A 52,213-nucleotide genomic window follows, 5' to 3' on the forward strand; every position below is an offset into this window, starting at 1 on the left:
CGACCTCGACGATCTCGCCGACCTCCTCGTACCGAAACCCACCCCGGGTACGCGGACCCGGCCTTGGGGGGGCACGAACATGCGGGGCGCCGGCGTCCCAGTCCTTGCGCAGTCGCGGGGTTGCTGCCCCGGTAGAGCGTCAGCTCGGTGCCGGCGGAGATGCCCGAGTAGTGGGTGCGGACGCGGACCTGGCCCGGACCGAGCCGGTCCGCGGGGCAGGGCTCCAGGCGTACGTGCCGGGGCCCGGCCAGAGAGACAACCCAGTTGCTCATGGCGTCGCTCCGAAGAAAGTGCCGGCCTCGATTCTAACCCAAAAAATGGGCATATGTGATTACATTGACGAATCGATGGGTATTAGCGGCAGGCCGTACTCTTTCGAGAGGAGTGCCACCGATGTCATCACCCTCCACACGGCGGCTCGCAATCAGCCTGATCCTGGCACTGGCCGGGACCGGCGTGGCCGCATGCAGCGACGACGGGCAGAAATCCGACAGTTCCCGGATCACCGTCTGGAGCCTGGAAGACGTGGCGGACCGGGTCGCCGCCACCAAGGCGATCATCGCCGACTACACCGCCAGGACCGGCGTCAAGGTCAACCTCGTCACCGTCAACGAGGACCAGTTCCCGTCCCTGATCGCCTCCAGCGCCGCCGCCGGTGACCTGCCCGACGTGGTCGGCTCGGTCTCGCTCGCCGGGGTGCGCACGCTGTCCGCGAACGAGCTGGTGGACGCCGACGCCAACGGCGCCGTCGTCGAACGGCTCGGCCGGGACACGTTCACCCCGCGCGCGCTGGAACTCACCAGCGACGGCGGCACGCAGCTCGCCGTACCGAGCGACGGGTGGGGCCAGCTGCTCGTCTACCGCAAGGACCTGTTCGACGCCGCCGGCCTGCCGGCGCCCGACACGTACGAGAGGATCGCCGCCGCCGCGGCGAAGCTGAACACCGGCGGCGTCGCCGGCATCACCGCGGCGACCGCCCCCGGTGACGTGTTCACCCAGCAGACGTTCGAGCACCTGGCGCTGGCGAACAACTGCCGGCTCACCGACGACTCCGGCAAGGTCGTTCTCGACTCCCCCGAGTGCGTCGAGGCGTTCCGCTTCTACGGCGACCTGATGCGCAACAACTCGGTCAAGGGCGCCCAGGACGTCGACACCACCCGGGCCACCTACTTCGCCGGCAAGGCGGCCATGCTGATCTGGTCGCCGTTCATCCTCGACGAGCTGGCCGGGCTGCGCGCCGACGCCCGTCCCACCTGCCCGCAGTGCCAGTCCGACCCGGCGTGGCTGGCCAAGAACAGCGGGTTCGTCACCGCGATCAAGGGCCCGAACGGCACCGAGCCCGCCCAGTACGGCGAGGTCAGCTCCTGGTCGGTGCTCGACGGCGCGGCCGACCCGGCGAAGTCGTTCGTGGAGTACATGCTCTCCGACGGCTACCCGCGCTGGTTCGGCATGTCCCCCGAGGGGCGCTTCCCGGTGCGCACCGGCACGCCGGAGGACAAGCAGAAGTTCCGCACCGCCTGGAACACCAGCCCGGCCGGCGTGGACACCAAGAAGCCACTGTCCGAGGTTTACGGCGAGGACGTGCTCGCCACCCTGCGGCGCAGCCCTGACACGTTCCAGCGCTGGGGCCTGACCGAGAACCAGGGCAAGCTGGTCGGCGCCATCCTGGGTGAACTACCAGTGCCCAAGGCGCTCGCCGACGTCGTCGGCGGCAAGTCCGACGCCCGCGCCGCCGCCGAACGCGCCCGCAAGGACGTCGAGGCGATAGCCAAGGGCGTCAATTGACCACCACCGCGCCGGAGGCCGGCCGCTCCCCCACCCCGGAGCGGTCCCGCCGACCCGGCCGGCGCCCGCTGACGCTGCGCCGCCGCGAGTCCCGCGCCGGGCTCGCGCTGGTCGCCCCGACCCTGCTCGTCGTGCTCGCGGTGATCGGCATACCCATCGTCTGGACGGTGGTGCTGGCCTTCCAGCGGGTACGCCTGGCGACGCTGCGCAAGACCGGCCTGTTCGGCGAGCTGACACTGGACAACATCGACCGGGTGCTGCACACCCCCGGGTTCGCCGACACGCTCTGGACCACAGTGCTCTACAGCGTCGGCGGCACCGCCGGCTCGATAGTGGTGGGCCTGGTGGCGGCGCTGGCCGTACGCGGGCCGTTCCGGGGCCGCACGCTGGTCCGCGCGTCGATGCTGCTGCCGTACGTGGCGCCGGTGGTCGCCATGACGTTCGTCTGGCAGGTGATGCTGGACCCGCAGCTCGGCATCGTCAACGACTGGGGCAAGCGCTTCCTCGGCTGGGATCAGCCGGTGCCGTTCCTGTCGCAGGAGTCCACCGCGCTGTGGACGGTGATCGCGTTCGAGGCGTGGCGCTACTTCCCGTTCGCGTTCCTGTTCCTGCTCGCGCGGCTCCAGGCGGTGCCCGGTGAGCTGGAGGAGGCCGCCCGGGTCGACGGCGCCACACCCACGCAGCGGTTCCGGCACATCGTGCTGCCGCAGCTCATGCCGGTGATCGCGCTGATCGGCGTGCTGCGGTTCATCATGACGTTCAACAAGTTCGACGACGTCTACCTGCTCACCGGCGGCTCGGCCGGCACCGAGGTGGTGAGCGTCCGCGTCTACCAGTTCCTCACCGCCCGCACCGACATCGGCGCGGCCGCCGCCCAGGCCGTCGTGCTCGCCGTGGTGCTGCTCGTGTTCGTGGCGATCTACCTGCGCTTCTTCGGCGCGCGACGGGAGGCGTGATGGACCGGGACCGGATCGAGACGGTCAGCCTGCGCTGGCTGCGCCGGCTGGTGATCGCCGGGTTCCTGGTGGTCACGCTGCTGCCGTTCTGGTACATGCTGGTGCTGTCGGTACGCCCGATCGAACGCCTGCTGCTCGACCCCGGCTCGCTGTGGGTGCCGTTCGGCGAGCTGACCGTCGCCACGTACGCGGAGGTGCTGAAGTCCGTCTCCGACGGCGGCCAGGGCTTCCTCACGTTCATCCGCAACAGCGGCCTGGTGGCGCTCGCCGCCACCGCGCTCACCCTGGTGATCGCCATTCCCGGCGCGTACGCGGTGTCCCGCCTGCGGTTCTTCGGCCGACGCCAGGTCAGCGCGCTGTTCCTGGCGGTCTACCTGTTCCCGTCGATAGTCATCGCGATCCCGCTGTTCGTGGTCTTCACCCGGGCCGGGCTGCGCGGGTCGCTGACCGGCCTGGTGCTCGTCTACATCTCGCAAACCCTGCCGGTGTCGGTCTACATGCTGAAGAACTACTTCGAGACCATCCCGGTCAGCCTCGAGGAGTCGGCGGCGATCGACGGCGCCGGCCGGCTCGGCATCATCCGCCGGGTCAGCCTGCCGCTCGCCGCGCCGTCGGTGATGGCCGTCGCGCTGTACGACTTCATGATCGCCTGGAACGAGTACCTGTTCGCGCTGCTGTTCCTGGTCGACCGGCCCGACCGGTGGACCGTGTCGCTGGGGCTGTCGCTGCTCGCCGACGGCGTCGAGGTGCCCAAGACCGTGCTGATGGCCGGCTCGGTCATCCTCACGCTGCCGATCGTGGTGCTGTTCTTCGCCGGGGAGCGAATGCTCACCGAGGGACTCACCAGCGGGGCCGAGAAGGGCTGAGCGTCCGTGCCAGGATGATCGGGTGCGAGCATCACGGGAGGACCGACCGGCCGGCACCCGACTGGCCCGGCTGCTCACCGAGGCGCTCGCCCCGACCGTCCTGGTCACGGCGCTGCCGCTGATCGCCGCCGCCCGGGTCAGCCGCTCGGCGGGCCAGTTCCTGCTCTGGGGGGCATCGCGCTCACGTTCTGCGCCGTCATCCCGATCGGCGTGCTCGTCCACGGCGTACGCCGGGGGCGGCTCACCGACCGGCACGTCGGCGACCGCACCCAGCGGGCCCGGCCGCTGTCGATCGGGCTGGCCTCGGTCGCGGCCGGGTTGCTGCTGCTGGCGGCGGTCCGCGCGCCCGCCGAACTGTTCGCCGTGATCGTGGTGGTCTTCGTGGTCGGCGCGGCGTGCGCGCTGGTGAACCACTGGTGGAAGCTGAGCATCCACGCGGCGGTCGCCGCCGCCACCGTCGCCGTGCTGGTGCCGCTGGCCGGGCCGGCGGCGAACCTCGGCTGGGCGCTCGTCGCGGCGGTCGGCTGGTCCCGGGTACGGCTGGTCGACCACACCTGGCCGCAGGTGCTGGCCGGCGTCGCGCTCGGCGGACCGCTGGCCGCCGGCACGTTCCTGGCGCTCGCCTGACCCGCCGCCACAAGATCAGCTACGGTGGCCTCATGGGCAAGCCGACCCGCTGGGTGACCGACACGAAGCCCGGCCACTCGCAGTGGTACGTGGACCGCTTCCGCCAGCTCGCCGCCGAGGGCGCCGACCTGTCCGGTGAGGCGCGGCTGCTGGACGCGCTCGTACCGCCGGGCGCGCGCGTGCTGGACGCCGGCTGCGGCACCGGCCGGGTCGCCGCCGCGCTCGCCGCACGCGGGCACGACGCCGTGGGCGTGGACGCCGACCCGACACTCGTCGAGGCGGCCCGCGCCGACCACCCCGGCCCCCGCTTCCTGGTCGCCGACCTGGCCGAGCTGGACCTGGCCGCGCAGGGTGAGGCCGAGCCGTTCGACGCCGCCGTGCTCGCCGGCAACGTGATGGTCTTCGTCGCCCCCGGCACCGAACGCGACGTGCTGGCCCGCGTCGCCGCCCACGTGCGCCCGGACGGCCTGGTGGTGGTCGGTTTCGCCACGGACCGGGGTTACCCGGTCGGCGACCTGGACGCCGACGCGGTGGCCGCCGGGCTGCGCCCCGAGCACCGTTTCGCCACCTGGGACCTGCGCCCCTGGCGCGACGACGCCGACTTCGCGGTGAGCGTGCTGCGCCGCCCCGCCGACTGACCCTTCTCCTGCCGACCAGGGCTCAGGCGGGTGCGGCGACGGTGCGGGCGGCCTCCGGGTCGAGCGGGCTGCCCGCCGGCAAGGTCCACCAGGCCCGCCGGCAGCCGCACCGGACGCACCCCGGCGTAGCCGAGCATGCCCGGCACGTCCGCGACAGTCAGCGCGTACCGCCGCCCCAGGTCGGTGACCACGCAGACCGTGCCGCCGCTCGCGCCCGGCGCGGACACCGCCTCCACCAGCGCGCCGCGCCCCGGCTCCACCAGCACCTCGTCGGCGAGCCCGGCCCGGCCGCCGGGCGTCCGCGTGGCGGCGGCGAGGTCCGGCGCGGTGACGCCCACGCGGATCTCGCGTACGCCGGCGTCGTCCCCGGCCAGCGCGCAGATCGCACCGTTCTCGGCGGCGGCCAGCCGGGGCGGTACGGCGGGCGGCGCGGTCGGCCCGCCGGGCACCAGACCGGGCAGCTTCGGCAGCGCGGCGAACCGGCCGAGCGTGATCGGTTCGGGCTCCCCCTGGCCGGTGCGGGCCAGCAGCAGCGCCGCCTGCAACTCGGTGATGCCGGCCAGCCCGCCGCGCTGCGCCACCGCGTACTGACGCCCGCCACCGGAGTTGCGCACCAGGTACACATCACCCACGCTCGCGCCGGTGACCCGCTCGGACGGCTCACCGAGGGCACCGACCGGCGGCGGAACCAGGTCGGCACCGGCCGGCAGCGTGTTGAGCAGCGCCGCCGCGACCGGCACCGCCCGTTCCCGCGTGGCGGCCAGCGCGGCGAGCACCCGGTCGGTGTCGCGCAGCAGGTAGCGCCGGTCGTGCCAGAGCAGGTGCAGGCCGCCGTCCGGGTGCCGTGCCAGCAGCCCCTGGTCGCCGAGCGCCCGGCCGCCGGTGGCCTGCCGCCCGATCAGCAGCACCGACCGGGCCGCGCCGCGCCCGGTCTCGCCCTCACCCGTGGAGCAGAGCGTCCACGCGTCGCGGACGAGCCGGTTCGGCGCGGGCAGCGAGTCCGGCGCGTCGGCGATGCCCAGCGGCAGACCGCGCGGCACCCCCTCGATGGCACGGCGGCCGACCAGCACCGTCTTCGGCTGCTCCGCCCCGATGATCAGCAGCGCGGAGGCGTAGTTCAACACCGGGTGCAGCTTCTCGTCGCGATAGACGAACCGTGCGCCCGACTCCTTCTCCACGATCACCGCGCCGGTCTCGCGCCACGAGTCACCGCCGCCGGTGAACAGGCCGTAGAGGGCGACGCCGCCGAGCGCGATCGCGGCGACCAGGACGCTGGCCAGACCGGCGCCGGCCAGCCGGCGGAACGGGGACTGCGGCGGGTCCGTCTCCCGCATGACGAGCGCGGCGACCGCCCGCTGGACGGTGAACTGGTACGAGTGCAGCTGGTCCTGCCGCGACGCCATCGTGTCCCTTCCCGCCGGGATGGTCGGCGCACAGGATAAGCGCTCCGTCGATGCCCCGGCGACCCTGCGTGTCCCTCACCGGCCCGGACCCCACCACCTCCCCGAGCTGGAGTCGATCAAGGCGGCCAGGACCACCCCACCCGGAATGGATACCCCCGGGGGTGTGTTACACATGCAGAACCCGAATCAACGGAGGTACTGATGGCCAGCGTGGCGTTGACCACCACCGACTTCGCGGAGACCGTCCACCGGGACGGCATCGTCCTGGTCGACTTCTGGGCCGCCTGGTGCGGTCCCTGCCGGGCGTTCGCGCCGGTCTACGAGAAGGCCAGCGAGCAGCACCCGGATATCGTCTTCGGCAAGGTCGACACCGAGGCGGAGCCCACCCTCGCGGCGGCCGCCCAGATCCGGTCGATCCCGACGCTCATGGCGTTCCGGGACGGCGTGCTGGTGTTCGCCCAGCCGGGCGCTCTGCCGACGGCGGGGCTGGAGGAGTTGATCCGGGCCGTGCGTGACCTCGACATGAACGAGGTCCGGGCCCAGGCCGGCGTCTGATCGGGGTGGCGACAGTGGTACCCCCTGGGGTATGTTCGAGCGCAGGAGGTGGGACGTGAATCTTCGACCCGAGATGACCGGCGAGGCGCTGACCCGGCTGAAGCGTGCCCGGGGGCAGCTCAACGCCGTCATCGAGATGATGGAGAACGGCGAGGACTGCCGCGCCGCGTTGACCCAGCTCGCCGCGGTCTCCAAGGCCATCGACCGGGCCGGCTTCAAGATCATCGCTTCCGGCATGCGCTACTGCGACGCCGCCCGCCAGGCCGGCGAGGAGCCGGAGATGACCGAGGAGGAGCTGGAGAAGCTCTTCCTGTCCCTGGCCTGACGGCGCCCGACCGACCGACCGAGTCCCGCCCGCCCGACCGGCTGAGCCCCGCCCGCGCCGTGTGACCACGGCGCGGGTGGGTAAACCACTGCCCGGAGAACCCGGGCCGCAGACTGTCCCACACATACCCCCCGGGGTATATAGGCAATGAGAGGAAACGGCATGACTCTCGACGTGTCCGTCATCGCGACCTCCTCGCTCGGCGACCGCAGCTACCTGGCCTCCGACGGCCGGGTGGCGATCGTGGTCGACCCGCAGCGCGACATCGACCGCATCCTCTACCTGGCCGGCGCCAAGGGCGTACGGATCACCCACGTGGTGGAGACGCACATCCACAACGACTACGTCTCCGGCGGCCTGGAGCTGGCCCGGATCACCGGCGCGCAGTACCTCGTGGCCGCCGCCGACACCGTCGAGTTCGACCGCACGCCGGTCTCCGACGGCGACACCGTGCCGGTCTCGGACACCATGCGGCTGCGGGTGCTCGGCACCCCGGGCCACACGTTCCACCACCTGTCGTACGTGCTCGACGAGCGCGACGGCGACTGGACGCCGGCCGGCGTGTTCACCGGCGGCTCGCTGCTGTTCGGCACCACCGGCCGCACCGACCTGCTGGGCCAGCAGTACGCGCACGAGCTGGCGCACCACCAGCACGCCTCCGCGCGCAAGCTGGCCGACCTGCTGCCCGACGGCGCGCAGGTGTGGCCCACGCACGGCTTCGGCAGCTTCTGCTCGGCCAGCCAGGCCGACGCCCCCGAGTCGACGATCGGCCGGGAGAAGCAGGCCAACCCGGTGCTGCGGCTGGCCGCCGACCAGTTCGTCACCGAGACGCTGGCCGGGCTGGACGCCTACCCGGCGTACTACGCCCACATGGGCGTCGCGAACGCCGCCGGTCCCGCCCCGGTGGACCTCACGCCGGTGGCCCGCGCCGACGCCGACGAGCTGCGCCGCCGCATCGCCGCCGGCGAGTGGGTGGTCGACCTTCGCCACCGCAAGGCGTACGCGGCCTCGCACCTGGCCGGCACGGTCAGCCTCGGCCTGGACGGGCCGATGTCGACATGGCTCGGCTGGCTGATCGACTGGGGCGTGCCGATCACGTTCCTGGCGCAGACCCCGGAGCAGGTCGCCGACGCCCAGCGGGAGCTGGTCCGCATCGGCATCGACCGCCCGGCCGCCCAGGCCACCGGCGAGCCCGAGCAGTGGACCGGCGACCCGTCGCAGCTGCGCGAGATGGCCGTGGCCGACTTCGACGCGCTGGCCGCCGCGCAGGCCGGGAAGACGCCGGCCGGGCTGCCCGAGCCGCAGGTCGTCCTCGACGTGCGGATGACAGGCGAGTGGAAGGCCGGGCACATCGACGGCGCGGTGCACGTGCCGCTGCCGGACGTGCCGAAGCGGCTCGCCGACATCCCCGCCGGGACCGTCTGGGTGCACTGCGGCTCCGGCTACCGGGCCACCGCCGCCGCGTCCCTGCTCGCCAACGCCGGCCGCGACGTGGTGCTGATCGACGACTCGTACGGCCGGGCCGAGGCGGCCGGCGTACGCATGGCGCCCAGCGCCTGACCTCTCCCCGAGCGCCCGGCCGGCGTGCCCCTGCGCCGGCCGGCGTTCGACCCTGCCCGAAAACACCCGCTGAAGGAGACAGAGCATGACCACGACCACCCCCACCACCATCGACGCGGCGACGCTGCGCGAACTGATCGCCGCCGGCCGTACGCCCCGGATGCTCGACGTGCGCACGCCCGGTGAGTTCGAGGCGGCGCACATCCCCGGCGCGTACAACGTGCCGCTGGACCTGCTCCGGGAGCACCGCGCGGAGCTGCGCAGCCACCTGGACGAGGACGTGGTGCTGATCTGCCGCTCCGGCGTCCGGGCCGGCCAGGCCGGTCAGGCGCTCGGCACCGTCGGCCTGCCCAACGTCAAGGTGCTCGACGGCGGCATGCTGGCCTGGCAGGCCACGAACGCGCCGGTCAACCAGGGCCGGGCCCGCTGGGACCTGGAGCGCCAGGTACGTCTCGTCGCCGGCTCGATCGTGCTCGCCGCGATCGTCGCGTCGGTGTTCGTGCCGGGCCTGAAGTGGGTCGCCGCGTTCATCGGCGCGGGCCTCACGTTCGCCGCGCTCACAAACACCTGCGCCATGGGCATGCTGCTGAGCAAGCTGCCGTACAACCGGGGCGCGAGCTGCGACCTGGACACGATCGTGGGGCAGCTGCGCGACGGGAGCCGCAGGTGACCACCCTCGCGCTGACGCTGGCCGGCGCGGTGCTGATCGGCGTGACGCTGGGTCTGCTCGGCGGCGGCGGTTCGATCCTCGCCGTGCCGCTGCTGGTCTACGTCGCCGACCTGCCCGCGAAGGAGGCCATCGCCACCTCGCTGCTCGTCGTCGGCGTGACCAGCGCGGTGGGCGTGCTGCCGCACGCCCGCGCGAACCGGGTCCGCTGGCGCACCGGGCTCATCTTCGGCGTGGCCGGCATGACCGGCGCGTACGCGGGCGGCCGGCTGGCCGAGTTCGTGCCGGCGAGCGTCCTGCTCACCGGGTTCGCGCTGATGATGCTGGCCACCGCGGTCGCGATGCTCCGGGGCCGCCGGTCCACCGAGGGCCGGTCGAAGCCGCACGAGCTGCCGATGCTGCGGGTGGTCGGGGACGGCGTGGTCGTCGGTCTGGTCACCGGCCTGGTCGGCGCGGGCGGCGGCTTCCTGGTCGTACCGGCTCTGGCCCTGCTGGGCGGGTTGCCGATGCCGGTAGCGGTCGGCACCTCGCTGGTCGTCATCGCGCTGAAGTCGTTCGCCGGCCTGGCCGGCTACCTGTCCAGCGTGCAGATCCACTGGGGGCTGGCCGGCGCGGTCACCGCCGCCGCGGTCGTCGGCAGCCTGCTCGGTGGCCGGCTCGCCGGGCGGATCCCGGCCGACGTGCTGCGCCGCGGCTTCGGCTGGTTCGTCGTGGTGATGGGCGTGTTCGTGCTCGCCCAGCAGCTGCCGCTGATCTGGGGACTCACCGTGGGAGCGCTTGCCGCGGCCGGTACGGTCACCATGGCGGTGTGGGCCCGCCGAGGAAGGGGACACAGTGGACAGCAGCACCTGGGACAGCCGGTACGCCGACACGCCCGGGCTGGTGTGGAGCGCTGAGCCCAACCGTTTCGTGGTCGAGTCGGTCGCCGGGCTGACTCCCGGGTCGGCGCTGGACATCGCGGCCGGCGAGGGACGCAACGCGGTCTGGCTGGCCGGTCAGGGCTGGCGGGTGAACGCGGTGGACTTCTCCACCGTGGCCGTCGAGCGGGGGCGGCAGATGGCCGCCGCGCGGGGCGTGACAGTCGACTGGCGGGTAGCGGACGTGACCGCGTACCGGCCGGTGCCGAACAGTTACGACCTGGTGCTGATCAGCTACCTGCACCTGCCCGCCGCCGAGTTCGCCGGCGTGCTCGCGGCGGCGAAGTCCGCGCTGCGACCCGGCGGCACGCTCGTGGTGGTCGGGCACGACCTGGCCAACCTCACCGGTGGCACCGGCGGCCCGCAGGACCCCGCCGTGCTGCTCACGCCCGAGGCGGTGGTCGACGGGCTGGCCGGGCTGCGGGTCCAGCGCGCCGAGACCACCCGCCGGCCGGTCCCGACGAGCGACGGCGGCGCCGTGGACGCGCTGGACACGGTCGTGGTGGCCACCCGCCCCGCCGACTGAGCGCCACGCGCCGTGGTTTCGCCGGGCCGGGCCGACACCGGCCGGTAGCATCCGGGGACGGATCGGCGGAGAGGACACCGGGTGGGCGCGCGCTTCGAGGAACTGGCCTGGCGGGAGACGCCGATCGGCGAGATCAGCCTGCGGCGGCGGCGCGACCCGGCGCTGGGCGCCGAGGTGTACGAGGTGAAGCTCGATGACGAGTACCTCATGTCCAGCGCCTTCCCGGTGGCGGAGATCGAGCTGGCCCGGCTCGGACTGGCCGCGCTGACCGGCACGGAGCTGGACGTGGTGGTCGGCGGGCTCGGCCTCGGCTACACGGCACGGACCGCGCTGGAGGATCCCCGGGTGCGTTCGCTGCTCGTGGTCGAGGCGATCGAGGACGTGATCGACTGGCACCGCCGGGACCTGCTGCCGTTCACCGCCGGGCTGGCCACCGATCCGCGTACCCGGTTCGTCCGGGCGGATTTCTTCGCCGCGGTCGCCGACGGCGGTTTCGACCCGGACGAGCCGGGCCGCCGCTTCCACGCGGTGCTGCTGGACGTGGACCACTCCCCCCGTCAGGTGCTGCACCCGAGCCACGCCGCGTTCTACACGGTCGACGGGCTGCGCCGGCTGGCCGCGCTGCTGCACCCGGACGGGGTCTTCGCGCTCTGGTCGAACGACCCGCCGGACCCGGAGTTCCAGCGCACTCTCACCGCTGTGTTCCCGACCTCGGTGGCGCACGTCGTCCGGTTCCCGAACCCGTTGCAGGGCCGGGAGGCGGCGAACACCGTGTACGTGGCCCGGCACTGATCCACCGGGCCACGCATGGCCGTAGGGCCAGCGGGAAAGCGGGCGGCCGACCGTACGACGGGAGGCTGGGACATGCGTGCGTTGCTCTGGGTGGTCGGCGTGGTCGCCGGTGTGATCATCCTGCTCGGGCTGCTGCTGGAGGCGGTCCGCTGGCTCGTCATCATCGGCGTGATCGCGCTCGCCGCGGTGATCATCGTCGGCATCGTGAAGGGCCGGCGGGTGGTGCACCAGCATTCGACACGCCGGCACTGACCTGCGCAGGTGTGACCTACCCGGCAACCTACGTTAGCGTAGGTTACCGCCCGGTCACGTTAGGCTGGGGTCGTCATCCGCGCGACGAGGAGTAACGGCGATGGACGCGACCGCCCAGCGACCCTGGACCCGTAGCTATGCGCCGGGGGTACCGGCCGAGATCGCCGAGCCGGACGGCTCGCTCGTCGACCTGCTCACCGAGGCGGCCGGGCGGTTCGGGCCCCGGGTCGCGCTCGACTTCTACGGCGCCACCACCACGTTCACCGAACTGGCCGACCAGGTGTCCCGCGCCGCCGAGGCGCTGCGCCGCCTCGGCGTCGGCCCGGGCGACCGGGTGGCGCTGGTGCTGCCGAACTGCCCGCAGCACGTGGTCGCCTTCTACGCCGTGCTGCGGCTCGGCGCGGTCGTGGTCGAGCACAACCCGCTCTACACCGCCGACGAGCTGGACCGGCAGCTCACCGACCACGGCGCAGGCGTCGCGATCGTGTGGGACAAGGTCGCGCCGCTGGTGGCGGGACGCGGCGCCGTGCGTACCGTGGTGGCGGTCGACCTGACCGCGGCGCTGCCGCGGCTCAAGCGGTGGGCGCTGCGGGCGCCGCTGCCGAAGGTCCGCGCCGCCCGCGCCGCGATGACCGCCCCCGCGCCCGGCGCCCTGGCCTGGTCGGACCTGGTCGCCGCGGCCGGGCCGCTGCCCGCCGGGCATCCCGCGCCGGAGGCCGGCGACGTGGCGCTGCTCCAGTACACCGGCGGCACCACCGGCGAGCCCAAGGGCGCGGTGCTGACCCACCGCAACCTGCGCGCCAACGCCGCGCAGGGCCGGGCCTGGGTGCCCGGTCTGCGTGACGGCGAGGAGACCGTGTACGCGGTGCTGCCGCTGTTCCACGCCTACGGGCTGACGCTCTGCCTCACCTTCGCCGTCAGCATCGGGGCCACCCTGGTGCTGTTCCCCCGCTTCGACGCCGACCAGGTGCTCGACGCGGTCCGCCGCCGCCCGCCGACGTTCCTGCCCGCGGTGCCGCCGGTCTACGCGAAGCTCGCCACCGCCGCCCGCGAACGCGCCGTCGACCTCACCTCCATCCGGTACGCGATCTCCGGCGCGATGTCGCTGCCACCGGCCACCGTGGAGCTGTGGGAGCAGGTGACCGGCGGCCTGCTGGTCGAGGGGTACGGAATGACCGAGACGTCCCCGATCACCGTCGGCAACCCGGTCGCGCCGACCCGCCGGCCCGGCACCGTCGGCGTGCCGTTCCCCTCCACCGACGTGCGCATCGTCGACCCGGAGGACCCGAGCCGCGACCGCGCCCCGGGCGAGGCCGGTGAGCTGCTGGTCCGCGGCCCGCAGGTGTTCTCCGGCTACTGGCACCGGCCGGAGGAGACGGCGAAGGTGCTGCTGCCCGGCGGCTGGATGCGCACCGGCGACATCGTCACCATGGACGCCGACGGCTTCATCACGGTGGTCGACCGGATCAAGGAGCTGATCATCACCGGCGGCTTCAACGTCTACCCGTCCGAGGTGGAGGAGGCGCTGCGCCGCGTCCCCGGCGTACGCGAGGCCGCCGCCGTGGGAATGCCCACCGACGACGGCGAGGAGGTCGTCGCCGCGGTGGTGGTCGACCCGGCGGTGGCCGCCACGCCGGAGGCGATCCGGACCTCGTGCCGCACCCACCTGGCCGGCTACAAGGTGCCGCGCCGGGTCGTGATCGTCGACGAGCTGCCGTACTCCCAGATCGGCAAGATCCTGCGCCGCGAGGTCCGCGAACGGCTGCTCGCCGCCCGCTGACCCGTCGGACCGCGGGAAGTGTCGGTGCCGGCGCCTACGCTGTGGCGATGGTCGACAGACGTCAGGTGCTGGCCTTCCGCGTGCGCGCCCAGCAGCTCGACCGGGCGCAGGGCTCGCTCGCCGACACCGCCGTGCTCGACATCGGCGTGCAGGACACCGGCCCCGACGGCGGCCGCTGGGCGCTGGCGACGCGCGGGTCGACGTGACCTCGCTGACCGGTGACGACGTGGTCATGCTCTGGACCGTACGCGGCGCCCCACACCTCTACCGCCGCGCCGACGTGGGCGCGGTGGCCGTCGCGGTCGAGCCGTTCTCCGACGCCGACGCGGGCAAGCGCATCTACGACGCGACAAAACCGTTGAAGGCCGCCGGCATCGGCATCGTCGCCGCGCTCGACGAGGTGGCCGCCCGGATGCGGGAGATCGTCCGCACGCCGACGGTCAAGGGCGAGGTCTCCGGGCGGCTCGCCGAGGTGATGCCCGAGCCCTACCTGCGGCACTGCCGGCCGTGCGACGCGATCCACCTCTACGAGATGCCGTTCCGGCTCGCCGCCGTACGCGCCGGGCTGGAGCTGCGGCTCGACACGTCACCGCCGGTCCTGGAACGCATCCGCGGGTTCCGTCCGGCTGCCGCGCCCGGCGACCGGTTCGAGCTCATCCCCGCCTACCTGCGGCTGCTCGGCCCGGCCACCCCGAAGCATGTCGCCGACTACCTCGACGCCCCGGTCAAGGAAATCAAGGCCCGCTGGCCGGGCGACGCGGTCGAGGTGAGCGTCGACGGTGAGACGCGCTGGCTGCTCGCCGCCGACGAGGCGGCGCTGACGTCGGCCGAGGTGAGCACGACCCGCCTGCTCGGCCCGTTCGACCTGTTCCTCCAGGCGAAGGACCGGGCGACGCTCGTGCCGGACGCGGCCCGCGCCAAGGAGTTGTGGCCGGTGCTGGGCCGCCCCGGCGCCGTGCTGGCCGACGGGGAGCTGGCCGGCACGTGGCGGCCCCGCAAGTCCGGCCGGTCGTTCACCGTCGCGGTCCAGCCGTGGCGAAAGCTCCCCGGCAGCACCCGCGACGCAGTCGTCGCCGAGGCCGAGCGCCTCGCCGCGTACCGGGGCGTGCCGCTCGCGGGTGTCGACTTCGCCGCGTGATGGCATCATGATCGCGTGATCGTCTGGATCAACGGCGCGTTCGGTGCCGGCAAGACGACCACCGCGCGGCTGCTCACGGAGTCGCTTCCGGACGCGCGGCTGTTCGACCCGGAGTTCCTCGGCTCGATGCTCACCGCGTTCGTCACCCCGCCGACCGGCGACTTCCAGGACCTGCCCCTGTGGCGTCACCTCGTCGTGCAGACGGTCACCGGCCTGGACCGGCACCACCCGGGCATCTGGATCGTGCCGATGAGCCTGCTCGTCCCGGCGTACCGCGCGGAGATCCTCGGCGGCATCCGCGCCGCGGGCGTCGACGTCCGCGAGGTCGTGCTCACGCTCCCCGAGGACCGGTTGCGGGCCCGGATCGACGCCGACCAGGTCGAGTCCGGCGCGCGCGGCTGGCGGCACGACCACGTCGCCCGGGCGCTGGACACGTTCGCGTCGGTGACCGACGCCCACCTGATCGACGCCACCGTCCCGCCCGAGCAGGTGGCCGACGCCGTCGCCGCGCACGTCACGGGCGCAGCCTGATCGTGGGAGGATGCTCGGCATGCCGGATCGCGCGTTGAGCTTCGGAGCGGCGGCGCAGGCGTACGAGCGGTTCCGGCCCGGCTACCCCGAGGAGCTTGCCGACCTGGTGCTGGCGTACGCGGACCGGCCGGTCCGGACCGCCCTGGAGATCGGCGCCGGGACCGGCAAGGCCACCCGGCTGTTCGCGCGGCGCGGCATCGCGGTCACCGCCACCGACCCGGATTCCGCGATGCTCGCCGAACTGCGCCGGCGCGTGCCCGCGGACGTGCGGGTCCGGCAGGCCGCGTTCGAGCAGTTGCGCACCGGCGAGCACCACGACCTGGTGTACGCGGCGGCGGCGCTGCACTGGACCGACCCGGACCGACGGTGGGAGCGGATCGCCGGGCTGCTCGCGTCCGACGGTGTGTTCGCCTCGTTCGGCGGGCCGCTGCGGCTGGCCGACCCGGCCCTGCGCGACGCGGTGGCCGCGGCCCGAGCCGAGTTCATCGCCGACGACGAGATCCCGTCGCCGGACGGGACGCCACCGGAAGCCGGCATGCAGTGGCCCGGCACGGAGCTGCGCGCCTCCGAGTGGTTCACCGACGTACGCCAGTCGGAGATCGCGCGGCGGATCACGATGAGTGCCGACGACTTCGTCGGTCTGCTGTCGACCGTCTCGGCCTACCTCGAACTGCCGCCACATGTCCGTGAGCAGGTGTTCCGCCGCGTCCGGGATGTACTGCCCGGCACGGTCGAGGTCACCGCCGACATCACGGTCCACCTGGCGCGGCGGACGTCGCAGCCCTGATCAACCGGCACCGGATGATCCCTTGACGGCACCCCTGGCGCGAGTCGGCCCGCCACGGCGCCCCTTCGCCGCCGTCGGCACGCGGAGGCGTCCTGGCACCGCGCCGGACGACAACCCGAAGATCTACGCGGACGAGGGAACTTCCTGACACACCTGACCGACTACTCGATCGGGACACGGCAGCCGGGCAGCCCACGGCTCGACGGGCACGAGCCACCCCGAAACCAAAAGCCGATATTTTCGATCGGAGTAGTCGATGTCCGTCACCGAACTGTCCGGCGACCCCGCGCCGGACACCTCCACCGCCGCGCCGGCCGCTCGGCCGGGCCGCCAGCCCACGCCGTTCGCCGCGCTGCTGACCCGGCTTCATTTCTACGCCGGCATCCTGGTTGCCCCGTTCCTGCTGGTCGCCGCCCTGACCGGCCTGGCGTACACCATCACCCCCCAGCTGGACCAGGCCCTCTACGGCGACCGGCTGACCGTGGCCACCGTCGGTGACCAGCCGAAGACCCTCGCCCAACAGGTCACCGCCGCGCGGGCGGCGCACCCCGACGGCACCATCGCCGCCGTGGCGCCCGGCACCGGCGACCGGACCACCCAGGTGGTGTTCTCGCTCGAGGAACTCGGCGACAAGCAGCACACCGTCTACGTCGACCCGTACACCGGCGAGGTGACCGGGCAGCTCACCACCTGGTTCGGCTCCACCCCGGCCACCACCTGGCTCGACGACCTGCACCGCAACCTGCATCTCGGCGAGGTCGGCCGGCACTACTCCGAGATCGCCGCCAGCTGGTTGTGGGTCCTCGTGCTCGGCGGCGTCATCCTGTGGTGGCGCCGCCGCAGCGCCACCCGCGCCCGGACGACACACCTGCTCATACCGGACCTGACCGCCCGCAAGGGAGTTCGCCGTACCCGGGGCTGGCACGCCACCACCGGTGTCTGGCTCGCGGTCGGCCTGCTGTTCCTCTCCGCCACCGGCTTGACCTGGTCCCGGTACGCCGGCGCGAACTTCAGCACCGGCCTGGACACCCTGCGCGCCGGCACTCCGGAACTCTCCACCACCGTCGACGGCGTGGCCCCGCCCGCGGGCGGCGGTGAGCATCAGCACGGTGGCGCGGCGACCGGCACGGCGGACAATCCGGCGTCCTACGACAACGTGCTGGCCTCCGCGCGCAGCGCCGGACTCTCGGGACCGGTGGAGATCAGCCCCGCCGCGGAGCCCGGCCAGGCATGGACCGTCGCCCAGGTCGACAACACCTGGCCGGTCGCGAAGGATCGAATCGCCGTCGAGCCCACCACCGGCGCGGTCACCGCCCGCAGCGACTTCGCCGACTGGCCGCTGCTCGCGCAGCTCAGCAGCCTCGGCATCCAAGCCCACATGGGAATCCTGTTCGGGCCGATCAACCAGATCCTGCTCGCGGCGCTCGCTCTCGGTCTGCTCTGCGTCATCGTCTGGGGCTACCGCATGTGGTGGCAGCGCCGCCCCACCCGCGCCGGCCGTCGCGCCCCGCTCGGCTCACCGCCCGCCCGAGGTGGCCTCCGCGGGCTCCCGTGGTGGGCGCTGCTGCTCGGCGTACCGGTCACCCTGGCACTCGGCTGGGCACTGCCCTGGTTCGGCGTCACCCTGCTCGGCTTCCTCGTCGTCGATCTCGTCCTCGGCCTGCTCGCGCGTCGGCGCCGCCGGCCCCTACCCGTCTCACCCGCGCCGGCCGGCAGCTGACCCCGGCGGCTATCCGGCCGTCACCGCCTCGGAGAGACCGGACAGCCGCCGTGAACCCTCAGTCGCGGATCCGCACGGCGCCTCGCCCCTCCTGATCAGCATGTCGTCGGGAGGGGCCGGACGGATCACGGCGAGGCGGGATCAGGACACCAGGTAGGCAGTCAGCCGGTCGGCGAGCGGGCCCGGGCGGCTGAGCGCTACCGCGTGGCCGCCGTCGATCTCGTCCGGCACCACGCCGAGCCGGTCGGCGGCCACCCGGCGCTGGAAGTCGGCGGGAAAGAACCGGTCGTCGCGGCCGATGAGCACCCTCGTCGGCACGGCCGGCCAGGCGGCGAGCGGCCACGGCTCGTCCCACTCCGCGCTGACCTGCTCCCGGCCGTGCGACGGCGCCTCGGCGACGATCCCGGCCGGCACGCCGTTGTAGAACTGCTGTTCCTCGCTGAGCCCGTCCGGCTCGCGGTAGCCGGTGTTGCCCCACCAGTCCCCCGGCTTCTCGCCGGGCCGCGGAATCATCGGGGTGAGCAGGACCAAGAGGCGCACCGGCAACCGGTCGGCGACCAGCGGTGCGGTGAACGCGCCGTACGAGTGCCCGACCACCACGAGGTCGTCCCGGTTGCCGACGGCCTCGATCACCGCCTGGCGGAAATCGGTGAACCCCGCCGACCGGTCACCGATCGGCAGCTCCGGCACCACCGCGTCGTGACCCCGGGCGGCCAGCTCGGGAACCAGCAGGTGCCAGTCCCACGCGCTGCCCCCGCCGCCGTGGATGAGCACGAACGTCGTCATGCCCGGACCCTCCCACACCGGTACGACAAGCCGTGACTGTCAGTGCGGATACGCCCGGGGCACGCGGGCGGCCCGCAGCTCGTCGCGGAACGCCTCGATGCGGGTGATGACCTGGCGCCGCCCGATCGTGTTCTCGATCCGGTCGAGGTAGAGACAGCGGGCGGCGAGCCGGGGCAGGTCGACCGAGAAGTAGATCGCCATCAGGGGGTTGACGAACAGGTCGCCGTCGCCGGTGCGCCGACTGAACCGTACGTCTCCGAACGCGCCGCCGGTGGCGGCGGCGATCTGCCCCTGGACGATGCTCGGCCGGTGCGGGGTGGCGGCCTGGGCCTGCGCGACCGCCTCTCGGTAGAGCACCGCCTCACGGCTGGAGCCGGGAATGGACAGCGCGCCGAGGTAGCCGCCCTCCCGGTCGAGGGCGGCCAGGTTCTCCAGCACCTCGACGTGGTTGACGCCGTCGTGCGCATCGATGCCGAAACCGAGGCTGCTCACCAACCGGATCGGCACGTCCAGCCCGGCCACGGCGGCCAGGCTGGTGATGTCCTCCACCGGGGTGCCCAGGCCGCTCTCGTCGCCGCGCAACAGGATGTCGGTGCCGCCGTCGACGAGCACGATCGCGTCGACGTCGAGCCGGTCGACCAGGTGCCGGTACGCCTCGCGCAGCGTCTGCACGCCCAGCGGCGGGAAGGCGTACACGGTCGACGGCAGGTCCCGGCCCGCCAGCCAGCGGGCCAGGTGCCCCTCCGGGAAGTACCAGTCGGGGCTGAGGGTGTCCGGCCGGATCGCCGCGACGTGCTCGTTCACCCACACCTGCCGGTCGAGCAGTTCCAGCTCCGAGAAGGAGAGGCTGGCCAGGTGCACCCGCTTGCCGGCCTGCCACAGGGCCAGGGCCAGCGGCAGGCCGGCGTAGACGTCGAAGCCGCCACCGGCGCCGGCGATCAGGACGTCGCGCGCCGGAGCCAGTGCGGCGAACAACGGCGGAACGGCCAACGTGTACGCGGCGGTGTCGGTCACCAGATGATGATCTCCGCTCGCGCGCGGGCTCGCTGCCCCGTGGCCGGCCGGTCGAGGGCCGCGATCCGCTCGTTCAGGCCGGGCGGCCGAACGTGACCGCCTCCCGGACCAGCTCCGGCGCGTTCTCCACCAGTTGCGCGTCCGGCCGCGCGCCGAGCGCGTCGTTCACTGTGGAGAAGGCGAGCCGGAACGCGATCAGCGTGGTGGCCTCGAAGATCTCCCGGTCGTTCAGGCCGGCGTCGCGCAGGCGTTGGGTGTCGGCCTCGGTGGTGGCGTTCGGGTCCGTCACGACCCGGCGGGACCAGTCGGCCAGCGCCGTCTCCCGCTCGGACAGGGCCGCCTCGTCGCCGCGCAGCACCGCGGCGGCGGTCTCCTCGTCGCTCATCCCGGCCAGCCGGACGCCCCAGGCCAGCGAGCAGTACGAGTCGCCCCGCGCGGCGGCGGTGGCGGCGACCAGCACCGCCACCTCACGCGCCGACAGCGTGGACGCGGACAGCAGTTCGGCGCGCGTGTTCTGGAACGACATCAGCACGTCGGGTCGCCAGCACCAGACGCGGGTGAGGTTGTTGACGTAGCCGTCGGAGGAGAGGTCCTCCTCGTACGCGGCTTTCGCCGCCGGGCTCTGCGGCGGTTCGGGGAGGAAGGCGGCGCTCATGCGGGCAGTCTGCGCCACCCGGGCGCCCCCCACTGGCTGATCAACGACAGTACGATCCGCTGATGATCCGGGCGGTCTTCTTCGACGTGGGCGGGACGATCCTCGACGAGACGCGCGAGTTCGCGACGTGGGCGGACTGGCTGGGCGTACCCCGGCACACGTTCTCCGCGGTCTTCGGCGCGGTGATCGCCCGAGGGCTGGACTACCAGGAGGTGTTCCGGGCGTTCCGGCCGGACTTCGACCTCACCGCCGAACTCGCCCGCCGGGTCGCGGCCGGTGACCCGGAGTCGTTCGGCGAGGAGGATCTGTACCCGGACGCGCGGGCGTGCCTGACCGCCCTGAAGGACCAGGGTCTGCGCGTCGGCCTGGCCGGCAACCAGCCGGAGCACGCCGAGGCGACGCTGCGGACGCTGGACCTGCCGGTGGACGTGATCGGCACGTCGGCGGCCTGGGGCGTGGCGAAGCCCGCGCCGGAGTTCTTCGACCGGGTGGTCCGCGAGAGCGGCGGCGACGCGGCGGCGATCCTGTACGTCGGTGACCGGCCGGACAACGACGCCGCGCCCGCGATGGCCGCCGGTATGTCGGCGTGCCTGATCCGGCGCGGACCGTGGGGGCACATCCTCGACATGCCGGACGTGGCCGACCGGTGCCTGTTCCGCATCGACTCGCTGCACGAGCTGCCGGACCTGGTGGCGCGGCACAATGCGGCGGGCGGCTAGGCCGGGGCGTCACCGGTCACGGAGACCCGCGTCCGATGGTGGCGCGGCGACTCGATCTCGTCGACCACCGCCACCGCCAGATCGGCGTACGACAGGGGCGCCGACGCCGGGGCGCGCTCGCCGCCGAGGCGGTACCGGCCGGTGCGGGTACCGGCCACGTCCAGCGCGGCGGGTGGGGTGAGCACCAGCCAGTCGACTGTGGTGTCCGCCGCGCGGAGCCGGTCCAGGCCGGCGGCGTGGCTGAGCGCGAACGGCCGCAGCTCGGCGGGCAGCACGGCCGGGTCGTCGTAGAGGGGCCGACCGTGCGCGTCGATCAGGGTGGCGAACAGGCCGATCGCCACGAGCCGGGGCACGTCCGCGCGGGCCAGGCCGTGCAGCAGCGCGTCGGCTGCCCGGACGAAGAAGTCCGGATCGAGGCCGGCGGCGGCGAGCGCGTCCGGCCCGGAGGCCGGGCTGACCGCGTGGACGACGGCGTCGTGCCCGTACCCGATGGAGGTGACCGTCTCCGGGTCGGTGACGTCACCGCGTACCGCGGAGGTGAGGTCGGGATGGCGGGCGGGGTCACGGACGACGGCGGTGACGCGGTGGCCGCGGCGGTGGGCCTCGGCGGTGACGGCGCGGCCGGCCCGGCCGCCCGCGCCGAAGACGGCGATGCTGGTCATGGCGCGACGGTAGGACGCGGGGTGCCGGTTACCGCAACGGTACCGGGTTACGCTCGGGCGGTGACGCCGCTCGATCCGGACATGTTCCACCCCGCCTGTCCGTCGCGGATGATGCCGTTGCAGATCGGCGACAAGTGGACCGCGATGGTGGTGCTGTGCCTGGAGCACGGGCCGCGCCGGTTCACCGAGTTGCGGGCGCCGCTGCGCACGATCACGCCGAAGGTGCTGGCCGAGACGTTGCGGGCGATGGAACGCGACGGGCTGGTCACGCGGACCGCCTACGACGAGAACCCGCCGCGCGTGGAGTACGCGCTGACGCCGCTGGGGCGAAGCCTGCTGACGCTGGTCGCGGCCGCCCGGTCGTGGAGCGAGGCGCACCTGGACGAGTTGCTGGCGGCCCGCCGGTCGCACGATTCGCGGACGTCGTGACGGCGCCGGCCGGCACCGGGCGTGGCGGACTGCGGAGGTTCGTTGCGAACGTGATGACGAACGTGCTCGCGAACCTCATCGCGGCGGCGATCATCTACGTGCTCGCCGCGGCCGCCGGGCTGCTCCCCCGCGACCCGGCGCTGATCCTCGCGGCGTTGTTACTCGTCGGCCTCGCCGCTGCCATGATCCTGATCTTCCTGATCAGTACGAACGCCTTCGCCGACAAGGAGGACATCCTCGGCGGGTGGATGGCGATCTCCCTCGGTGCGCCGATCCTGACCGCGGCCGTGGCGTACGCGTTCCGTGAGGGCGATCCGGCGGCGGGGGTCGCGGGCGGGCTGATGGGCGCGGGGCTCACCGGCGCAGGCGTGGCTTTGCTGGTGGCCGGACGGCGGCTGCGGCGGGCGGCCGATCCGTCGCCCGACGGCGAGCAGCAGGCGGCTGAGCCGCACGCCCGGCCTTAGCGTCGTACCCGTGGCATAGCCTCCCGGCCATGGGAACCGCCGAGCTGGACGAGCTGATCGTGCCCGACGCGGAGGCGCTGCGCGCGTGGTTGTCCGCCCACCACGACACGTCGCCCGGCGTCTGGCTCGCCCTGACCCGCAAGGGCGGCACGCTCACCACACTGACCTGGCAGCAGGCGGTCGACGAGGCGCTGTGCTTCGGCTGGATCGACGGGCAGGCCCGCAAGCGTGACCACGAGAGCTCCTGGATCCGGTTCACCCCGCGCCGGGCCCGCAGCTCCTGGTCGCAGCGCAACGTCGCGCACGTGGCCCGGCTGGAGGAGCAGGGGCGGATGACACCCGCCGGCCGCGCGGCGGTGGAGGCCGCGAAGGCGGACGGCCGGTGGGCGGCGGCGTACGCGCCTCCGTCGGAGGCCGAACTGCCGGCCGACCTGCTCGCCGCCGTCGCCGCCGAGCCCGCCGCCCAAGCCATGCTCGACGTCCTCACCAGCGCCAACAGGTTCGCGCTCATCCACCGGCTGAACGCGGTCAAGCGCGCGGAGACCCGGGAACGCAAGATCGGTGAGTTCGTCGCCATGCTGGCCCGCCACGAGACGTTCCACCCGCAGAAGGCGAAGCCGCCGGCCACGCCGTGACCCGCGTCCCGGCTCACGAGTGGTCCCGGACGAACGCGCGCAGGAGCGCGGCGCACTCGGCCGCGTGGGTCTCCAGCAGCAGGTGGCCGCCGTCGAAGAGGTGCGCGTCCATCCGGTCCAGCGCGCGATGCTGCGCGAGCACCTGTCCACGTCGAAGTAGGCGTCGTGCCGGCCCCACAGCACGAGCGCCGGGGATTGGTGGGCGCTGTGGTACTCGGCGACCGGCGGGTCTGACCGGGCGTACGCTCGAACGAGCCGACGGTGGGAGGTCGCCCGCGATGATCCCGTTGCTGATCCTGCTCGGGCTTCTCCTCGGGCGCTGGTGGCGGTCGTCGCTCGTCGCCGCCGCGCTGGGCTGGCCGGTCCTGCTGGTCGCGACCGGCGTGACGGACGTCGGCGCGGGGCTGCTCGGCGCGGCCGTGCTCGCCGTCGCGAACACCGGTGCCGGCGTGCTGCTCCACCAGGGAGCCCGCCTGGCGATCCGCAGGCTTCGGGCGTCCTGAGCCGGGCCCCGGCGCTACACGGCGCCGCCGGTGTTGCGGATCATCCGCCGGAGCACCTTGAGGGTGGTGACGTAGTCGGCGTCGTCGACGCCGTCGTGGATGCGGGCCCGGATCCCCGGCGCGTGCTGCTTGAGGCGGAGCCGGGCGTCCTCCCCCGCCTCGGTGATCCGTAGCCGGCCGTCCGCGTCGCGGGTCAGCCAGCCGCGTTCCCGGAGCACCTCCGCCTCGGCGTCCAGGTCGTCCTCGGCCCGTAGATACGAGCGCATCGCGTGTCGCAGTTCGGGGACGGTCAGTCCGCCGCCGCCGGGCAGGAGGTCGTTCGGGGACAGGTTGCGCAGCAGCCAGAACTGGGGCTGGGTGAAGCCGTGCGTGGCGTGCTGGGCGCGGGTGAAGGCGATGAGCGACTCGTACGCGACGCCCGTCCAGTAGGCGGCCGGCTGGCCCGCGAGTTCGGCGTCGGACAGGTGCTGTGTGGTCATGATGCTCTACCTCCGGCGGTGGTCGTCGGGTGAGCACGACGCTAGGACCTCAACCACGCTTCAGATCAAGCCGCGAGGGACATCGCGTTCCGGTCGGCCCGGGCATGATGAGGCGCATGCGGGTAGCGATGGCGACCGACGCGGGACATCCCGGCCGTACCAATGAGGATTTCGCCGGCGCCGTCCCCTGCGGCCTGGTCCTGGTCGACGGCGCGGGCGGCATCACCGGCGCGGACGAGGTCTGCCGTCACGGCATCGCCTGGTACGCGACCCGGCTCGGCGGCGCGCTACTCGGCGCGCTGGCGCAGGAGCGGAGCCTGCGCGACGTGCTGGCCGAGGGCATCGAGCGGGTCACCGACCAGCACCGCGACACCTGCGACGTCGCCCACCCGATCAGCCCGTTCGCCGCGGTGGCGATGCTGCGGTTCTCCGGCGGGACCGTCGAGCACCTGGTCCTCGGTGACGCGGTCGCGCTGGTCGGCCGGGCGGCCGGTGATCCCGTCGTCGCCCACGATCCGCGTGAGGTGGTGATCGCCCGAGCCTTCGAGGAGCGGCTGAAGGACGTGCCGGAGGGCGGCGACGAGTACCGGCGGCTGCTGATGGAGCTGCGGTCCCGCCGCAACAGCCCCGGCGGCTTCTGGGTCGCCAAGGACGATCCGGCGGTGGTGGCCGAGGCGGCCACCGGCGAGTGCCCGGCCCACGACGTGACCGGCGCGGCGCTGCTCAGCAACGGCGCGAGCCGTCTCGTGGACACGTTCGGCCTGACCGACTGGCCGGGGCTGCTGCGCCTGCTGGAGACCGCCGGCCCGGCCGAGGTCATCGCCCGGGTCCGGGCGGCGGAGGCACGCGGGGGCGTCGCCACCGACGACGCGACGATTGTCTGCCGCGCCTGACCGGCACGACAATCCGGCTGTGCTCGTGTTGACTGCGGCGATGGACCGTCAACGGCTCAGCAGCATCGCGCACTCGCACCACCCGATCGCGGCGCCGCTCTCCGGCGTCAACGTCAACCGGCTGCTGCGCCGGGCCGGTCGCCGGCCGGCGGCCCGGATCCTCGACCTGGGCTGCGGGGAGGCCGCCTGGGCGTTACAGGCCCTCGCGCACCACCCGGACGGGCACGCCGACGGCGTGGACCTCAACCCGTACGCGCTGGAACGCGCCACGGAGGCCGCCGCCGTGCGCGGCCTCGCCGACCGGCTCACGCTGCACGAGCGCGACGCCCGGTCGTACGTGCGGCGACTACGACCTGGTGCTCTGTGTCGGGTCGACGCACGCGTTCGGCGGGTTCGGCGAGACGCTGGAACTGGCCGGGCGGCACGTGAACGCCGACGGCGTCCTGATGGTGGGCGAGGGATTCTGGCAGGTGCCGCCGACGCCGCAGGCGCTGGCGGCGCTGGGCGCGAAACCCGACGACCACACCGACCTCGCCGGTCTGGTCGCGGCCGCCGAGCAGGCCGGCTGGACCCCGGTGTACGCGCACGTCAGCGACGCCGCCGAGTGGGACGACTACGAGTGGTCGTGGACCGGTTCGCTGACCGAGTGGGCACTGGACAACCCGGGTCACCCGGATGCCGCCGGCGCGCTCGCCACCGCCCGGGAGCACCGGGACCAGTGGCTGCGCGGATACCGCGGCGTGCTGGGGTTCGTGACGCTGGTGCTGCGCCGGATCTGACCGGCTACCGGCGCGGGTCCGGCCCGGGACAGGCGGGCGGGGCACTATCGTTCGGGCGTGCAGATCCGTTTCGCCGTACCGGCCGACCCCGCCTATCCGGCCCGCGTGGCCGCCGCGCTCGCCGCCGCCCGGCTGCGCCGCTTCGGCTACATCGGCGCGGCCCTCGCCGCGATCGGGGTGATCGGCTGGATCGCCTCGCAGGCGTCGGAGCGGGGTGGCCGTTTCGCGTCGCTGTGGACCGCGTTGATCGTGGCTGGCGTGCTGTCGATGCTGTACGCGCCGTGGGTGCGGTGGCGGGCCCGACGCCGCTCCGGCGGCTACGCGGTCGAGGGCGGCTACGACATCGACGACCGCAACATCATGATGCGCAGCGGTTCGGAGTCCGGCGGCATCGCCTGGGACGGCGTCGAGCGGGTCACCGAGACCCCGGATTTCTGGATCGTGTACGTGGGACGGATGCCGGCCACGGTGATCCCCCGGTGGCTGATGTCCGCCGAGGACGCCGGGACGCTGCGCGCCTTCATGGCCGGACGCGGACTGCTCGGCGACCGTTGACGAGGTTCTGATCGGCTGTACGTGTTGCGTCGCCGGCCTGTCCGGCGGTCGCGTCAACCTGCCGCACCGGCGGTCCAGCAGCGGTCAGCTCGCCGGGCATCGTGTGCCCGGGGCGGGCACGGTCAGGTCGACGAGGTACCGGTCCACCACCGCGGTCGTGCAGTCGGTGCGCTGGTAGGTGCCGTGGCCCCAGCCCTCGTAGGTGACCAGGCGTCCGTGCCGGCCGAGTTGCCGGGCGACGTTCACGGCCCAGGCGTAGCCGGTCCGGGGATCGTGCCGGGCGTTGAGCAGCAGCAGCGGCGTGCGGGTGCGCACGTTCAGCTCGTGCGGCGGGTTGCGGACCGGGGACGGCCAGCCCAGGCACGTCTGCACGGCCAGCAGGCCGGCGCCGTACCGGACGTCCGGGGCGACGGCCCGGGCGTCCCGGACCACGCCGGCGTACGCGGCGTAGTCGCTTACCTGCGCCGGCCAGTCCGCGCAGAACGCCGCGACGGAGACCGGGAGATTCACCTCCGGTGGCGGCGTACCGGCGGCCATGTCCCGCACGATCACCGCGAGTTGCGGCCAACGCGGACCGGCGAGCAGGCCGAGCGCCACAGCGGTGACGTCGAAGGCGGTACGGGGGGCGTACTCGCCCCGGTCCGCGCGGGCCAGCGCCTGCGCCCAGACCGCCCGCACGTCGCGTGCGTGGAGCACGCACTCCGGCGACCTGTCGCACCAGGACACGAACTCGTCGAACGAGTCCTGCAACGCGGCGGCCTGCGTCCGCACGAAGGAGCGCACGTCGAGGCTGTGGTCGAACACGCCCTCCAGCACGACGGCCCGCACGCGGCCGGGATACCGCTCGGCGTACTGCTGGCCCAGCAGCGTGCCGTACGAGCTGCCGTGGAAGGACAGCCGCCGCTCCCCCAGCGCCCGCCGCAACGCGTCGAGGTCACGGACGGTGCTGAGCGTGTCGGCGTGGTCGAACACCGGGCTGGTCGGACGGCACCTGCGCCACAGCGCCTGGTTGTAGGCCACCGCGGCGTCGAAGTCGGCCTGACCGGTCAGCGGGACGGCCGGCTTGCGCAGCGCCGGATCCGGGGCGCAGACGGGCGCGGCGGTGCGGGCGACCGTACGCGGGTCGAAACTGACCAGATCGAACCGGTCCAGCAACTCGTCGCTGAACCGGTCGCCCTTGCGGATCCGTTCCACTCCCGAGTCGCCGGGGCCTCCCGGCCCGAACACCAGCGTGCCCACCCGCTCCGGCGTTCGCGCCAGCCGGCGTGCCACTGCGAGATCGAACGTCGGGCCGTTCGGCCGGGCCCAGTCCACCGGCACCCGCAGCCGGGCGCACCGCACGCGTTCATCCGGCGGGACGTCCGGCAGGTCGTCGGCGCACTCGCTCCACACGAGCCGCTGCGGCGGAAGCCCGGCGCGCGCCGCGCCGGGCAGTCCCGCCAGGACGGTGAGCGCGGCCAGAGCGACGGCCACGGTACGTCGGAACACGGCACCTCCCGGTGTCTTGGATGCCTGTCGATTCTTCAGCGGCGTCCCACCCGAGTCCCATACGGAAACGCCCCGATATGCCCGTCGGGTCTTTCCCCCATTCCGTCCCTGACGGGCCGAAGGACGGGCAGGCGAGCCGTACCGTGGCGGTCTAGCATCGGGCGATGACGTCGTCCCTGGACCGCCTGCCGAAGATCAGCGCGCCGGCCACGCGGGCGCTGACCGCGGCCGGCTACACCACGCTGCGCCGGCTTGCCGGTGTGCCGCGCACGGAGCTGGCCCGCCTGCACGGCATGGGGCCGAAGGCGCTGGGCGCCATCGAGGCCGCCCTCGCCGAACACGACCTGCGGCTGAGCTGACGAGGCGATCGCGATGCCGCTCGGCAGACTCCACCACCTGATCGTCGACTGCCCGGATCCGATGACCGAGGCCCGCTTCTGGAGCGCGGTCCTGGGCGACCCGATCACGTACGCGGACGACGACTTCGCCGTGGTGTCGGCCGGTACGGCGGCGTCCGGGCTGGCGTTCCAGCGCGTCGCCGACCTGGTTGCGCCGACGTGGCCGGATCCGGCGGTGCCGCAGCAGATGCACCTCGACGTGATGGTCGACGACCAGGACACGGCCGGTACGGCGGTGCTCGCGCTGGGCGCGCGGCGGCTGGCGGGCGACCACGTGTACGCCGACCCGGCCGGTCACCCGTTCTGTCTGATCCCGCGCCCGACCTGGGCGCCGCCGGTCGGCGGGCTCGCGTGACCGACGACCGACGCGTACGCCGGGTCCGCCCCTACCACTGGGGTGCCGTCTACCTCAGCGACGCCCTCTGCGAGACCGACTTCGACATCGACTTCCACGCCGGGGACGCGCCGGTGTTCGCCACGACGCACCACGTCGCGGTCGTGGTCGCCTCCGCCGCCGTGGCGGACGAGGGAGAGGCAGATGTCACCCTCGACATCCGGGTGACGTCGCAGCGCGTCACGGGGCACCCGTACGAGGTGACACTGGACGTCCCGTCCGGGCGGCTCTACGTCGGCGACGCCGACGACAACGACGAGATCGAGTTGGCGCCGGGCCGCTGGCTGCTGCAGTTCGCCGTGGACGACGCGACGGAGGCCCGGCACGTCGAGCTGGTGGTGTCACCGCTCTGACCGGTCACGGCCTCTCCTGGTAGGAGATGAACTCCAGCAGGCTTCCGTCCGGGTCGCGGAAGTAGACGCTGGTCCCGGTGCCACCGGCGCCGACCCGCCGGACCGGTCCGGTCTCCACCTCGACGTCGTGCCGCCGCAGGTGCGCCACCGCCTCCTCGATCGGCCCGGCCCAGACGAAACAGATGTCGCTGTTGCCCGGACGGACGGGAATCCGGGCCACGTTGCCGCCGAGGTCGAGACCCGGCCCGTGCACGCTCAACCGTTGGGGGCCGATCCGGAAGGCGACGCGGTCGCCGCCGACGCCGATCACCTCGGCGCCGACGACGTCGCGATAGAAGTCGGTGGCGGACCGCCAGTCGGACACGGCGATGACGACGTGGTCCAGTCCGGTCACGGGCGCCATGCGATCACCCTATTGGCCGGACGGCGTCCGCTCCCCCGGATCCGCCGAGACCGCCACCGGCGGGCCCGCCTTCAGGTGCCGGGCGAAGAACCGGTTCGCGGCGTCCCCCTCGAACCACGGCACGCCGGTGTGCCCGCCCATGTTGGCGTGCAGCGTCTTCTCCGACGAGCCGAAGGCGTCGAACAGGTCCAGCGCCATCCGCCGGTCGTTGCCCTCGTCGTCCCACTGCAACAGGACGTGCAGCGGGATGGTGACCCGCCGGGCCTCCTCGATGATGGCGCGCGGCACGAAGCTTCCGGCGAACAGGAGCGCGGCCACGATGCGCGGTTCGACCACCGCCAGCCGTACGCCGATCGAGATCACCCCGCCGGCGTACCCGACCGGGCCGCCGACCTCGGGCAGCGCGAGGAGCGCGTCCAGCGCGGCCCGGCACTCCGGGACCGCCTCCTCCACCAGCGGCAGGACGAGCCGGTCGACCACCTCGTCGGCGACCCGCTCGCCGGCTGCCAGTGCCCGGCGCAGGTCGGCGCGGGCCTGCTCGGCGGCGGCGGACGAGGGCCGGTCGCCACCGCCGGGCAGTTCGATGGTGGCGGCGGCGAAGCCCTGTTCGACGCAGCCCTGCGCCCGGGCCGCCAGGCGGGGATACATCCGGCGCAGTCCGCCGGGGTGACCGAGCAGGATCAGCGGGGCCGGCGCCGACGTGGAGGCGGGCGTCCACAGGATGCCCGGGATCTCGCCGAGGGTGAACTCGCGTTCGCGGACGCCGTCGGCGAGGCGCTGTTCGGAGGTGAAGCGCATGGTCGTGCCTTTCGGGAGTGCGACGGCGCTCCCGGACGACCTATCGCCCGGCCGTGACCCCCGAGGGGAGCACCCATGTCGATACTGCGGTCACGGGTACCACCTCCCTCGTTCTCCGGCACGGCCACCGGCAAGGTAACAGCGCTCGCCGGGCGGGCCAACCGGTTTATCGCGGTGTGATCCCGGACCGTCAGCCGCGCTCGAAGCCGGCGAAGACGACCGCCAGCGTCCGGGCTTGCAGGTGCTCGTCCCATCCGCCGTGCAGCGCGCCCTGGCACATGCCGGTGAGCAGCGCCATCACCTCGGGGAGCCGTACCGAGTCGGCGACGGTTCCGTCGGCCTGGGCCTGTTGCAGCAGCCTGCCCATCGCCTCCTCCAGGTGACCTACCGCATCCGGGAGCCGGATGTCCACGCCGGATCCGGCGAGCAGTTCGACTGCCGTCTTCTTCGCGGCGGCCTGGGCCACCGTGTGTCTGAAGAAACCGAAGAGGTCGTGTCGTCCCGCCTCCTCGGTGAGCTGTGCGAGCAGTCGCTTCATGAGCGCGGCGAGCAGGTCCTCCTTGGTGGGGAAATGACGGAAGACCGTGCCGATGGCGACGCCGGCCCGGCGGGCCACCTCCTCGGTGGAGGCGCGGGCGCCGAACTCGGCGAAGACCGCCTCGGCGGCGTCCAGGATGCGTGCCCGGTTGCGTTGCGCGTCGGCGCGCAGGGGCGAACCCTCTACCAAAGTGAGTCTCCACTCATTATTCTGTGATACAAGTCGAGTCACGACTCATTATCGCGGAGGCCGACGTGACACCACAGCAGATCTTCGAGAGCATGCGCGCCAGGTGGCTGGCGAACCTGCCCACCTTCGAGGCGGATTCGCTGGCCGACGACGTGGTGATCGAGACGCCCTTCGCCGCGCCCGGCCACCCGACCCGCACCGAGGGGAAGCAACCCGTTCTCGAGTACACGCGAGCGGGCCGGGCGTCGTTCCCGGTGCGGTTCGACGAGTGCCGCGGCGTGGTCGTACACGAGACCGCCGATCCCGAGGTGGTCGTGGTCGAGTACGAGCTCGTCGGCACGCACACGGTGACCGGGGTGACCGCGTCCGCGCCGTTCATCGGGGTGTTGCGGACCCGGGACGGCAAGCTGGCCCACTGGCGCGAATATCAGCACACACTCGCCATCGCCGGGGCCGCCGGCCCGGCATGAGCCGGCATCAGCGCCGCGGCTCAGGTGGTCGGTGTCGGCGACGGGGCGAACGGCCACGGCTGCGGCCCGAACAGCGCCGTACACGCGGACAGGAGCCCGCGCTGCGCCTCGGCCATACGCGCGTCGACCGGGCCGGTGTCCTCGTTCGGGTCGTTGCGGACGAACATGTCCCCGGATTCCTTCGCCGCCACCGCCAGCCGTTCGCCGGCGTCCCGGACGCCCGGGTCGGCCGCCTTGCGGGCACGCATGGCGATCGGCGAGTTCGAGGTGAAGCGGACGTCCTGCTGCTCGACCACCCGGGCCACCATGTTGCACGCACCGGCCGCGACCTTGTCCGCGGGCGCGGTCGAGCCGGCCTGAGGAGCGGCCGAGGCCGACGCGGACGACGACGGGGTGGCGGACGTCGACGGCGTGGGTTCCGAGGGCGCACACGCGGAGACGACGAACAGCAGGGAGAGCGCGGCGAGTTCACGTTTCACCGCACGAGGCTAGCGATCATGGTAGGCATGGCCTCCGTCCGGGTGCCCCGCCCACCGTCGTCGCGTCGACATCGGACCGGTCAGCGGCCCGCCGCGCGGAGCATCGCCTCCGTCTCGGGGTCGGGCATGACCTCCCGGACCTCCTGGGCGCAGCGGCACGAGACGGCGATCTTGGCGGCCCACTTCAGCGCCTCGTCGCGTGAGGCCACGTCGAGGACCACGAACCCGCCGATGACCTCCTTGGTCTCCGGGAACGGCCCGTCGGTGACCACCCCGTCCGTGTCCACGATGCTGGCCTGCTGGCGTTCGAGCCCGGTGCCGTACACGAACACGCCAGCGTTCACGGCCTCCTGGATGACCGCGTGCGCGTCCTTGCCCACCTGGGGGATCTCCTCCGCGGGGATGTGGTCCATCGCGCCGTCGTTGAACGAGATCAGGTACCGCGGCATGCCATGACTCCCTTGTCCGGGCGGCCGGTCCGGCCGCCTCTCACCCGTCCTACGAACGAGCCGACCCGGATCCGACGTTATACGCCGCTCGACGTTATGCGCCGCTCGGATTCAGTGCGCTTCGAGAACGAAGAAGATGAAGCAGAGGAAGGCCGTACGGCCGTCGAGTTCCGGGGGCAGCAGCTCGCGCGGCGTGTCGGGCGAGAACGGCGGTTCGCTGATCACCGAGAGCCGGAAACCCGCGTCGGTGAACGCCGCCGTCATCGCGTGCAGCGGCCGGTGCCAGTAGGTGAGCGTGGCGCGCTGCCCGTCGAAGTCGTACTCCTCTGACCAGCTCGCGACGGCGAAGTAGTCGGCGTCCGGGAACGCCACCTCGTACCCGATCGGATGGTTCACCGACACCAGGAGCCGGCCGCCGGGACGCAGCACACGGCGCAGCTCGGCCAACGGCGCGGTCCAGTCCTCCAAGTAGTGCAGCACCAGCGACACGATCACGTCGTCGAACGCGCCGTCGGCGAGCGGCAGCGGCGCGCCCAGGTCGGCCACCAGCAGCGTCGCGTCCCCGCCGAGCCGCTCGCGGGCCAGCTCGACCATCGCCGGGCTGCCGTCGAAGCCGGTCACGACGGCCCCGCGCGCGGCGAGCGCCTCGGACAGCGGGGCGGTGCCACAGCCCGCGTCGAGGATCCGGCGGCCCCGCACGTCCCCGGCGAGTTCCAGCATCGCGGGCCGCTCGTAGTAGGCGTTGAACAGGCTGGACTCGTTCTCCGCGGCGTACCGCTCGGCGAAGCCGTCGTAGTGGTCCGGCCTCACCGGGCCGCCTCAGCGGGTGGAATGGGCACGGCGGTGCCGGTCACCGCGATCCCGGCGCCGGGATCGGCGGGGATGCCGACGGTGAGCAGGCTCGGGCGGCCCATGTCCTCGCCCTGCCGCACGGTGACCGTGGCGGGCGGCCGCACCAGGCCCATCTCGCGCAGGTAACCGCCGAACGCGGCGGCCGCCGCGCCGGTCGCCGCGTCCTCGACCACGCCGCCGGGCGGGAACGGATTGCGCGCGTGGAACACCAGCGGGGACTCGCGGTGCACCAGGTCGATCGTGGTCCAGTCCCGCTCGGCCATGAGCGCGCTCAGCGCCGCCATGTCGTAGTCCAGGTCCGCCAGGCGCCGCCGGGTCGCGGCGGCCACGATCGGATGCCACGCCCCGGCGTACGCGACACGCGGCGGCAGCGTCGCGTCGAGATCGTCCGGCGACCAGCGCAACGCGGCGAGCAGCGCCGCGAGGTCGCCCGCGGCAAGGGGTACGGTGCGCGGCGCGACGCTGGTGAGCGTGGCGGTGGTGGTGCCGTCGGCCTGCGCGCTCGTGGCGACCTCGACCAGTCCGGCGCGGGTGTCCAGGTGCAGCGCGCCGGGGCCGTGCCGCTGCGCGTACGCGACCGCGGACGCGATCGTCGCGTGCCCGCAGAACGGCACTTCCGCCTTCGGGCTGAAGTAGCGCACCGTGAACCGCCCGCCCTCGCCGGGCAGGAGGAACGCCGTCTCGGAGTAGCCGACCTGCGCCGCCACCTGCTGCATCTCCGCGTCATCCACCCCGGTGGCGTCGAGCACGACACCGGCCGGGTTGCCGCCGGCCGGGTCGGCGGTGAACGCCGCGTATCGGAGAACGTCCATGATCATGAGCCTAGCGCCGGTGGTCCGGCTCGTGGGCCCCCGTGACGAGCCACGCGGAACTACTCTCCGGGCATGCCCAGCTTCGAGATCTCCCCCATCGGTACGGTCCGCAACGACCGGACGGACATCCAGCACAGCGACAACTGGGGCGCCGTCCGCAGCACGATCGTCGTCGACGAACGCTTCGGCGAGGCGTGCCTGCAGGGCCTGGAGGAGTTCTCGCACGTGGAGGTCGTATTCGTCTTCGACCGGTTCCCGGACGGCGGCGACCACCGCGAGCCCCGTCCCTACCGGGGCCGGGCCGACCTGCCGCCGATGGGCGTGTTCGCCGGCCGTGGTCCCCGTCGGCCGAACCGGATCGGCGTGACGTGCTGCCGCATCGAGTCGGTCCACGGCCGGGAACTGACGGTGGTGGACCTCGACGCGGTGTCCGGCACGCCGGTCATCGACCTGAAGCCGGTGCTGGTGGAGTTCGTCCCCACGAACGTCCGGCAGCCGGAGTGGGTCAGCAGCATGATGTCCGACTACTTCCGGCCGTAGCGTCGGCGCGGCGCCTCACCGCAGCAGCCTCTCCGTGAGGTCCATCAACCGCTCGGCGTCATGAGGGTCGAGGGTCGGGAAACCGGGCGGAAGTTGCTTCCCCCGGTCGACGGCGGTCACCGGCGCGGTCGGCGGCGCGTCCAGGAACCGGTGAATCGGCGCCACCGCGTCCGCGACGGACCGGGCGGCGACCGCCGCCGCCATCGCGAGCAGCCCCCGTACCACGAGCGGGAGCGCGCTACGGTCACCGCTCCTGGTGAACCCGGGATGGTAGAGCACGTATCGGGCGCGGCTACCGGACCGCTGGGCGAAGCCCACGCCGAGCAGGTCGTTGGCCCGCCCGGCCTGCAACTGGGCGGCGACGGCCGAGTAGCCCTCCCCCATCTGCGGATCGGCCCAGCGCACCTCGCCTCTCGTGACCCCGACACCGGCGACGTTCACGATCACCGGCGCGACCGCCCGGTCCAGGGCCGGACGCAGACCGAAACTGAGCAGGTAGCGACTGACGTAGTAGAGCGCGAACGTACGCTCCAGTCCCTCCACCGTCTCGACGCGACGCGGCGCCACCGCGTTGGCGAACAGCGTCAACGCGTCCACGACCTGGTGCTCGCCGAGGATGTGCTCGATGACCTGCCGCGTCTCGGCCGTGCTGGACAGGTCGACGGGAAGGAAGGCGATCAGGCCGCCGGCCATCGCCTCGCCACGTGCACGGTTGCGGCCGAGCACCAGGACGCGGTCGCCACGTTCGGCCCGCCCCAGGGCGAACGCACGCCCCATTCCGTTCGTGCCGCCACTGACCACCACGACGCCCACGTCGCCCCCCTTATCGTGTGCCCATCGACCTGCCTCATCCTGGGCAGCAGGTCGACGGAGGCGAAAGAAGGCACTTTCATGTCCACAGCTAACAGCGATGTGCGTGCCTCACTGCACGATCATCGGCTGCCGGTGCCCGTTCCGGCCGGCGAGTACGACCGCTGTCCGGTCACCGACCTGCTGCGGCGGGTGAGCGACAAGTGGACGCTGTTGCTGATCACCCTGCTCGGCCGGCATCCGCACCGGTTCAACGAGTTGCACCGCGCCGTGGAGGGCATCAGCCCGCGCATGCTCAGCCGGACACTGCGCGCGCTGGAAAGCGACGGCCTGGTCGAGCGTGAGGTGTTTCCGACGGTGCCGCCGGGCGTCGAGTACCGGCTGACGCCACTCGGTGTCAGCCTTCTGGAGCCGCTTTCCGCGCTGGCCGACTGGGCGGTCGCTCACCACGCCGAGATCGTCGCGGTTCGTCAGCGACCCGCCTGATGCACCCCGCGCTCATCCGGCCGCCGATCTGGAATGCTGCGTCCATGCCGTCCTTCCCGCCCACCTTCTCCGCCGAAGTCGTCGCGCAGCCGATCCAGGCCCAGTTCGAGGCGTTTCTCGACGAACACCGCGACGCGCTCGACCGCTGCCTGGACGGACTGACCGAGGAACAGGCACGCCGATCGTTGGTGGCCTCCCGCACCACGCTGCTGGGTCTGGTGAAGCACGCCACCTTCGTCGAGAAAGTCTGGTTCGACGAAGCCGTCACGGGTCGGTCTCGCGCCGAGATCGGCATCCCGGAGCGGTCGGAGGACTCGTTCCTCCTCGACGACGGCGACACGATCGCCGGGGTCCGGCAGGCCTACCGCGACTCCCGGGACGCGTCACGCCGGGCGACCTCCACGCGAGGTCTGGACGACATCCTCACCGGGCACCGACGGGGCCCGCTTCCGCTGCGCTGGGTGTATCTCCACGTCCTGCGCGAACTCGCCCAGCACTGCGGGCACGCGGACATCCTCCGGGAGCAGATCCTCGACGGATAGCGTGCGGGGTCACGCGCCGGGTCCACCGGTGAGCGAGCCGGGGGCACGCATCCGCCACGCGTCGGTGACTAGTTCCGTCAGACGCTCGACGCCGACGCGCGCCAGCCGCAGCATGACCAGGGGCAACCCGTCGTACGCGGGGGTGGTGAAGAAGAGGTCGGGCTCGCCGAGGAGCAGGGCCTGTTTCTCCGCCTCGTCGCCCACGTACACCACAGCGATGTCGGTGCGGATGCGCCGCGGCTTCCCGGGCGTGCGCTCCGGATAGGACCAGACGAACCCCTTGCCGGCGACCCGGAAGTCGAAGCCGTCACTGTCGATCTCGACCACGTCGGGCAGCGACAACGCCACCCGACGCACGTCGTCCGCGTCAACCATGACGGTCACCCCGGGACCCCGCCTTCCGCACCGGCACAGCCTAGCCACCGCGCCGCCCCGCAGCAGTCAGGTCCGGGCTGCGGCGCCTTGCCGCCGGGTGCGATGGTCGTGGCGGACACCGAAGCGTCTCGGCTGCGGGGGTGGAGCGACGTGAGTACCGACATCTGGGGTGGGGTGGAGATCCGGCCGCACGGTACGGGTTCGCCGTGGGAGCTGACCGACATCAGCCTGCGGGAGGTCTCCACCAACTACGACGCCTTCGGCCTGCTGTTCGGTGTGCGCAACTTCGCCGGGTTCGAGCCGGTCGCGCCCGGCCGTGGCCTGCCGGACGACGTCAGCGCGAGCCTGCGCGCTCGTCACTTCACCGAACGCCATCACGACCCCACCTGGGTGTCGTGGGCGAAGGTGGCACGCATCGACTGGAGCGCGTCATCGCCCCGGGTGGACGACCGGATCCACGTGTACGACCTGACCGCCGAAGGACCGCGCTACCGGAGCAAGGCCACCCGGCACGGGCGAGCCTGGCGCGAGGTAGCCGGCGAGCACGCGGATCACCGGGGCAGCAGTTACCCGGAGGGCACCGAATGGCGCTCGGGAAACGTGATGTGGCGGGTGGAGCGCCTGTCCAACAGCGATGCGCTGCAGCGTGACCCGGCGCTGCGCGCGGTGCTGGAAGGCATGCGCGAGCTGGCCGAACGGCACGGCGAGGACAACGTACGACTCGTCGTCTGGTTCGACAGCTGACGCCTACCCGTACAGGCGCACGCGGTGGTCGACGTCGCGGTCCGGCGCGCCGAAGGATGCCACCGCACCGTGTCCGACGTGCACCAGCCACTCCTCGTAGTACCAGCTCGGATCGCACCCGCAGCCGGTGAACCGGAAGTTGGCCCGGTAGCGGCCGACCTGCCCGGGGGCGAGCGTGAACAGCCGTGCCGACGCCGACGGGCGCGGAAACGCCGCCGACCCGGGCAGCCGGTCCACGACGATGCACGCCTGGTCACGCCCGAGCCAGAGCCCGGCCTCGCGGGTCAGCGCGACGTCTCCGGCGCGTACCCCGTCCCGGTGCTCGTAGCCGGCTGCCCGGTCGGCTAGCACGTCGTGGACGACCACCTCGCCCTCCGGCAGTGCCCGGGGCAGCGGCATCGCCCGGACCAGTCCACGGCGGGCGTTCGCCGCGGGCGCGCCGCGAGCGTCGGCGGTCCACCGGACGCGGACCCGCTGGATGAGGATCACCGCCCAGGTGTACCCGCGCTGCCCGGCGCGCGCCAGCGGAAAAGGGAGAACTCTCCCCCGCCGCAGCCGTCCTTCCGGTCATCACCCTGGCCGTTCCCGATGGTCAGATGGTGAATCCGCCGTCGACGTTCACAGTCGCGCCGGTGACGTAACGCCCGTCCGGGCCGGCGAGGAACGCCACCGCGGCGGCCACGTCGGCCGGCTGCGCGTAGTGGCCGAGGGCGGTGAACCCGTTGATCGTGTCCGCGTTCGGGCCGTCGGCCGGGTTCAGCTCGGTGTCCGTGGCGCCGGGGTTCACCAGGTTCACGGTGATCGCTCGACCGCCGAGTTCGCGCCCGAGCGCCTTGGTCAGACCGATCAGGGCGGTCTTGCTCATCGCGTAGAGCGAGAAGCCCGGGAAGACCGCCCGCTCGGCCGTGTTGCTGCCGATGTTGACGATCCGCCCGCCCGCCGACATGTGGCGCACCGCGGCCTGCGAGGCGACGAACGGTGCCCGGACGTTCACCGCGACTGTCTGCTCGAACTCGTCGAGACTCAGCTGCTCCAGTTGTCCGAGCAGGAACGCGCCCGCGTTGTTGACCAGGATGTCCAACCGGCCCAGTTCCCCGGCCGCCCGGGCCACCGCCGCGCCGATGCCACGGCCACCACCGGTGACGAGAGCTACCTTGCCGTCGAGTGCGTTGTTCACGGGAGGAAGCCTGGTCGACGTCGGGCCGTCTGTCCGGCGGGGATCGGACGCCGCGTTCGCGCTCGGTCAGCGGCGCACCCGGTACCGCAGGTGAAGCACCCGCTCGCCCGGGAGCACGACGTCCGGATCCTCCAGCAGGTGCTGCGCGTCGACCGACCCGAAGAAGCGCTTGCCGGAGCCGAACACGACGGGTACGACGTCCATGCGTACCTCGTCGACCAGGCCCGCGGCGAGCGCCTGGCCGCCGACGTCACCGGCGGCGACCTCGACGATGCGGGCCCCCGCAAGTTCCTGCGCCCTGGCCACTGCCGCCTCGACGCCGTCGACGAAGTGGAACGGCGCGCCGAGGTTCCAACCCTCGGGCGGCGGCCGGTGCGTCACGACGACCACGTGGGCGATGCCGCTCGGCGGCGTCCCGTCCCAGCCGTCGGTCAGGTCGAACACGTGCCGCCCGACGACAGTCACCCCGATCCGGTCCCAGTACGGCCTGATGTAGTCGTGGGACGTCTGCGACACCCGCAACGCGCCGCTGTCGTCCAGCGGGACGTCCCCGCTGGTCAACCAGTCGAACAGCGGCCCGGGCTGGTCGTTGTCGTCCGCGACGAAGCCGTCCACCGACACCGAGCTGTACAGGACCACAGTGCCCACGCCGGTTCTCCTCTGCCTCGGGTGCCCCCAAGTTAGCGGGCCGTGGACCGCTGTTCTTGTAGGAAATCAATCGGCCGGCAGCGACCAGCCGTCGATCACGTGGCCGGGGTGTTCGCGCAGGAACCGCCGCCGCACCTCGACGTACCGGGTCGGCGTGAGCCCGGTGAACGCCCGGAACTCGTGGCCGAAGTGGGCCTGGTCGAAATAGCCCGCGTCGCTTGCCAGCTCGCCCCAGTCGACCGGGCGGGTGGGGTCGATCGCGAACACGGCGGCGGCGAAGCGGTAGGTGCGGGCCAGCCGCTTCGGCGTGACGCCGACGAGTTCCTTGAACCGCTGCGTCAGATGGGTGCTGCTGACACCGGCCGCCGTCCTCAGGTCACCGATCGGCACCGCGCCGCTCGTCGCCGCGATGACGCCGCTCGTGTGCCGGACCAGCCCCAGGCCGGTGGTCTCGGACAGCCGTCGCCTCAGCTCCTGTTCGAGCAGCGTCAGCATCTCGTGCGGCCCGTCGGCCGCGGCCAGCCGGTCGCGCAGCTCGGCCACGGCGGGCCGGCCCCAGACCTGCTCCAGCGTCACCGGCCGGTCGCACAGCTCGGCCGCGGGCATCGGCAGGAACGGCGCCAGGCCCCACGGCTTGACGTGTACGCCGACGGACCGGGTCGGGCGCGGGTAGCCGAACTCGAACGCGCGGGTGGGAGTGGAGATCACGCAGCCGTCGGCGTACCCGGTGGTTTCGATGTCGGTGCCGCCGCGGACGCGGAACGGCGCGCCGAGGTTGACGATGAGCAGCGCCGCCGGCATCGGCGGCAGCGTCAGCCGGGGGTACGGGGGCGTGCCGGCCAGGTAGTAGAAGTCGTCGATCAGCCCGTCCAGCGGCGGTCGAGGCACTCTGGACACGTACTCCACGCCCACAGCATCGCGGACGCCCCGCCGTCACCGTCGACGCCCCGCCGGGATCGACTCACGAACGGCCGCGCCGCCCTTGCTGTGCGGCGGCGGAATGAGTCGTTCGCCGAGGGCGAGCGCGAGGGCGACAGCGCCGAGCAGGGCGCCGATCAACATCGTGCCGGCGGCACCGTGGCTTTCCAGTACGAGGGCCCCGAAAAAGGCGCCGCCGGTGATGCCGACGTTGACGGCGGCGGACAGCGTCGCGGCGGCGAGATCGGAGCGGCCGGGCGCCACCTGAAGGACGAGGCCGCCGAGCGCCGCGGTGAACGCGGCGAACCCCAGTCCGGCGATTGCGATCAGGACGACGGCAACCGCCGGGTGGTGGCCGAACGCGTACAGGCCGAGCAGCGCCACGCACTGCAGTGCAACTGTCGCGACCAGGGCGGTCCACGGGCTGCGGTCGACTATCGGTCCGGCAGCGAGGATGCCGAGGACGCTGGCGACGCCGCGCGCCAGCAGGATGGTCGCGATCGACGCGGCGGGCAGTCCGGTGACCTCGGTGACGAACAGGGCGATGTAGGTGTAGGCGGCGATGGCGCCGGCGGTCGACAGGACGGCCACGACGACCAGGAGCCAGAATCGGCGGGAGTCGGGGGTTCTGCCCCGGTCGGCGTGCCCCTGTGCCGGCCCTGTCGACGGCAGTAACCAGGCCACCACGGCGAAGACGAGCACACCGAGCCCGGCCACCGCCAGGAACGATGCCCGCCAGCCGGCACGTTCACCCAGCCAGGTGCCCGCGGGCACGCCCAGGACCAGGGCGACGTTGCCGCCGGCGAACACGATCGCGACCACCCGTCCGTGCAGTCCGGGCCGGAACAGCTCAGCCGCGGTCGGCACGACGACCGCCCAGAACAACGCATGAGTGGCCGCGGTGGCGATCCTGGCTGCCATCAGCATGGTGAACGTACTCGCGAACACCGTGATCGCGTTGCTGACGACGAAGCCGACCAGGAGCGCCGACAGCAGCCGTCGGCGAGGAACTCTGCGCACCAACGCCGTCAACGGGACCGAGGCGACCATCACCACCGCGCCGTACACGGTGACGAGCATGCCCACTTGGGACGGCGGAACGGCCAGGTCCACGGCCATCGGCAACAGCAGCCCGATCGGCAGCGCCTCGGCTGCGGTGTAGAGGAACGTTCCGCCGGCGAGGCCGATCAGCGCGCCCACTGCCCGCCGGTGTGCGTGCGCCTGGCCCATCGTTACCCCCTAAACCGGCTATGACGGAAACACTCTAGGAACGTTCTCGTCGCGGGGCAACTGGTAAAGTCGGTTTTGATGGAAACAGCAGGGGTTACGCGGATGCGCCTGGTCGGCGGCGACCTCGCGCTGGACTTCCTCAACACCCGCGCCGGCCCACCCGTCGGGCCTCCGGACGATGACGTGCTCACCGGCTACGCCGACCTGATCGCCTGGAGCGTGTACGCGGGCACCCTCACCGAAACGGACGCGGCGGCGTTGCGCCGGCTGTCCCGCGGCAGTCCGGACAGCACCCACACCGCCTTCGCGCAGGCACTGCGCACCCGTGACTACCTGGACGAGGTGTTCCGGCCACTGGCCGCCGGCGAGGACCCGGGCGTAGCGGCGCTGACCCGGCTGCGCGACGACGAAGCCGACGCGCTCGCCCACGCACAGCTCATGCGCGGGAAGACATTCGCATGGTCCTGGCGGGACGACCACACGCTCGCCCGGCCCTTACGGCCGGTGGTCCATGCGGCGGTCCAGCTTCTCACCACGGGTGCGCTCGACCGGATAAAGCGATGCGCGGGCTGCCGCTTCCTGTTCATCGACGAGAGCAAGAACCGCAGCCGTCGCTGGTGCAGCATGGACGACTGCGGGACCGCAGAGAAGATCCGCCGCTACGTCGAGGTACGACGCATCCGCACAAGACGGTGAGCACACGGCGCGAGACGGCCGGCCGCAGCGCCTTCGAGGAGCAGATGTGGGCACGCGCCGGCAGGTGGGCGGAGATCACAACGGGACGGTCGTGGCCCGCCGCATGGCTGCGTCCCTACCGTCCGAATCTGCTCGCGTTCTGCTGACCGCGAAGACGTCTGCACGAGGTCTCACCCACCGGCCATGCTGGCTCGGTGGATTCGCCGAGACGCCCTACCTCCCAGGCCCTGCTCACGAACCTCTACGCGGCCTTCAACAGGCGTGACATCCCCACGCTGCTGGCCGCCATGACGCCTGATGTCTCGTGGCCCAACGGCTGGGAGGGAGGCGTCCTTCGCGGCCGGGACCAGGTGAGTGCCTACTGGCGCCGGCAGTGGGACCAGCTCGAACCTGTTGTCACGCCGACCGCGTTCAGCACGGAGGCCGACGGCCGCATTGCCGTCACCGTTCTTCAGGTCGTCCACGACAAAGCCGGAGCGAAGCTCGCCGACCACACCGTCACGCACGTCTACCGCCTCGGCAACGGCCTGGTGGCAGAGATGGAGATCCGCGAGTGACGCGAGGCGTGGCGATGAGTTTCGATACGGTGCCCGGTCTGCATTCCCGTGCACCCAACCGCTACGCACCGGAGGTAGGCGTGAAGCTTCTTCTCACATCCGCGGGCGTCCAGAACCCGAGCATCCAGGATGCGCTGGTCGGCCTGCTGGGCAAGCCGATCGCCGAGTCCACCGCCCTCTGCATTCCCACGGCCGCCTACCCGATGGGCGGGCCGGCCTCGGCCTGGCGCTTCATCACCGGTCAGACACCGCTGCCCATGACCGGCCTGGGCTGGAAGTCGCTGGGCGTCCTGGAGCTGACCGCGCTGCCCAGCATCGGCGAGGAACGGTGGGTCCCCTGGGTACGGGAGGCGGACGTCATCCTGGTCCACGGCGGCGACGCGACGTACCTGTGCCACTGGATGCGGCAGTCCGGGCTGGCGGATCTGCTGCCGTCGCTGCGGGACACCGTCTGGGTGGGGCTGAGCGCGGGGAGCATGGTGCTGACCCCCCGTGTCGGGAGGGACTTCGTCGAGTGGCAGTCCGCGCCCGACGACCGCACGCTGGGGCTCGTCGACTTCTCGATCTTCCCGCACCTGGGCCTCGAACCGGACAACACCATGGCGAACGCCGAGAAGTGGGCGGCCGAGATCGCGGGTCCGGCGTACGCGATCGACGACCAGACTGCGATCACAGTGGTCGACGGCGCCGTCGAGGTCGTCTCCGAGGGGCACTGGAGGCGGTTCCCCGCGTAGCGGCGATCGACCGGAGCTAGCCGAGCAGCGCCGCCGCCGCGGCCACCGTGACCAGCGACAGCGTCGTGGTCACCACCACCGCCCGGTTGGCCACCGTCTCGCCGACGCCGTACTCCTGCGCGAAGATGAACGTGTTCTGCGCCGTCGGCAGGCCCGCGCACACCACCACGGCGAGCAACTGCGGCGCGGGCAGGTGCAGGGCCAGCCCGGCCGCGTACGCGATGACCGGCTGCGCGACCAGCTTCAGCGCGGTGATCACGGCGAGCGCGGCGGGCTCGACCGGCTCGGCCCGCGACGGCGCCGTGCGGTGCAGCGACGCGCCGAGCGCGACCAGCGCGGCCGGAACCGCGGCGCCCGCCAGCAGGGTCAGCGGCGCGGCCGCCACCGACGGCAGACGCAGCCCGGCAGCCGAGCACGCGACACCGAGCAGCGACGCCAGGATCACCGGATTGCGTACGGGCAGGGAGGCGATCCGGCGCACCCGCACCCGCCCGGCGGGGTCGCGGTGCCGGTCCAGCGCGACCAGGATCACCGGCGTCACCACCAGCACCTGCAGCAGCACCACCTCGGCCAGGAACGACACGCTGCCGAGAACCTGCGTCGCGATCGGGATGCCGAGGTTCGCCGAGTTCACGTACCCGGCGGCCATGCCCCAGATCGGCCGTTCGCCGGGCCCGCGACCGAACAGCCGGCTCGCGCCGACCCACCCGAGCCCGACCACCGCGGCGGTGCTCACCCCGAAGGCGAGCAGCGAACGGCCGGCGAACCCGGACAGTGGCATCCGGGCCAGGGCCAGGAACAGGGCGGCCGGCATCGCGAGGTGGAACACGAACCGGCCGAGCACCGACGCCGCCGCCTCGCCCAGCAGGCCCCAGCGACAGGCCGCGTAGCCGACCGCGGTGAGGATCCAGATCGGTACGAACGCCGACACCAAGCTCATCCGGGCGTCACCGAAGGGCGGACGTCCGTGGCGTAGGAGAGGCGCCGGGTGCGGAGCCGACCACCAGGAAGGTGTTGTCGGGCCACTCGTAGGACTGGTCGCCACCGGGCGGGGCGGGCCGGAGGAAGACGATCCGCACCGTGCGGGGCCACCAGCGGGTCGGCTCCGACCAGGAGCACTGCACCCGCCGCTCCCCCGTGTCGGCGCAGTCCCCGACCTGTTCCCATCCGTCGAGCTGCCCGGCGACGGCGGACCGGACCTGCTCCCAGGCGGTCGTGGACGGCATGGCGTACGTGTCGACCATCGGCCGGCCGCGGTCGTTGCTCAGGTCGACGGAGACCTCGAGCGCCCGGTTGTCGACGACGTCCTCGTACGCGCCTTCCGGCAGCACGGTGGACGCCCCGGACGGCGCCGCGACGGAGACCGGTTCACCGGCCGTCGACCAGCGCACCCCGGCCACCGTCGCCGCGACCACGGCCAGCACGACGATCACCCCGGCGATCACCAGACGAACTCGCACAGGCGGGAGTCTATGAAGACCGCGCCAGCCGGACGAGTTCAGGCAACCCGCCGTCGCGACCGTCAACCCGGATTGCCGCCGTAGAGGGCGACGAGGACGCGGTCCCGCAGGATCTCGTACTGCATGCGGCAGCGCACGGGTGGGCCCGGCGGGCGCTGCTGAACCTGACCGCCGACAACGACTTCCGACGGCTGGAACTGGTCAGCAGTCAGGTCCACCTCGCGGCCGTCGGCCAGTCGATTCCAGTAGTGGTAGCCGACCCTGGCGTCTCCGGCGTGGACCTCGCCGAGGATCAGCTCTCCGCCGAGCAGGTCCTGGATGATCAGTGCGGTCACCCCGCACTGCCCACGGGCTGGGTTGCCGGCGTGCCAATCCTCCAGGTCGTGCGGGTCGCAGGTGTCCGCTCCCCAGCCGGCGCGCAGCACCGGCCGCAGCGTCTCCAGGTCGATCGCGAGCGGGACTGATAGTTGGTCTTGCTTCTCAAACGTCACCCGGGAAGGGTCGGCCCTCGACCGGGTCGAGAGTCAAGGGAACCCGCCAACCGCCTAGGATGGTCCCGGTGACCTTCCCCGAACGGCGATCTGCCGACGTCCCGACCGACGAAGAACGGGTCGACGATGCCCTGCGGTTGCTCTCCGGCCCGCCGGTCGCGCTCGACGTCGCCGTCAAGCGCCTCGCCCGTGGCAGCGGCGTCTACGCCTGGTGGGCCCTGCCCTCGGTCCTTCCCGACCTCCCCGGGCCGCCGAACGACAGCGACCCGTCGCGGCGGATGCTCTATCTCGGCCGGGCGACCAGCCTGCGGGGCCGGATCCTGCGCAACCATCTGCGACGGTCGGGCAGCTCGACGCTGCGCCGCACGCTGGCCGGGCTTCTCGTGTCCGAGGGCTACCGCACGACCTGGACAGACCGCGTCGTCCTGGTCCCCGAGGACGAGACACGGCTGACCGCGTGGATGCACGAGCACCTGCGCCTGACCTGGGCGGAGGATGCCGAGCCGGCGGACATCGAGGCCGAACTCGTCCGGCGTCTACACCCGCCGCTCAACGTCCACGGCGTCGACCCCGAGCACATCCAGGCAGCAGTGGTCGCCGCCAAGAACTCGTACAACGTCAGCAGCGGCCCGGCGCAGCCCTAGCCTTACGCCGTCAGTGCGGCTTCCAGATCCCGGCGGGTGAGGGCAGCGCGGAGGTGCAGTCCCTCGGCCGCCAGGTTCTCCCGGCCGCCCTGCTCGCGGTCGATGGCGCAGACCACCGTCTCCACCTGCGCGCCGACCGACCGCAGGTGTCCGCACGAGGCCAGGAGCGCGCCGCCGGTGGTCACGACGTCCTCGATCACCACGACCCGCAGACCGCTCACGGGCCCGCCCTCGGCCACCTTCGCGGTGCCGTACTCCTTCGCCTGCTTCCGCACGAAGACCGTGGGCAGCCCGGTCAGCTGTGACATCACCGTGGCGATCGGAATGCCACCCATCTCCATCCCCGCCAACACGTCGCACTCCGGCAGCAGAGCGACCATCGCCTCGGCGACCTCGCGCAGCAGTTCCGGCTTGCCCTCGAACAGGTACTTGTCGAAGTACTCGTCGCTGACCTGCCCGGATCGAAGATGGAACCGCCCGGTGAGATGGCAGGTGTCGTAGACGCGGCGCGCGAGCGGGTGAGTCACCCGCTCAGTCTCGCACCTGGCTGGCATCACACGATCCGCCGAAGGCGTACCCTCGGACGCTCGTTCCGCAGGTGACCCAGCTTGTGCTGGCGGACCTGCTCCTCCCACACCTCCTGGTCGTACCCCGGATCCGGCGCCGTCCACCGGTGCGACCCGTCGCTGTAGTGGAACTTCTCGTCCCCGGCCCGCAGCACGCTCACCGCACCCACCCCAGGAACCGCCGGTGCAACGTCCCCGCCGGCGCCCAGCTGAGATCCGCCGTCGCCCGCACGAGCTGCGCCCCCAGGTACACCGCCAGCGACACCGGCGCGCCCTCGTACTCCGCAAGCAGCTCCCGCCGCCGCGTCGCGCACGGCCACGGCGCACCGCATCCGCCGCACGTCCAGACCGGCAGCACCGGCCCGTGGGTGCTCACCCGCGCACCCCCAGGAAGCGGGCGACGCTCGCGCGCGCCTGCCGGCTGGTCGCCCACGCGACCTGCCAGCAGGGGTACGGAGTCAGCCGCGCCCGCCACAGCCGGCAACCCACGCACATGCCGTCCAGACCCCGTACGTGCACCGCGATGATCGCCTGTTCCGCCGCAGTGCTCACTGGTCCTCCTGGGGCGGCCAGTGGCCGCGATTGATCGGTACGCGGTGGCGGTTCCGGCACGGCAGCTCCGCACCGCAGCGGCACACCCACCGCCACTTCCGCCACGACCAGGCCGGGCGATGACGGCGTACGAGCGTCGACGCGACCGCGAGCAGGTAGCCCTCGTACGGCAGCCGCGGCCCGGCGGGTGCGGTGATGTCGGCATCCCGATGCGGCGCTTGCGCCGCTGCCGCCTCGCCGGGCGCTGCCTGCGCGTGATCGGATTCAGCCAGCCCGAGGATTCTCCGCTTCGCCGCCTCCCATTCGGCCTTCTGCGCTTCCTGGCCCGTGGGGCGCCAACGGTTCCGACCGCCCATCACCACCTCCGTCCGCTCCGGCGCGACGGATCACTTCACAAGGGAGTGCGGCGTCGAGCCCGGCAGGATGAGGCGTTTCCTCACCCGAAAACGGACACTAGGGCCGCATGGTGATGGAGAAATTACCGCTGGTTATGCCGCCAGACTGATGCCCAGCCGCCCGGCCAGCAGACGCAGCTCGTTCGGCACGGCCCGCCGCTTGGCCCGCTGCGCCATCGCGACGACGGCGTCCTGGGCGAGCGGGTTGAGCGAGAACGGCACCGGCGCTGCCTGTTCCGCGCGCACGAACGCTGCGATCGCCTCGTTGTCCCGGCGACCGGAATCGGCCAGTGCCCGCCCGAGGTCGAGCCAGTACGACATCTGCCGGATCGACGCCGCCAGCACCTGCGGCCGTACCGTGCGGGACAGCTCGATCACCCGGCCGGGCTCGCCGGACTCGGCCGCGATGGACATCTCCCACAGCGTCACGTTCGTCGGCCCGAACCCGCAGCCGTTGAACCCCATCCCGTCAGCCGGGTCACCCAGGGTCGCCGCTTCCCGGGCGGCCTCGGTCAGATGGCCACGCGCGGCGTCGAGACGCCCGCTGACTGTCGAGGCCAGAGCCGCGGACAGGTGCAACTGGCCGAGCATCTGCCGGACCCGCTCGTCGGACGCAGCGGATTGAAGCTCCGCGAGCGACCGATCAGCCGCCCGCGCGGCAAGAGACGCCGACTCGATCGGCAGGCTCTGCGCGTACGCGAAACGGGTCGCGCCCAGCCACGCCGCCTCCTCCACGTCCTCGGCCGCCGTCACCGCAACCCGCGCCGCGTTCAACGCCAGGTGGCGATAGCCGAGGTGCCGCAGGCAGGCCGACGCCTGGTACGCCACCTGTGCGAGTGCCGGTCCGCCCGCCGCAGCCGCCTCCAGCAGTAGGCCGGGCAGCATCTGGGCCATCGCCGGGAAGTTCGAGCGGTGGCGAAGCTGCTCACTGCGCGCGATGCCCGCCGCCAGTTCTTCCCGGCTGCGCGTCAACGGCCGCCGCTCGCCGTCCTCGATCTCGATCAGCGCCGACCAGATCGCCGGCACGCACTCCGCCGCGCGCTCACGTGCCGGGTCACCCGTCTCGGTGCCCTGACCGAGCAGATCCGCGACCGTGACCTGCAACGCGGCGGCGACGGCGACCAGAGTGGATCGTCTGTCGATCGTCTTGCGGCCGGACTCGACCTGGGAGATGTAGGACTGGCTGACGCCGGCAAGTCCCGCGAGGACGGCCTGACTCATCCCGCCACGGCGCATCCGCCAGTAGCGAATCCGGGCGCCGATCGTGTCGGCCTTGCTCGCCATGTCTCGCCTGCCTCCCAGGACGAGGGCTGGGACTTCGGCACCGGCCGGTGAGCCGGCATGCCCGTGCGCCAGTGTACGTGGATCGGTGCTCTCGCATTGACGTCGAGGGGTTCCTACCTGCCGCTCCCCCGCGCTCTGTGGTCGACTGGTTGGGCTGACCGGAGGTGCCGCCGACATGCCAATGCCGCCTGCCTACTTGGCTATCGCCGCCGACCTACGTGCCGCGATCCTGTCCGGAGAACTTCCCGCTGGAGCCAAGTTGCCGTCCGAATCCGGCCTGATGCGCCAGTACGACGTGAGCCGGACCGTCGCCAAGTGGGCCATCGCCGTGCTGAAGGGCGAGGGCATCGTGGAGGGTCGCGCCGGATCCGGCGTGTACGTCACAGGCACCACCCGACTGGTTCGTCATGCCCGGGGCCGCGACGTTCGCTCCGGCGACGGCCCGACGTCCTCGTTCGCCCGTGACGCGGCCGGCGCCGGGCAGCAGGGCACGTGGGAGCACGACAGCCGACACGAGCATGCCGACGAACGGATTGCCGCCCGGCTTGCCGTCGAACCGGGTGCGCCCGTGATGCGGACGTCATACCGCTTCCTCGCCGACGGCGAGCCGATACAGCTCTCCGTGTCGTACGAGCCGCTTGCCGTCACCCAGGGCACTCCGGTGGAGTGGCCTGAGGACAACGACATCAAGGGCGTCGTCGCACGCATGGACACCATCGGCGTACGGGTCGACGAGGTCGTGGAGCGCGTCAGCCTTCGATCAGCGACAGCCGGAGAGGTCGAGGCGCTCAACCTGCCGGCCCGCACATTCGTGCACACCATCGAGCGGACCTACACGGCGGGCGGTACGCCGGTGGAGACGGCCGACATCGTGCTACCAGGCGGCCGGTATGACCTCGTCTACCGTCTCCCCATCGACTGACGACTGGCGAGGGGGATGCGGTGTCGACGAGCTCAGCGGGTGAGAGGGCACTTCCGGTGGACAACGATCCTCATGCAGGAGCCATGAGCTTCATCTTCGAGGCCGGCGTGCTCAAGCGCGCCGCCCGGACCGGTTGGTGGTTCGCCGGTGTGAAGCACGCCGAGTCGGTCGCCGAGCACTCGTTCCGCACGGCGCTCATCGGCATGATGCTCGCAGCCATGGAGGGCGCCGACCCGGCTCGCGTCTCGATGTTGTGCATCCTGCACGACACGCAGGAAACCCGGATCACCGACATCCCCCACATCGCCAAGCGCTACCTCACCGCTGCGCCCAACACCGCCGTCACCGCCGACCAGGTCGCCGACTGCCCGCCCGCCGTAGCCGATCTGATCAACGCTGCCGTCGCCGAGTACGAGGCCGGCGAAACCCTGGAAGCGGTCGTGGCCCGGGACGCTGACAAGTTGGAGTGCCTCGTCCAAGCGGTCGAGTACCGGCATCAGGGAGTCGCGGACGTTCAACGCTGGATCGACAGCTCGCAGGCGGCACTCAAGACACCGTCCGCCCAGCGCCTAGCTGACGCCGCTCTCAACGGCGCACCGATGGCGTGGCTGAGTCCGCCCAGCCTGACATAGACGTCGGCTGCCGCCCGGCTCCCTCCGGCTTCCACATCTGCCGAGAACAGTGCATCGTCGGCTGCAAGCGCATTCCGCCCATCATTGTGGCGGAGTCAGACGTCAGCCAGCCGCACGATCAGCAGTCCAGCACGGCAGTCGCATTGTCCTCGATCTGCACCACGTCGGGGTCCCTGCGCAGAGCTTGAACCTGAGCGTCAGTCATATCAGCGGAGAAGCTGTTGATGAAGTCGAACACTCTGCTCGGGGAGACCCCGGCTCGCGCGGCGACGGTAAGCGGATCACCGCTGCAACGAACGCTAACTATGTACTCGCCATCGACGCGCCGTTCCTGTGGGGCACGGAAATGCGGTGCAAGCCGATCGGGGTCGGGCTCGATGCGATCGATGTCGGAGTCTTCGGAAAGTGCCGGGACCCCGGCCCTCGGCGACTGTTCCAACTGCAGGCCGGTCAGCCTGGCGCCGAATCCCCAAGAGGCGACGATGCGGTACAAGTCGTCGGGCGAAAGCTGGTGCCGACTAAGTATCTGATACAGATCGATTCCCGGCTTGACGATGACGAGGTAGTCGTTCTCAGCGGAGCGCCTCGCATACAGAGCCTCCAACGAGTGCGGCTCGGGTTTTGACTCGTCCTTGATGGCGTTCAGCATGGCTGCGGGGTCGTAGCCTCGCTCGCGCGCCTTGATGGCGAGCTGCGCCGGAGGGCGGCGGCGCAGCTGCGCGTACGCATGCGTCCCCCTCGACTTGTGCATGTCTTCGAGGCTCAATTCGTCGAAGGGGTGCCAGGGTTGATAGGCGTTGGGATATTCGGCCCGCAACGAGTCATGGTCTGCCGGCAGATCCTGCACCGCGACCCTGATCGAACGCACCGAGCGCGTCGGAAGACTCGCCGACCCGCCAGCCGGATCACGGACGAAGATGAAGTCCGGTGTCATCGTCACGAAATGGGCTGGGTACGACCGAACCTCGCCATCTTCCTGCTCGATCTCCACGATGTACGGCAGATACACCGTCGGATCCGGCCACTTCGCCATCAGCGCCTCCCCTGTGAACCCCGTTGCGACCGGTTGACGGTGGTGGTCACACGACCGCTCCGCTTCACCCGGAAGCCCATGACGGCGGATTTCGAGCGAATTTTCAGCGGTCTGCCGCGCGGACTTACCCGATGACGTGATCATGCCACGCAGGCGCTCTCATGCCGCCGAGCGGGCCTGGGCTGGCCGGTGTCACTTACCATCCGTAGCGGCTCCGCCAGCGGAACGGCCTGCCTGCCGAGGTCGAGGGCTCCAAGTTCCAAGACCCTTCCAAGGGTCCGAAGGCGTAAGGTCGCTGCCGTGGATCAATGGCTTTCGGTGCTCGACGACCTTCTCGTGAGGCAGTTGCCGGCTGACGCTGACGTGCATCACGTCGATCTGCGGGTGAGCGAGGACTTCTGGGACTGCCAGACTCGCGATGAGATCTACGAACCTCGTTGCGCCGAGTTCGAGGCGGACCGTGATCGCTTTGCGCAGGCCATCACCATCCGGTATGGGTCGCCGCAGCCGAAAGATCTCATGCCGTACGTCTCTGGCAACTCGCCGCATGACGAGCCAGGCAGCTTGCTCTTCGACTACTTGGCCGGCTGGTTCTGCGAGGTCGACGTCTGGCAGGTTGGCGACCGCGGCATCATCGTCGAGGTCGGCCACTACGACAAAGAGCTACCGCTGCAGCTCATGCTCGTCGTAGGCGATATTGGGGACGGTCGGACAACCGTGCTGTAGCAGCATCCGAATCTGCCGCCTTCCGGGCGT

At 72.2% G+C, this 52,213-nt stretch carries 71 protein-coding genes and 3 pseudogenes; 43 read left to right on the forward strand and 31 right to left on the reverse strand.

Annotation, left to right across the window (positions count from 1 at the left end; genetic code table 11):
* Positions 1 to 393: 393 nt before the first annotated feature.
* The 5 genes from MCBG_RS06175 (at position 394) to MCBG_RS06195 (ending at position 4,872) form a co-directional block, all read left to right on the forward strand.
* Entirely contained in the window at positions 394 to 1,785 is a 1,392-nt protein-coding gene (locus MCBG_RS06175; protein ID WP_043324652.1) for an ABC transporter substrate-binding protein, read from the forward strand.
* Positions 1,782 to 2,741 (forward strand): carbohydrate ABC transporter permease, encoded by a 960-nt coding sequence (locus tag MCBG_RS06180; RefSeq protein WP_043324654.1) that lies wholly within the window; start codon positions 1,782 to 1,784, stop codon positions 2,739 to 2,741. Before MCBG_RS06175 ends, MCBG_RS06180 begins: the two co-directional genes overlap by 4 nt.
* Positions 2,741 to 3,607, forward strand: a complete 867-nt coding sequence (locus tag MCBG_RS06185; protein ID WP_043330209.1) for a carbohydrate ABC transporter permease — start codon at positions 2,741 to 2,743, stop codon at positions 3,605 to 3,607. Before MCBG_RS06180 ends, MCBG_RS06185 begins: the two co-directional genes overlap by 1 nt.
* Before the next feature lie 210 nt (positions 3,608 to 3,817).
* Positions 3,818 to 4,234, forward strand: coding sequence for a phosphatase PAP2 family protein (locus MCBG_RS06190; protein WP_223201096.1), 417 nt, complete (start codon positions 3,818 to 3,820; stop codon positions 4,232 to 4,234).
* Between the two features lie 32 nt (positions 4,235 to 4,266).
* Positions 4,267 to 4,872, forward strand: a complete 606-nt coding sequence (locus MCBG_RS06195; RefSeq protein WP_043324656.1) for a class I SAM-dependent methyltransferase — start codon at positions 4,267 to 4,269, stop codon at positions 4,870 to 4,872.
* Positions 4,873 to 4,894: 22 nt separating this feature from the next.
* Here the strand turns inward: MCBG_RS06195 and eccB are convergent.
* Positions 4,895 to 6,275, reverse strand: a pseudogene (gene eccB, locus MCBG_RS06200) (type VII secretion protein EccB).
* A 201-nt stretch (positions 6,276 to 6,476) separates the two neighbouring features.
* Here eccB and trxA point away from each other — a divergent pair.
* The 14 genes from trxA to MCBG_RS06265 all read left to right on the forward strand — a co-directional run bounded on the left by trxA (position 6,477) and on the right by MCBG_RS06265 (position 17,825).
* A complete protein-coding gene (gene trxA / locus MCBG_RS06205) occupies positions 6,477 to 6,830 on the forward strand; it encodes a thioredoxin (RefSeq protein WP_043324658.1) in 354 nt (117 codons plus the stop codon).
* A gap of 55 nt (positions 6,831 to 6,885) precedes the next feature.
* On the forward strand, positions 6,886 to 7,155 hold the full coding sequence (locus tag MCBG_RS06210) for a metal-sensitive transcriptional regulator (RefSeq protein ID WP_013285930.1): 270 nt from the start codon (positions 6,886 to 6,888) through the stop codon (positions 7,153 to 7,155).
* Between the two features lie 162 nt (positions 7,156 to 7,317).
* Positions 7,318 to 8,715, forward strand: a complete 1,398-nt coding sequence (locus MCBG_RS06215) for an MBL fold metallo-hydrolase (protein WP_043324660.1) — start codon at positions 7,318 to 7,320, stop codon at positions 8,713 to 8,715.
* Between the two features lie 85 nt (positions 8,716 to 8,800).
* A complete protein-coding gene (locus MCBG_RS06220; RefSeq protein ID WP_043324661.1) occupies positions 8,801 to 9,385 on the forward strand; it encodes a rhodanese-like domain-containing protein in 585 nt (194 codons plus the stop codon).
* Positions 9,382 to 10,278, forward strand: a complete 897-nt coding sequence (locus MCBG_RS06225) for a sulfite exporter TauE/SafE family protein (RefSeq protein ID WP_043324662.1) — start codon at positions 9,382 to 9,384, stop codon at positions 10,276 to 10,278. Before MCBG_RS06220 ends, MCBG_RS06225 begins: the two co-directional genes overlap by 4 nt.
* Positions 10,217 to 10,825, forward strand: coding sequence for a class I SAM-dependent methyltransferase (locus tag MCBG_RS06230; RefSeq protein WP_043324663.1), 609 nt, complete (start codon positions 10,217 to 10,219; stop codon positions 10,823 to 10,825). Before MCBG_RS06225 ends, MCBG_RS06230 begins: the two co-directional genes overlap by 62 nt.
* An 81-nt stretch (positions 10,826 to 10,906) precedes the next feature.
* Positions 10,907 to 11,617, forward strand: a complete 711-nt coding sequence (locus MCBG_RS06235) for a polyamine aminopropyltransferase (RefSeq protein WP_043324664.1) — start codon at positions 10,907 to 10,909, stop codon at positions 11,615 to 11,617.
* Between the two features lie 72 nt (positions 11,618 to 11,689).
* Complete coding sequence (locus MCBG_RS06240) at positions 11,690 to 11,869, forward strand: hypothetical protein (RefSeq protein ID WP_043324665.1); 180 nt, start codon at positions 11,690 to 11,692, stop codon at positions 11,867 to 11,869.
* Between the two features lie 100 nt (positions 11,870 to 11,969).
* Entirely contained in the window at positions 11,970 to 13,649 is a 1,680-nt protein-coding gene (locus MCBG_RS06245) for a long-chain-fatty-acid--CoA ligase (RefSeq protein WP_043324666.1), read from the forward strand.
* 47 nt (positions 13,650 to 13,696) lie between these two features.
* Entirely contained in the window at positions 13,697 to 13,855 is a 159-nt protein-coding gene (locus MCBG_RS33735; RefSeq protein WP_223201097.1) for a hypothetical protein, read from the forward strand.
* Positions 13,852 to 14,787 (forward strand): winged helix DNA-binding domain-containing protein, encoded by a 936-nt coding sequence (locus MCBG_RS06250; RefSeq protein ID WP_223201098.1) that lies wholly within the window; start codon positions 13,852 to 13,854, stop codon positions 14,785 to 14,787. Before MCBG_RS33735 ends, MCBG_RS06250 begins: the two co-directional genes overlap by 4 nt.
* A 15-nt stretch (positions 14,788 to 14,802) precedes the next feature.
* Complete coding sequence (locus MCBG_RS06255; protein WP_043324667.1) at positions 14,803 to 15,318, forward strand: P-loop nucleotide/nucleoside kinase family protein; 516 nt, start codon at positions 14,803 to 14,805, stop codon at positions 15,316 to 15,318.
* Between the two features lie 19 nt (positions 15,319 to 15,337).
* Complete coding sequence (locus MCBG_RS06260; protein ID WP_043324668.1) at positions 15,338 to 16,105, forward strand: class I SAM-dependent methyltransferase; 768 nt, start codon at positions 15,338 to 15,340, stop codon at positions 16,103 to 16,105.
* 256 nt (positions 16,106 to 16,361) lie between these two features.
* Positions 16,362 to 17,825 (forward strand): PepSY-associated TM helix domain-containing protein, encoded by a 1,464-nt coding sequence (locus tag MCBG_RS06265; protein ID WP_043324669.1) that lies wholly within the window; start codon positions 16,362 to 16,364, stop codon positions 17,823 to 17,825.
* Positions 17,826 to 17,966: 141 nt separating this feature from the next.
* Here the strand turns inward: MCBG_RS06265 and MCBG_RS06270 are convergent, their stop codons facing one another.
* The 3 genes from MCBG_RS06270 to MCBG_RS06280 all read right to left on the reverse strand — a co-directional run bounded on the left by MCBG_RS06270 (position 17,967) and on the right by MCBG_RS06280 (position 20,280).
* The gene (locus tag MCBG_RS06270; protein WP_043324670.1) at positions 17,967 to 18,611 is read right to left on the reverse strand and encodes an alpha/beta fold hydrolase; all 645 of its coding nucleotides are present in this window, start codon (positions 18,609 to 18,611) and stop codon (positions 17,967 to 17,969) included.
* A 39-nt stretch (positions 18,612 to 18,650) separates the two neighbouring features.
* Positions 18,651 to 19,625, reverse strand: coding sequence for a DUF1152 domain-containing protein (locus MCBG_RS06275; RefSeq protein ID WP_043324671.1), 975 nt, complete (start codon positions 19,623 to 19,625; stop codon positions 18,651 to 18,653).
* Positions 19,626 to 19,698: 73 nt separating this feature from the next.
* The gene (locus MCBG_RS06280; protein WP_223201099.1) at positions 19,699 to 20,280 is read right to left on the reverse strand and encodes a carboxymuconolactone decarboxylase family protein; all 582 of its coding nucleotides are present in this window, start codon (positions 20,278 to 20,280) and stop codon (positions 19,699 to 19,701) included.
* A gap of 62 nt (positions 20,281 to 20,342) precedes the next feature.
* On the opposite strand from MCBG_RS06280, the gene MCBG_RS06285 reads away from it, so the two are divergent.
* Positions 20,343 to 20,999 carry an HAD family hydrolase gene (locus MCBG_RS06285; RefSeq protein WP_043324672.1) on the forward strand — a complete coding sequence of 219 codons (657 nt, stop codon included), beginning with the start codon at positions 20,343 to 20,345 and terminating at the stop codon, positions 20,997 to 20,999.
* Here the strand turns inward: MCBG_RS06285 and MCBG_RS06290 are convergent.
* Entirely contained in the window at positions 20,996 to 21,661 is a 666-nt protein-coding gene (locus MCBG_RS06290; RefSeq protein WP_043324673.1) for an NAD(P)-dependent oxidoreductase, read from the reverse strand. The two genes, MCBG_RS06285 and MCBG_RS06290, sit on opposite strands and share 4 nt — an antisense overlap.
* Positions 21,662 to 21,721: 60 nt before the next feature.
* Between MCBG_RS06290 and MCBG_RS06295 the strand changes: the two genes are divergently transcribed.
* Genes MCBG_RS06295 through MCBG_RS06305 form a run of 3 tightly spaced genes read left to right on the forward strand, consistent with a single transcriptional unit; the run spans position 21,722 to position 23,189 of the window.
* The gene (locus MCBG_RS06295; RefSeq protein WP_223201100.1) at positions 21,722 to 22,090 is read left to right on the forward strand and encodes a winged helix-turn-helix transcriptional regulator; all 369 of its coding nucleotides are present in this window, start codon (positions 21,722 to 21,724) and stop codon (positions 22,088 to 22,090) included.
* Positions 22,091 to 22,143: 53 nt separating this feature from the next.
* On the forward strand, positions 22,144 to 22,554 hold the full coding sequence (locus MCBG_RS06300; protein ID WP_043330213.1) for a hypothetical protein: 411 nt from the start codon (positions 22,144 to 22,146) through the stop codon (positions 22,552 to 22,554).
* A 29-nt stretch (positions 22,555 to 22,583) separates the two neighbouring features.
* Entirely contained in the window at positions 22,584 to 23,189 is a 606-nt protein-coding gene (locus MCBG_RS06305; protein WP_043324674.1) for a YdeI/OmpD-associated family protein, read from the forward strand.
* Between the two features lie 13 nt (positions 23,190 to 23,202).
* Here the strand turns inward: MCBG_RS06305 and MCBG_RS34725 are convergent, their stop codons facing one another.
* Positions 23,203 to 23,331: a hypothetical protein gene (locus MCBG_RS34725; RefSeq protein ID WP_255358586.1), complete on the reverse strand. Its 129-nt coding sequence runs from the start codon at positions 23,329 to 23,331 to the stop codon at positions 23,203 to 23,205.
* Between the two features lie 136 nt (positions 23,332 to 23,467).
* On the opposite strand from MCBG_RS34725, the gene MCBG_RS06310 reads away from it, so the two are divergent.
* Complete coding sequence (locus MCBG_RS06310) at positions 23,468 to 23,692, forward strand: hypothetical protein (protein WP_043324675.1); 225 nt, start codon at positions 23,468 to 23,470, stop codon at positions 23,690 to 23,692.
* 14 nt (positions 23,693 to 23,706) lie between these two features.
* On the opposite strand, the gene MCBG_RS06315 is transcribed toward MCBG_RS06310, so the two are convergent.
* Positions 23,707 to 24,171 (reverse strand): transposase, encoded by a 465-nt coding sequence (locus MCBG_RS06315; protein WP_043324676.1) that lies wholly within the window; start codon positions 24,169 to 24,171, stop codon positions 23,707 to 23,709.
* Between the two features lie 116 nt (positions 24,172 to 24,287).
* Here MCBG_RS06315 and MCBG_RS06320 point away from each other — a divergent pair, with 116 nt between their 5' ends.
* The 4 genes and pseudogenes from MCBG_RS06320 to MCBG_RS06330 all read left to right on the forward strand — a co-directional run bounded on the left by MCBG_RS06320 (position 24,288) and on the right by MCBG_RS06330 (position 26,398).
* Positions 24,288 to 25,064, forward strand: a complete 777-nt coding sequence (locus MCBG_RS06320; RefSeq protein WP_223201101.1) for a hypothetical protein — start codon at positions 24,288 to 24,290, stop codon at positions 25,062 to 25,064.
* 40 nt (positions 25,065 to 25,104) lie between these two features.
* Positions 25,105 to 25,338 (forward strand): annotated as a pseudogene (locus tag MCBG_RS33740) (class I SAM-dependent methyltransferase); the annotation flags it as partial.
* An 82-nt stretch (positions 25,339 to 25,420) separates the two neighbouring features.
* On the forward strand, positions 25,421 to 25,843 hold the full coding sequence (locus MCBG_RS33745; RefSeq protein ID WP_223201102.1) for a hypothetical protein: 423 nt from the start codon (positions 25,421 to 25,423) through the stop codon (positions 25,841 to 25,843).
* Positions 25,844 to 25,900: 57 nt separating this feature from the next.
* The gene (locus tag MCBG_RS06330; protein WP_043324678.1) at positions 25,901 to 26,398 is read left to right on the forward strand and encodes a YcxB family protein; all 498 of its coding nucleotides are present in this window, start codon (positions 25,901 to 25,903) and stop codon (positions 26,396 to 26,398) included.
* Positions 26,399 to 26,482: 84 nt separating this feature from the next.
* Here the strand turns inward: MCBG_RS06330 and MCBG_RS06335 are convergent, their stop codons facing one another.
* Positions 26,483 to 27,886: an alpha/beta hydrolase gene (locus tag MCBG_RS06335; RefSeq protein ID WP_043324679.1), complete on the reverse strand. Its 1,404-nt coding sequence runs from the start codon at positions 27,884 to 27,886 to the stop codon at positions 26,483 to 26,485.
* A gap of 164 nt (positions 27,887 to 28,050) precedes the next feature.
* Between MCBG_RS06335 and MCBG_RS06340 the strand changes: the two genes are divergently transcribed.
* The 3 genes from MCBG_RS06340 to MCBG_RS06350 are packed head-to-tail and all read left to right on the forward strand — an operon-like array spanning position 28,051 to position 29,031.
* Positions 28,051 to 28,245: a helix-hairpin-helix domain-containing protein gene (locus MCBG_RS06340; protein ID WP_043324680.1), complete on the forward strand. Its 195-nt coding sequence runs from the start codon at positions 28,051 to 28,053 to the stop codon at positions 28,243 to 28,245.
* Positions 28,246 to 28,258: 13 nt separating this feature from the next.
* Positions 28,259 to 28,639, forward strand: coding sequence for a VOC family protein (locus MCBG_RS06345; protein WP_043324681.1), 381 nt, complete (start codon positions 28,259 to 28,261; stop codon positions 28,637 to 28,639).
* Entirely contained in the window at positions 28,636 to 29,031 is a 396-nt protein-coding gene (locus MCBG_RS06350; RefSeq protein WP_043324682.1) for a hypothetical protein, read from the forward strand. The genes MCBG_RS06345 and MCBG_RS06350 overlap by 4 nt, the downstream gene beginning before the upstream one ends.
* Before the next feature lie 4 nt (positions 29,032 to 29,035).
* On the opposite strand, the gene MCBG_RS06355 is transcribed toward MCBG_RS06350, so the two are convergent.
* The 3 genes from MCBG_RS06355 to MCBG_RS06365 form a co-directional block, all read right to left on the reverse strand.
* Positions 29,036 to 29,434, reverse strand: coding sequence for a VOC family protein (locus MCBG_RS06355; protein WP_043324683.1), 399 nt, complete (start codon positions 29,432 to 29,434; stop codon positions 29,036 to 29,038).
* Between the two features lie 9 nt (positions 29,435 to 29,443).
* On the reverse strand, positions 29,444 to 30,232 hold the full coding sequence (locus MCBG_RS06360; RefSeq protein ID WP_051610962.1) for a hypothetical protein: 789 nt from the start codon (positions 30,230 to 30,232) through the stop codon (positions 29,444 to 29,446).
* A 190-nt stretch (positions 30,233 to 30,422) separates the two neighbouring features.
* A complete protein-coding gene (locus tag MCBG_RS06365; protein WP_043324684.1) occupies positions 30,423 to 30,959 on the reverse strand; it encodes a TetR/AcrR family transcriptional regulator in 537 nt (178 codons plus the stop codon).
* A 65-nt stretch (positions 30,960 to 31,024) separates the two neighbouring features.
* Here MCBG_RS06365 and MCBG_RS06370 point away from each other — a divergent pair, with 65 nt between their 5' ends.
* Entirely contained in the window at positions 31,025 to 31,429 is a 405-nt protein-coding gene (locus MCBG_RS06370; protein ID WP_043324685.1) for a nuclear transport factor 2 family protein, read from the forward strand.
* Between the two features lie 20 nt (positions 31,430 to 31,449).
* Here the strand turns inward: MCBG_RS06370 and MCBG_RS06375 are convergent, their stop codons facing one another.
* The 4 genes from MCBG_RS06375 to MCBG_RS06390 form a co-directional block, all read right to left on the reverse strand.
* Positions 31,450 to 31,908, reverse strand: coding sequence for a hypothetical protein (locus MCBG_RS06375; RefSeq protein ID WP_043324686.1), 459 nt, complete (start codon positions 31,906 to 31,908; stop codon positions 31,450 to 31,452).
* An 80-nt stretch (positions 31,909 to 31,988) separates the two neighbouring features.
* On the reverse strand, positions 31,989 to 32,357 hold the full coding sequence (locus MCBG_RS06380; RefSeq protein WP_043324687.1) for a YciI family protein: 369 nt from the start codon (positions 32,355 to 32,357) through the stop codon (positions 31,989 to 31,991).
* A 111-nt stretch (positions 32,358 to 32,468) separates the two neighbouring features.
* On the reverse strand, positions 32,469 to 33,167 hold the full coding sequence (locus MCBG_RS06385) for a class I SAM-dependent methyltransferase (RefSeq protein WP_043324689.1): 699 nt from the start codon (positions 33,165 to 33,167) through the stop codon (positions 32,469 to 32,471).
* Entirely contained in the window at positions 33,164 to 34,021 is an 858-nt protein-coding gene (locus tag MCBG_RS06390; protein ID WP_043330217.1) for a PhzF family phenazine biosynthesis protein, read from the reverse strand. Before MCBG_RS06390 ends, MCBG_RS06385 begins: the two co-directional genes overlap by 4 nt.
* 72 nt (positions 34,022 to 34,093) lie before the next feature.
* On the opposite strand from MCBG_RS06390, the gene MCBG_RS06395 reads away from it, so the two are divergent.
* Entirely contained in the window at positions 34,094 to 34,561 is a 468-nt protein-coding gene (locus MCBG_RS06395) for an SAM-dependent methyltransferase (protein ID WP_043324690.1), read from the forward strand.
* Positions 34,562 to 34,576: 15 nt separating this feature from the next.
* On the opposite strand, the gene MCBG_RS06400 is transcribed toward MCBG_RS06395, so the two are convergent.
* A complete protein-coding gene (locus tag MCBG_RS06400) occupies positions 34,577 to 35,374 on the reverse strand; it encodes an SDR family NAD(P)-dependent oxidoreductase (RefSeq protein ID WP_223201103.1) in 798 nt (265 codons plus the stop codon).
* Between the two features lie 15 nt (positions 35,375 to 35,389).
* Here MCBG_RS06400 and MCBG_RS06405 point away from each other — a divergent pair, with 15 nt between their 5' ends.
* The gene (locus MCBG_RS06405) at positions 35,390 to 35,857 is read left to right on the forward strand and encodes a winged helix-turn-helix transcriptional regulator (RefSeq protein ID WP_223201104.1); all 468 of its coding nucleotides are present in this window, start codon (positions 35,390 to 35,392) and stop codon (positions 35,855 to 35,857) included.
* Positions 35,858 to 35,901: 44 nt separating this feature from the next.
* On the forward strand, positions 35,902 to 36,399 hold the full coding sequence (locus MCBG_RS06410; protein ID WP_043324692.1) for a DinB family protein: 498 nt from the start codon (positions 35,902 to 35,904) through the stop codon (positions 36,397 to 36,399).
* A gap of 9 nt (positions 36,400 to 36,408) precedes the next feature.
* On the opposite strand, the gene MCBG_RS06415 is transcribed toward MCBG_RS06410, so the two are convergent.
* Positions 36,409 to 36,774: an MmcQ/YjbR family DNA-binding protein gene (locus tag MCBG_RS06415; RefSeq protein WP_181373690.1), complete on the reverse strand. Its 366-nt coding sequence runs from the start codon at positions 36,772 to 36,774 to the stop codon at positions 36,409 to 36,411.
* 150 nt (positions 36,775 to 36,924) lie between these two features.
* Here MCBG_RS06415 and MCBG_RS06420 point away from each other — a divergent pair, with 150 nt between their 5' ends.
* Positions 36,925 to 37,518 (forward strand): hypothetical protein, encoded by a 594-nt coding sequence (locus MCBG_RS06420; RefSeq protein WP_043330220.1) that lies wholly within the window; start codon positions 36,925 to 36,927, stop codon positions 37,516 to 37,518.
* 3 nt (positions 37,519 to 37,521) lie between these two features.
* Here MCBG_RS06420 and MCBG_RS06425 read toward each other — a convergent pair whose 3' ends face one another.
* From MCBG_RS06425 to MCBG_RS06445, 5 genes are all read right to left on the reverse strand, one after another.
* Positions 37,522 to 38,007 (reverse strand): hypothetical protein, encoded by a 486-nt coding sequence (locus MCBG_RS06425; protein ID WP_223201105.1) that lies wholly within the window; start codon positions 38,005 to 38,007, stop codon positions 37,522 to 37,524.
* Between the two features lie 103 nt (positions 38,008 to 38,110).
* Positions 38,111 to 38,695, reverse strand: coding sequence for an SDR family NAD(P)-dependent oxidoreductase (locus MCBG_RS06430; protein ID WP_043324694.1), 585 nt, complete (start codon positions 38,693 to 38,695; stop codon positions 38,111 to 38,113).
* 66 nt (positions 38,696 to 38,761) lie between these two features.
* The gene (locus MCBG_RS06435; RefSeq protein ID WP_043324695.1) at positions 38,762 to 39,343 is read right to left on the reverse strand and encodes a dihydrofolate reductase family protein; all 582 of its coding nucleotides are present in this window, start codon (positions 39,341 to 39,343) and stop codon (positions 38,762 to 38,764) included.
* 66 nt (positions 39,344 to 39,409) lie between these two features.
* Positions 39,410 to 40,249, reverse strand: coding sequence for a helix-turn-helix domain-containing protein (locus MCBG_RS06440; RefSeq protein WP_223201106.1), 840 nt, complete (start codon positions 40,247 to 40,249; stop codon positions 39,410 to 39,412).
* A 27-nt stretch (positions 40,250 to 40,276) separates the two neighbouring features.
* Positions 40,277 to 41,461: an MFS transporter gene (locus MCBG_RS06445; RefSeq protein WP_051610965.1), complete on the reverse strand. Its 1,185-nt coding sequence runs from the start codon at positions 41,459 to 41,461 to the stop codon at positions 40,277 to 40,279.
* A gap of 132 nt (positions 41,462 to 41,593) precedes the next feature.
* Here MCBG_RS06445 and MCBG_RS31040 point away from each other — a divergent pair, with 132 nt between their 5' ends.
* The 3 genes from MCBG_RS31040 (at position 41,594) to MCBG_RS06460 (ending at position 43,478) form a co-directional block, all read left to right on the forward strand.
* Positions 41,594 to 42,187, forward strand: a complete 594-nt coding sequence (locus tag MCBG_RS31040) for a CGNR zinc finger domain-containing protein (protein WP_051610967.1) — start codon at positions 41,594 to 41,596, stop codon at positions 42,185 to 42,187.
* A 194-nt stretch (positions 42,188 to 42,381) separates the two neighbouring features.
* Entirely contained in the window at positions 42,382 to 42,744 is a 363-nt protein-coding gene (locus MCBG_RS06455; protein ID WP_043324696.1) for a nuclear transport factor 2 family protein, read from the forward strand.
* 80 nt (positions 42,745 to 42,824) lie between these two features.
* Positions 42,825 to 43,478: a Type 1 glutamine amidotransferase-like domain-containing protein gene (locus MCBG_RS06460; protein ID WP_043324697.1), complete on the forward strand. Its 654-nt coding sequence runs from the start codon at positions 42,825 to 42,827 to the stop codon at positions 43,476 to 43,478.
* A gap of 16 nt (positions 43,479 to 43,494) precedes the next feature.
* On the opposite strand, the gene MCBG_RS06465 is transcribed toward MCBG_RS06460, so the two are convergent.
* The 3 genes from MCBG_RS06465 to MCBG_RS06475 form a co-directional block, all read right to left on the reverse strand.
* Positions 43,495 to 44,418, reverse strand: coding sequence for an AEC family transporter (locus MCBG_RS06465; RefSeq protein ID WP_043324698.1), 924 nt, complete (start codon positions 44,416 to 44,418; stop codon positions 43,495 to 43,497).
* A 7-nt stretch (positions 44,419 to 44,425) separates the two neighbouring features.
* Entirely contained in the window at positions 44,426 to 44,938 is a 513-nt protein-coding gene (locus MCBG_RS06470; RefSeq protein ID WP_140946045.1) for a hypothetical protein, read from the reverse strand.
* Between the two features lie 62 nt (positions 44,939 to 45,000).
* Positions 45,001 to 45,429, reverse strand: coding sequence for a YunG family protein (locus MCBG_RS06475; RefSeq protein WP_051610969.1), 429 nt, complete (start codon positions 45,427 to 45,429; stop codon positions 45,001 to 45,003).
* Positions 45,430 to 45,488: 59 nt separating this feature from the next.
* Between MCBG_RS06475 and MCBG_RS06480 the strand changes: the two genes are divergently transcribed.
* Positions 45,489 to 46,073 carry a GIY-YIG nuclease family protein gene (locus tag MCBG_RS06480; RefSeq protein WP_043324700.1) on the forward strand — a complete coding sequence of 195 codons (585 nt, stop codon included), beginning with the start codon at positions 45,489 to 45,491 and terminating at the stop codon, positions 46,071 to 46,073.
* Between the two features lie 2 nt (positions 46,074 to 46,075).
* Here the strand turns inward: MCBG_RS06480 and pyrE are convergent, their stop codons facing one another.
* The 5 genes and pseudogenes from pyrE to MCBG_RS06505 all read right to left on the reverse strand — a co-directional run bounded on the left by pyrE (position 46,076) and on the right by MCBG_RS06505 (position 48,870).
* Positions 46,076 to 46,600 (reverse strand): orotate phosphoribosyltransferase, encoded by a 525-nt coding sequence (gene pyrE, locus MCBG_RS06485; RefSeq protein WP_043324701.1) that lies wholly within the window; start codon positions 46,598 to 46,600, stop codon positions 46,076 to 46,078.
* A 26-nt stretch (positions 46,601 to 46,626) separates the two neighbouring features.
* Positions 46,627 to 46,800, reverse strand: coding sequence for a hypothetical protein (locus MCBG_RS32930; protein WP_181373691.1), 174 nt, complete (start codon positions 46,798 to 46,800; stop codon positions 46,627 to 46,629).
* Complete coding sequence (locus tag MCBG_RS06495) at positions 46,797 to 47,015, reverse strand: hypothetical protein (protein WP_026268310.1); 219 nt, start codon at positions 47,013 to 47,015, stop codon at positions 46,797 to 46,799. The genes MCBG_RS32930 and MCBG_RS06495 overlap by 4 nt, the downstream gene beginning before the upstream one ends.
* Positions 47,012 to 47,368: pseudogene (locus MCBG_RS35025) on the reverse strand (hypothetical protein); the annotation flags it as partial. The pseudogene MCBG_RS35025 and the gene MCBG_RS06495, both read right to left, overlap by 4 nt.
* Before the next feature lie 311 nt (positions 47,369 to 47,679).
* The gene (locus MCBG_RS06505) at positions 47,680 to 48,870 is read right to left on the reverse strand and encodes a helix-turn-helix domain-containing protein (RefSeq protein WP_043324704.1); all 1,191 of its coding nucleotides are present in this window, start codon (positions 48,868 to 48,870) and stop codon (positions 47,680 to 47,682) included.
* Positions 48,871 to 49,045: 175 nt separating this feature from the next.
* Here MCBG_RS06505 and MCBG_RS06510 point away from each other — a divergent pair, with 175 nt between their 5' ends.
* A complete protein-coding gene (locus MCBG_RS06510) occupies positions 49,046 to 49,792 on the forward strand; it encodes a GntR family transcriptional regulator (RefSeq protein WP_043324705.1) in 747 nt (248 codons plus the stop codon).
* Between the two features lie 83 nt (positions 49,793 to 49,875).
* Positions 49,876 to 50,424 carry an HD domain-containing protein gene (locus MCBG_RS06515; RefSeq protein WP_043324706.1) on the forward strand — a complete coding sequence of 183 codons (549 nt, stop codon included), beginning with the start codon at positions 49,876 to 49,878 and terminating at the stop codon, positions 50,422 to 50,424.
* A 118-nt stretch (positions 50,425 to 50,542) separates the two neighbouring features.
* Here the strand turns inward: MCBG_RS06515 and MCBG_RS06520 are convergent, their stop codons facing one another.
* Positions 50,543 to 51,601, reverse strand: coding sequence for a protease inhibitor I9 family protein (locus MCBG_RS06520; RefSeq protein ID WP_223201108.1), 1,059 nt, complete (start codon positions 51,599 to 51,601; stop codon positions 50,543 to 50,545).
* 156 nt (positions 51,602 to 51,757) lie between these two features.
* On the opposite strand from MCBG_RS06520, the gene MCBG_RS06525 reads away from it, so the two are divergent.
* Positions 51,758 to 52,183: a hypothetical protein gene (locus MCBG_RS06525; protein ID WP_140946047.1), complete on the forward strand. Its 426-nt coding sequence runs from the start codon at positions 51,758 to 51,760 to the stop codon at positions 52,181 to 52,183.
* The last annotated feature ends 30 nt before the right edge of the window (positions 52,184 to 52,213 follow it).

This window comes from Micromonospora sp. M42 (assembly GCF_000568915.1).
Classification (GTDB): Bacteria; Actinomycetota; Actinomycetes; order Mycobacteriales; family Micromonosporaceae; genus Micromonospora; species Micromonospora chalcea.

Bases quoted from the DNA above. Each gene is read 5' to 3' on its own strand.
- MCBG_RS06175 (WP_043324652.1), top strand. From the start codon at position 394: ATGTCATCACCCTCCACACGGCGGCTCGCAATCAGCCTGATCCTGGCA.
- MCBG_RS06185 (WP_043330209.1), top strand. From the start codon at position 2,741: ATGGACCGGGACCGGATCGAGACGGTCAGCCTGCGCTGGCTGCGCCGG.
- MCBG_RS06195 (WP_043324656.1), top strand. From the start codon at position 4,267: ATGGGCAAGCCGACCCGCTGGGTGACCGACACGAAGCCCGGCCACTCG.
- trxA (WP_043324658.1), top strand. From the start codon at position 6,477: ATGGCCAGCGTGGCGTTGACCACCACCGACTTCGCGGAGACCGTCCAC.
- MCBG_RS06215 (WP_043324660.1), top strand. From the start codon at position 7,318: ATGACTCTCGACGTGTCCGTCATCGCGACCTCCTCGCTCGGCGACCGC.
- MCBG_RS06220 (WP_043324661.1), top strand. From the start codon at position 8,801: ATGACCACGACCACCCCCACCACCATCGACGCGGCGACGCTGCGCGAA.
- MCBG_RS06240 (WP_043324665.1), top strand. From the start codon at position 11,690: ATGCGTGCGTTGCTCTGGGTGGTCGGCGTGGTCGCCGGTGTGATCATC.
- MCBG_RS06245 (WP_043324666.1), top strand. From the start codon at position 11,970: ATGGACGCGACCGCCCAGCGACCCTGGACCCGTAGCTATGCGCCGGGG.
- MCBG_RS33735 (WP_223201097.1), top strand. From the start codon at position 13,697: ATGGTCGACAGACGTCAGGTGCTGGCCTTCCGCGTGCGCGCCCAGCAG.
- MCBG_RS06260 (WP_043324668.1), top strand. From the start codon at position 15,338: ATGCCGGATCGCGCGTTGAGCTTCGGAGCGGCGGCGCAGGCGTACGAG.
- MCBG_RS06265 (WP_043324669.1), top strand. From the start codon at position 16,362: ATGTCCGTCACCGAACTGTCCGGCGACCCCGCGCCGGACACCTCCACC.
- MCBG_RS06270 (WP_043324670.1), bottom strand. From the start codon at position 18,611: ATGACGACGTTCGTGCTCATCCACGGCGGCGGGGGCAGCGCGTGGGAC.
- MCBG_RS06280 (WP_223201099.1), bottom strand. From the start codon at position 20,280: ATGAGCGCCGCCTTCCTCCCCGAACCGCCGCAGAGCCCGGCGGCGAAA.
- MCBG_RS06285 (WP_043324672.1), top strand. From the start codon at position 20,343: ATGATCCGGGCGGTCTTCTTCGACGTGGGCGGGACGATCCTCGACGAG.
- MCBG_RS06290 (WP_043324673.1), bottom strand. From the start codon at position 21,661: ATGACCAGCATCGCCGTCTTCGGCGCGGGCGGCCGGGCCGGCCGCGCC.
- MCBG_RS06300 (WP_043330213.1), top strand. From the start codon at position 22,144: ATGACGAACGTGCTCGCGAACCTCATCGCGGCGGCGATCATCTACGTG.
- MCBG_RS06305 (WP_043324674.1), top strand. From the start codon at position 22,584: ATGGGAACCGCCGAGCTGGACGAGCTGATCGTGCCCGACGCGGAGGCG.
- MCBG_RS06310 (WP_043324675.1), top strand. From the start codon at position 23,468: ATGATCCCGTTGCTGATCCTGCTCGGGCTTCTCCTCGGGCGCTGGTGG.
- MCBG_RS06315 (WP_043324676.1), bottom strand. From the start codon at position 24,171: ATGACCACACAGCACCTGTCCGACGCCGAACTCGCGGGCCAGCCGGCC.
- MCBG_RS06320 (WP_223201101.1), top strand. From the start codon at position 24,288: ATGCGGGTAGCGATGGCGACCGACGCGGGACATCCCGGCCGTACCAAT.
- MCBG_RS06340 (WP_043324680.1), top strand. From the start codon at position 28,051: ATGACGTCGTCCCTGGACCGCCTGCCGAAGATCAGCGCGCCGGCCACG.
- MCBG_RS06345 (WP_043324681.1), top strand. From the start codon at position 28,259: ATGCCGCTCGGCAGACTCCACCACCTGATCGTCGACTGCCCGGATCCG.
- MCBG_RS06355 (WP_043324683.1), bottom strand. From the start codon at position 29,434: ATGGCGCCCGTGACCGGACTGGACCACGTCGTCATCGCCGTGTCCGAC.
- MCBG_RS06360 (WP_051610962.1), bottom strand. From the start codon at position 30,232: ATGCGCTTCACCTCCGAACAGCGCCTCGCCGACGGCGTCCGCGAACGC.
- MCBG_RS06380 (WP_043324687.1), bottom strand. From the start codon at position 32,357: ATGCCGCGGTACCTGATCTCGTTCAACGACGGCGCGATGGACCACATC.
- MCBG_RS06390 (WP_043330217.1), bottom strand. From the start codon at position 34,021: ATGGACGTTCTCCGATACGCGGCGTTCACCGCCGACCCGGCCGGCGGC.
- MCBG_RS06395 (WP_043324690.1), top strand. From the start codon at position 34,094: ATGCCCAGCTTCGAGATCTCCCCCATCGGTACGGTCCGCAACGACCGG.
- MCBG_RS06410 (WP_043324692.1), top strand. From the start codon at position 35,902: ATGCCGTCCTTCCCGCCCACCTTCTCCGCCGAAGTCGTCGCGCAGCCG.
- MCBG_RS06415 (WP_181373690.1), bottom strand. From the start codon at position 36,774: ATGGTTGACGCGGACGACGTGCGTCGGGTGGCGTTGTCGCTGCCCGAC.
- MCBG_RS31040 (WP_051610967.1), top strand. From the start codon at position 41,594: ATGCGCCTGGTCGGCGGCGACCTCGCGCTGGACTTCCTCAACACCCGC.
- MCBG_RS06465 (WP_043324698.1), bottom strand. From the start codon at position 44,418: ATGAGCTTGGTGTCGGCGTTCGTACCGATCTGGATCCTCACCGCGGTC.
- MCBG_RS06480 (WP_043324700.1), top strand. From the start codon at position 45,489: ATGGTCCCGGTGACCTTCCCCGAACGGCGATCTGCCGACGTCCCGACC.
- MCBG_RS06505 (WP_043324704.1), bottom strand. From the start codon at position 48,870: ATGGCGAGCAAGGCCGACACGATCGGCGCCCGGATTCGCTACTGGCGG.
- MCBG_RS06510 (WP_043324705.1), top strand. From the start codon at position 49,046: ATGCCAATGCCGCCTGCCTACTTGGCTATCGCCGCCGACCTACGTGCC.
- MCBG_RS06515 (WP_043324706.1), top strand. From the start codon at position 49,876: ATGAGCTTCATCTTCGAGGCCGGCGTGCTCAAGCGCGCCGCCCGGACC.
- MCBG_RS06520 (WP_223201108.1), bottom strand. From the start codon at position 51,601: ATGATCACGTCATCGGGTAAGTCCGCGCGGCAGACCGCTGAAAATTCG.